The following is a 41,847-nucleotide window of genomic DNA, read 5'->3' on the forward strand; positions in this document are numbered from 1 at the left end:
CATAATCGGCATATCATCCAAAGAGAATTTGTTCAGAATAGGTGGGTCTACATCATCTGGCAATGTGTTGAGAATCGCATTGATCTTACGTTGCGCATCGGTCAACAAAAAGTTGACATCCGCCTCTTCGTTCAATGTAACCATCACAACGGACACATTTTCCAGTGAAGTCGATTCGATCTTCTTGACCATTTCGAGCGACGAAACCGCGTCCTCAATCTTCTTTGTTACCGTATTTTCTACCTCTGTGGGTGAAGCTCCCGGATAGATGGTCTGTATCATGATGACCTTGATGTCAAACTTGGGTATCAACTCATATCCGAGCCTCGTATAAGAAAATATACCGCCAAGAACCAATATGATAAACATCACAATGATCAAACTTGGCCTTTTTATCGAAATTTCAGAAATCTTCATTTTTTACTTTTTTAGCTGTAGGCAACAGGCTTTAGGCCATAGGCAATCAACCTATAGCTTACAGCCTAAAACTGAATTACTTAATAATAGTGATAGGTGTTTGATCAAAGACATTGATCTGGCCGGATATAATCACTTGGTCACCTTCTTTCAAACCACCCAAAATCTCCACATTATCACCAAAATTACGCCCAGAGACAACTTTAGCAGCTATCGCTTTGCCATCACGGGCGACAAACACTTTATTGTCACTCACACTACCTACAAAAGCAGCCCGGGGAGCTACCAATACGGTACCCGATTGGCTACCGAAGTTGGCTGTACCGTACATGCCGGCACGTAGCTCATTATTCGGATTGGCTACTTCGATTTCTACCGGAAAGTTCAGGCTTCCATCTGACTTGGGCGCAATAAACGTAATCTTACCGCTTAGCACTTTATCCGGCAATACGCTTACCGTCACTTGGACAGTCTGTCCTACTCGCAGTGCAGCAACATTTTTCTCATCCGCATTGACACGCAATTTCAAAGCGCTTATATTGACAATGTCAAATGCGGCTGTACCTGGGTTGACATATGTACCCGGTTCGATCATGCGTGAGTTGACAATCCCTGCAACAGATGTTTTGATAGTCACATCGCCAGCCATTAATTTGGCACTCTGCAAATTGTTCTTTGCATTTTCGAACTGTAGTTTGACCTGATCCAACTGTTGCTTGGTCACACCACCAGTTGCAAAAGCACTTTCAAAACGCTGTACATTGGCCTCAGCATCATTGTATACTGCCTGGGCATTGGCTACATTGACATTGACCTTATCACCTTCGACTATTGCCAACGTCTGTCCCGCAGATACTCTTGCTCCCTCGTCGACCAACACACGCACCACACGTCCTGCAGCTTGTGCCGACACAGTAACTTCTTGTTTAGGCTCAAATGTACCATTGGAAGTATAGGTCAAATCTACCTGCTCCGACTGTACAGAAGCCACACGTACAGCGACCTCCGCATTTGTGACGGCTGCCGCTTGGGTGACAGCTTCGTTTTTAGCCTTATTATTCCTTAAAATGTAAATTATACCTGCAAGTATTGCTCCGATAATGATTACACTGATGATTGCACGTTTCATATAATTGTTATGTTGTTGTTTGTTATTCGTTGATTAATGATTTAAGTTGTCCGTTTGCTTTGATCAATTGAACCTCTGCTATTTTATAATTCAGCAAGGATGTCGTTAGGTTGTTTTGAGCATCTGCGTAGGCTGTTTCAGCATCCAGAAGTTCAGTCAATGTAGCTAAACCATTTTTATAGTTATTTTCTGTATTTTCCAATACTTCTTTTGCCAATGTGACATTAGCTCGATTGGTATGGATGGTCAATAGAGAATTTTTGATTTGAGCTTTTGCATTTTCGTTACCGAGCTGAAGTCCCAGTTTAGTATCCATCAAATCTACCTCTGCCTGTTTTAGTTGAATGTTAGCTTGACTTATCCTCGACTTGGTAGCTCCACCGTTAAAAATAGGTATGGAAAGATTTAGCCCCAAACCCGAAAAACCCGACCATTTTACACCATCGTTTGCAGAAAATATCGGAAACACCGGCCCCATGCCTAGATATCCAAGATTTCCTGTAAAAGATAACCGCGGGAAATAATCGGCACGCATAGCTTGTTTGTTCAATTGGAGCAATTCGATCTGTTTTTCAAACAATTGGACTTCCGTACGGCCATTTAGATCTAATGGCTCTATTAGTGCCGAGCCTTCGTTTACGGCAAAAGTTTCTTTCGAAAGCTTTACTTCTCTGTCAATGGGCATTCCTATGGCAAATTTTAACGCATTCTCCTGTAGTTTTAATGCATTACTAACAATCTGTTTATTGGCTTCCAGATTATTCAATGCTACCGTAATCCTATCCAGATCAATCTTTTTTCCTAATCCGGCATCAACCAAACCTTTGATAACATTTCGGGTTTTCAATGTGTTGTTAAGATTTGTCTCTATGGTTTCTATCTGTAATCTTGTTTGATAAACCTCATAATATGAGTTGGCAACCTTCTCAATCAGTTGTTCATCACTCAATGCTTTGTTGACTTGATAAAACTCTTTTGTTGTCTTTGCAGCTTTCAAGCCTGTAAACAGGGACTGATTAAAAAGCTGCTGATCAACTTGCAAAGCGGCCTGAGATTGCCATTTTTGTCCCATCGCTACCATCACGGTCTCTCCAGGCATTCCTATGATCCCTCCTGGTAAAGCTACCTTTTGAAGCATGGGATTATATGTGAGACCACCGGATCCATTCACCTGTGGCAAAGCACCAGCTCTCACTTCATCAATCTGATATTGTGCATTTTCCAGTTCCAGTGCAGACTTCTTTGCTTCAGCCTTATTTTCCAATGCATATTTGATAGCCTGTTGAAGTGTCAGCACTTCCTGAGCCTTCACTACGGAGCCAGAAAACAGCCCGGCAACCAGTATAGCTATGATTCTACTTCTTTTCATTCTAATTTATTTCCTGTTTATTCTGTTTTCAAATATTAATTTTGTTGCTCTCTTTTGACTATCCAATATCTTTTCTACATTTTCTTGATTCGGAATACCCGTGATGATGTCGTGCACATTGTGCATGATACCGATGGCCTTGACGATTTCGATATAGACACTACAGGTTTCATCGACGTCCTCAATCAGAAGTTCTCCGCTTTCCACAGCCTTCAGAAGTAATGACTTTAGATGAACAAGCTCTTCGGCATGACACTCTTCCAGAAAATCGTTGATCTCCACCCCCTTGATCCATTCCAGATTTTCATTGATATGCAAAACGTAGTATTTCTTCAAATATGATGCCCGTAGTTCCAACAGAGAAAACATGACCTCCAAAAAGTTGTTGCGATACGAATGGATAATGCTTTTTTCCTCCTTTTGGATCTGCATGACAACATGACGGATCACATCCTTGATAAGGGCGAATTTGTCCGGATAATAGTAATAAAGATTGGCTTTGGTGATACCGAGATCGTCGGCGATCTCATTCATCGTCGTCTTGTTAAAACCATAATGTGCGAAACGTTTTAACGCTACCTCAACGATCTCCTCCTTACGTTTGTCCATTTTATCTTTTGACTTTTATTAAAAATTGTTCAAAAGTACAAAAAGGTTAAAACAAACATCGAGAAAAGATTGAAAAAAACAATTTTATGACAAAAATCATAAAATTTCCGTTGCCGTTCATCGCAATCGACTTCATCAAAGATCCCCCACGACATTAAAAAAAAACAGACATCTGTTGTGTTTACTTAAATTTTAGAGTTTGTAAAACAAGAACCAATTGCCTATCCCCAAGTCCATGAAACATCAGAAGCATTCTTCTTTTACGTTCGATTACACATTTATGCTACACGAATAGAATAATTTCTTTTTTTTATCAATTTTCTATAAGAAAAAGAACAATAAATCTATTTCTCGTAATATTTTGTTACAAAAATGTCTATTAAAATTTTACATTTGTCAATAGCAACAGATAAGTTTCAATAGATATGAAGCGAATTATTAATAAACCAATAATAAAATCTATAAAAAAGTAATGATCTTAGGAGTACTGAAAGAAACCAAAACAAATGAACGACGCGTTGCGCTCAGTCCGGAAATAGTCAAACTTCTTATCAAGAAAGAGTTTCGCGTTCAAATCGAAAGTGGTGCCGGACTCGGTTCCAATTTCTCGGACAATGATTATACACAAGCCGGTGCAAATATTGTCCCAAAATCAACAATATACCAAGCAGATGTCATTCTCAAGGTAAATGCGCCAACTATGGAAGAAGCTTCTGAATTTAAAAACGGGGCAATAAGCATTTCACTTTTGTATCCCTACACACAACCTAAATTGTTGGACATATTTAATAGCCGCCAAATAACCGCATTTGCGATGGACGCTGTACCGCGGATATCCCGTGCCCAAAAAATGGATGCATTAAGTTCACAGGCCAATCTAGCTGGATACAAGGCCGTGATCATGGGTGCTAATGTATTAGGAAAGATATTTCCTTTGATGATGACTGCAGCAGGTACGATTACACCGGCTAAAGTCCTTATTTTTGGAGCCGGTGTAGCCGGTCTGCAAGCGATTGCGACGGCAAAACGCCTGGGTGCAGTGGTCGAAGTCTCTGATGTACGTCCCGAAACAAAAGAACAGGTCGAATCGTTAGGAGGCCGATTCCTCGTCGTCGAGAGTACAGAAGAAGTCAAAATAGAAGGCGGATATGCAAAAGAAGTTTCGCAAGAGTTCTTGGCCAAACAGCAGCAACTGATCAAAGACAAGATCAAAGATGCTGACCTGGTCATCACAACTGCGTTGGTCATTGGCAAGAAATCACCTCTCCTCGTGACCGAGGAGATGGTCAAATCGATGAAGCCCGGATCGGTCATAGTCGATATGGCAGTCGAATCCGGCGGCAACTGTGCTTTGTCGGAATACAACAAAACTGTCGAAAAACATGGGGTCACCATTATCGGCGAATCCAATATCCCTTCCCTCTTACCGATCAATGCAAGCCAATTGTACGCAACCAATATCAGTACACTCTTGCTTCATCTGGCTACCAAAGACGGGTTCAAATGGGAGCTTGAAGAGGAAATAACAAAGGGAGCCTTAGTCACCCATCAAGGCGAGCTGGTACATGAACTTACAAAATCTATTTTGGGCAATTAGGGAATGAAAGATTTGAAAAAGAGGAAATTGACCATTCGACTAATCAACGATATAAACAATTAAGCTATTAAACGATTAAACAACAATTAACACTATAAGCTATGACTATTGACGCTTTTATCATTCTGCTTTATATATTAATATTGGCTAGCTATCTTGGCTTTGAATTGATCAACAAAATACCTCCTACCCTACATACACCACTCATGTCGGGATCGAATGCCATATCCGGCATTACGATAGTCGGAGCTATCATTGCCTGTAATGAACTAGGTTATGTATCTGTCAGTAAATGGCTCGGAATGGCTGCCCTTGTTCTAGCGACTATTAACGTTGTTGGTGGTTATGCCGTGACCGACAGGATGTTGAAAATGTTTAAGAAAAAATAAAGTACATCCGTTATGCCTTTTGCATAAATATATCATGGCTGTTGTTATGTTTTAACTGCAAAATGTCCAAACTGGTACTTGTTATCCATTAAAATTACTTTAAGAAAAAAATGAATATCATTATACAAATATCTTACCTAATCGCCTCTATACTCTTCATCATAGGTATCAAAATGCTAGGGCGTACCAAAACAGCGCGTCAAGGAAACGCTGTGTCTTCCGTGGGTATGTTTATTGCGATCTTAGCTACTGTTGTACAGGTGGAAGCTATTTCCTTGGTTGATATATTGATCTGTATTGTCATCGGTTCGGCCATAGGACTCGTAATCGCCTTTAAAGTACAAATGACCAAAATTCCCGAAATGGTCGCGTTGTTCAATGGTTTCGGAGGATTAGCATCTCTTGCTGTGGCCTTATCTGATTTTTGGTTAAACACACAAGAGAAAGGTATTGCCGTAGACTCCATTACCGGTATCAGCGTGGCATTGAGTATTCTCATCGGAGGGATTACGTTTACAGGTTCGATCATTGCCTTTTTGAAACTTAGCGGCAATATTTCCGGTCGTGCCATTGTCTTCACAGGTCAGCACCTCATCAATCTAATATTGTTGATTTCTGCTATTAGCATTACGGTATTTGCCTTGACAGACTTTTCTAACCCCACCTATATGGTCCTATTGGCTGTGGTGTCCTTGATCATCGGGGTGCTTGTGGTTATTCCTATCGGAGGAGCGGATATGCCCGTAGTGATCTCTTTATTGAATTCCTATTCGGGAATGGCTGCCTGTGCAACCGGTTTTGTACTCAATAACAATGTACTTATCGTATCCGGAGCGCTGGTGGGTGCATCAGGTATTATCCTTACCCAAATCATGTGTAAGGCCATGAATCGTTCACTGATGAATGTGCTTTTGGGTGGATTTGGACAGACCTCTGCTACAGGTGGAGAAGCCGCCGACGGCCCACAAATAGTCGTCAAAGAGGTAGGCGTAGAGGAAGCAGCCCAAATCTTTGACTCTATTTCTTCTTTGATTATTGTCCCCGGATACGGAATGGCTGTAGCACAGGCACAACATACCATCCGCGAGTTGAGCGAATTGTGTGAAAAGAAAGGAGTCAATGTTCGTTTTGCTATTCACCCTGTAGCGGGAAGGATGCCCGGACACATGAACGTACTATTGGCCGAAGCGAACATCTCCTATGACAAACTAATTGAAATGGACGAGATCAACGATGATTTTGCCAATACGGATCTGGTTTTTATCGTCGGAGCCAATGACGTCGTAAACCCTGCCGCAAAGACAAATCCCAATAGCCCAATTTTCGGAATGCCTGTACTCAATGTCGAAAAAGCACAAACCGTGATTGTCAGCAAAAGAAGCATGGGCAAAGGATATGCCGGTATCGAAAACGAGCTATTCGGCGCAGACAACTGTTTGATGCTGTTTGGCGACGCCAAACAAACCATTACAAAATTGGTCGGTGAGTTGAAAGAACTGTAAAAAAAGACCTCCGAAGTTTTGAAAACTTCGGAGGTCTTTCAGTATACATTAAACCTATAAGGTTTTCTTTATCTGTGCTCTTCGCACCACTTTCGCGCATTGACAAAGGCCTCCAGCCACGGTGACACTTCATCCTGTCTTCCATCGGGGTAGTTTGCCCAGTTCCATTGGAAGATCGAGCGCTCTATATGGGGCATGGTGACCAAATGGCGTCCCGTACGATCACACATCATCGCTGTATTGAAGTCCGAACCGTTCGGATTGTGCGGATATTGCTCATAGGCATACTTAGCTACAATATGATAGGCCGATTCTTCTTTCGGAAGATTGAATTTGCCTTCACCATGCGAGATCCATACTCCTAACGTCGTACCGGCCAATGTAGACAGCATCACGGAGTTATTTTCTCTTACTTTGACCGACACAAAGTTGGATTCATGCTTCCCTGATGTATTGTGTAGCATCTTGCCATGTTGGTCATGATCGGGGTTGATCAGTTCTAACTCCATAAACAACTGACATCCGTTACATATACCGACGGAAAGTGTGTCTTGACGAGCAAAGAAATTGTCCAATGCTCTTTTGGCTTTTTCGTTGTACAGAAACGCGCCTGCCCAGCCTTTGGCCGATCCGAGCACATCCGAGTTGGAGAACCCGCCGACGGTGCCGATAAACTGAACATCTTCCAATGTTTCGCGACCCGAAATCAGATCCGTCATGTGTACATCCTTGACATCAAACCCCGCAAGATACATGGCATTAGCCATTTCCCGCTCAGAATTGGATCCTTTCTCACGAATGATAGCTGCTTTTGGTCGAGGTTTCGCAGAGTCAATAACCGGCTTCTTACCCTCGAAATGCGTTGGAAACTCATATCGCAATGGCTGATTTTTATAGTTGTTATAACGTTCATCCGCCATTCCGTTTTTAGACTGTTTTTGATCTAATAAAAATGACGTTTTGAACCAGATATCACGTGTCTCGGCTATGTTGAATGTAAAACTATCGTTGTGATTTTTGAATGTCACTTCTGTACCCTCGTCAACTGTACCGATTTTTACAGCATCAATTCCGGCACCTGCCAATACATCCTCGAAAACTGAATCAGATTTTGCTTGTAATACTACAGCAATATTTTCATTAAACAATGCTTTAACAGTATCGGCTTCGCCCAGTCCAGATAGGTCATAGTTGGCAGCCAAATCCACGTCCGCAAAAGTCATTTCCAATAAAGTCGTGACCAAACCTCCCGACCCCACATCGTGTCCCGCTACAATCTGATCATCCAGAATCAATTGCTGTATCGTATTGAAAGCAAGCTTAAAATAAGCCGCATCCCGGATAGTTGGCACTTCTTTGCCAATTTTGTTCAATATCTGTGCAAAAGACGAACCGCCCAGTTTGAAGTTGTCTTTTGACAAATTGATATAGTAAATAGATCCGGCATCTTTTTTCAAGACCGGTTCGATTACTTTATGAATATCTGTACAGTTTCCAGCCGCAGAAATAATGACTGTTCCCGGTGCAATGACGCTTTCTCCATTCGGATATTTTTGCTTCATCGAAAGCGAATCTTTCCCTGTCGGAATATTGATACCCAATTCGACAGCAAAATCTGAGCAAGCTTTTACCGCTTTATATAGACGCGCATCTTCTCCTTCGTTGTTGCATGCCCACATCCAATTGGCCGACAAGGATATGCCTGCCAAACCATTTTTGATAGGGGCAAACACAATATTGGACAAAGCCTCTGCAACTGCCGTACGGCTGGCCGCTGCCGGATCAACAATCGCTGCTACAGGCGAATGTCCTACTGTAGTCGCAATCCCCTCTTTACCCTTGTAATCCAATGCCATCACCCCGACATTGTTCAAGGGCAATTGCAACGGGCCGACACATTGTTGTTTGGCTACACGCCCACCTACACAACGGTCTACTTTGTTGGTCAGCCAGTCCTTACAGGCAACTGCTTCCAGTTGGAGGACTTGGTTCAAGTAAATTGGTATATTCTCTACAGTATATTCTGCATCAGCGTACATGCGCTGTACCGTTTTGTCACGCATATACGTCTTGGGAGAAGACCCGAAGAAATCTGCCAGGGCATAATCCATCGGCACCTCGCCTGTGGTCTGTGACCGGAACGTAAAGCGATGATCTCCGGTGACATCCCCTACTATGTACATAGGTGCACGTTCGCGATCCGCTACACGCTTTAATGTATCTATATCTTTCTCGCTAATGACCAAGCCCATACGCTCCTGAGATTCGTTGCCGATGATCTCTTTTGCAGAAAGCGTTGGATCTCCTACAGGCAATCTGTCCAGATCGATCAATCCTCCCGTGTCTTCTACCAATTCGGAAAGGCAGTTCAAATGCCCCCCGGCACCGTGGTCATGGATAGATACAATAGGATTATGGTCCGATTCGACCATACCGCGAACAGCATTACACGCACGCTTCTGCATTTCAGGATTCGACCGCTGTATAGCATTCAATTCGATACCCGAACCAAATGCACCTGTATCTGCCGACGAAACAGCCGCTCCTCCCATACCGATACGGTAGTTTTCACCACCTAATATAACGATCTTATCTCCGGTTTGAGGTGTATGCTTCTTGGCCTGTTCCAATTTGCCATAACCTACGCCACCAGCCTGCATAATGACTTTGTCGTAGCCCAATTTACGTCCGCCTTCCTCATGCTCAAAAGTCAGCACCGAGCCCACGATCAACGGCTGCCCAAACTTATTACCAAAGTCTGAAGCACCGTTGGAGGCCTTGATCAGAATATCCATCGGTGTTTGGTATAGCCAAGGACGTTCAGCCATGGCATTTTCCCAGGGTCTTGCACTGTTCGACCTTCCGGCAGGCTCCGTAACGGTGCCGGGCTGAAGATCCAATGCAGACTGCTCCAGTCTCGAATAAGCGGTCATGTAAATCGCCGTACCGGCCAAAGGAATAGCACCTTGCCCACCCGCCATGCGGTCACGGATTTCGCCTCCCGAACCTGTCGCCGCACCCGAAAAAGGTTCTACTGTCGTCGGGAAGTTATGGGTCTCCGCTTTGACGGACAGTACCGATTCAAATTCTTTTTCTTCGTAAAAGTCTGGTCTGTCTGCCGATCGAGGAGCGAATTGCATCACCCTAGGACCTTTGATAAAGGCCACATTATCTTTGTAAGCCGACACTACTTCATTGGGGTTTTCGGCGGTAGTTTTTTTGATCAACTTGAACAAGGAGGAGGGTTGCTCCTCCCCATCAATGATAAAGGTACCGTTGAATATTTTGTGGCGGCAATGTTCCGAGTTGGCTTGGGAAAAAGCAAACACTTCCGAATCGGTCAGCTTGCGCCCCAATTTTACCGATAGATTGTTCAAATATTCGACCTCTTCGGGGTTTAAGGCCAATCCTTCGGATTTGTTATATGCGTCAATATCGTCTATCTCCAGAATAGGCTCCGGTTGAATATGAATGGTGTACATATCCTGCGTCAAGGCACTGTATTTCTGTGAGATCATCGGGTCGAAATCGTTGAAATCGGCCGGCACAGGCTGAAACTCTTCTATACGCACAATACCTTGGAGACCCATGTTTTGAGTGATCTCTACAGCATTCGTACTCCAGGGCGTGATCATGGCCGCACGAGGCCCCACATACCAATGCTCCAGTATGTCTTGTTCCAATTTTTTAGCGTTCCCGAAAAGCCAGTTGAGTTTGCTGATGTCTTCTTGTGATAAAGAGTGTACACTTTGAACACCGTATACTGTGTTCGATGGGTTCTCAAAGAAATGAATCATTATTATATAAGTGAATTTTGAATGTTCTTCAAATTAAAGCACAAATTTACAGAATATTTTCGGGGAAAAATATTTTTGTTTCGTCAAATTTTATGAACAAATTTTTGAAAAAAGGAGATCTTTTATGTTATCCTGGTCCCGCTTCAGGTTAGGATCAGAATAACATAAAAGAACGGTTTTACCTCTAACTTAATGAAATTGTTTATACGCTAACGTTGGAATAATTTACAAATTAAATCAAATCAAAAATATCCCGCACTCCCAACAGCTTGCGTGAAGTAAACCCTTCTGCAAACGGCACTTGGATATTGCGGCCAAACTCTCGCGCCCTGGCCTTGGTGTACTCCATAAAATCCGGACTGGAAATATAGGTCTGCGGGCCATCTTCTTCGTTTGTAGCGTTGAATTGTGTCTTGTATGCCAGAACAGCCTGCTCTTTGATATTCCAATAAGGCGTAATATCCAGAACTATATCCGGTTGTATATACTTGTCTTGGACCAATTGCAATTGCAACCTTGGTCGAAAAGCTTCTTGCTCCACATCGTCTTCAAAAGTAACGACTCTCCTCAGACCCGACAGAAAAATAGAATCATTGACCAACTTACTGGCCCTGCCATGATCCGGATGCCGATCATCCAACGCATTCGTAATGATAATTTCAGGCCGAAATTTACGTATGGCACGAATGATTTTCTTTTGCGATTCCTCTTCATTCTGAAAGAAGCCGTCTCGCAGACCCAAATTCTCCCGAACAGACACCCCCAATATCTTCGAGGCTGCCTCGGCCTCTTCCGTCCTGGTCTCTGCCGTACCACGCGAACCCAACTCTCCCCTCGTGAGATCCACAATGCCCACTTTTTTACCTTCGGCAACATATTTGGCAATCGTACCTCCAGCACCCAACTCAGCATCGTCGGGGTGTACGGTCATCACCAGCAAATCTAATTTTATTTCTGACATACTATTGAATATTGTACTGCGTACAAAGATACATTACTGTTCGTAGAGTTCCGCAGGGTCTCTACGAACTTTCTGAATGGACAGGAGTCTGAAACTCTATTTCATTATCAATCCGTAGTGACCGCTACGCTCAACACTACGGATAGAAAGGGTGTGCCTCTATCAACAAGCACAGCCTACTCACTCCGCCAACAAACGCCGGATCTGCGCCTGTACCCTGGAAGAAAGAGGATTGGTAAAAGGACAGTAGAAATCAACTACACGACCAGATTTATCAATGATGTATTTATGAAAATTCCATACCGGTTTGGAGTCGACACGTCCGTTTAGCTCTTTAGAGGATAGATATTTGTACAATGGATGTGCATACTCGCCTTTTACATGGATTCGTTTGAAAACAGGGAAGGTAAGCTGCTCTTTGAGCCGGCAATAGGTCTCCAGATTCAAGCCTGAACGAGGCTCCTGATTGAAAAAGTCGTTGCAAGGGAATGCCAATATTTCAAAGCCTTGATCCCGGTATTGCCGATAAAGCTGCTCCAAACTTTTAAACTGTCGTTTAAAATAACATTTACTAGCAGTATTGACGATCAACACGACTTTGCCCGAAAAGTCTTTCAACGATCTTTCCTGGCCGGAAAACTCAAGTGCACTATAGTCGTAGATCGTATTCATGGCGGTCAATTTATGCTATTGGTACGGCTTGTTGATAGGTCGTACGACTTCATATTCACGGATGATATTCTCTATCACAAAATCCTCTTGCGCGTCGTAGGTAGATTTAAGATTATGACCGAATACCCTTGCTACACCTTGATAGACAAAGGCAGCGACACCTCCTTTCATATCTTTGACCAATTCATAACTGGTATGTCCCGTCTGCCTTTCGATAAGCTTGATCAATATCTTACCTTGGGATACGGAAAGGTTCTTAACCTCCGAATTGATTTTTTCCTTGATCTCACTTTCACAAGCTTTTATCAAACGACGTTCTTCCCGTTTGGAAGAAGCCAAAGCCAGCTCCCGATCCAATTGTTCATAGCGTTTCTGGGCATAAATTGCATACGGCAGTACACGCAATACATTTCTTTTTAAGCGCATATACTGTAACCGTTCTTGTTCACTTTTCCATTTACGCACAGCACGCACGACAACTTCCTCTATAGCAAACCACGGCACCACTTCTCCACTTTCAAGGGTAGTCGTCGCATAATAGGCGACCACGTCAGGTTCTCCCGGTCCATAGTGGGGCAACGTCAAGGGCTCGCGTATCGGCAAAGGCAATTCCTGCCCCATTCCTTTGAACGCAAGCACCATCAACAGTACCATGAAACCTACCAATTTTTTGCTACCCATCATATTTTTGGATATATATTCCTTCTAAAAAGGATTTATTTTATCTATATTTATGTCACAAAGTAAAGACAAAGATTTATAGAATCGTTATCCAACATAAAATTAAATATTTTTTTACAAAATAACGAAATTTTTAAGAGGTTCTTATGGAAGATTATGTGATTGATATTGAGGCAGAAAGCAAGGAAATACGAAAAAGATACAGGGCATTATTGAGAGCATGCAAACCAACTTTACAAAGAGGTGACAAACAGGAGATAAGGAAAGCTTTCGATCTGGCGCTAGAAAGCCATAAGGACATGCGGCGTAAATCCGGAGAACCATACATCTATCATCCGATAGCCGTAGCACAGATCGCCGCCGAAGAAATCGGACTGGGAACCACCTCAATCGTCTGTGCTCTATTGCACGATGTCGTCGAAGACACCAGCCTCACGCTAGAAGATATTGAAGCGCGATTCGGTAAAAAAGTAGCCAAGATCATCGATGGTCTGACTAAAATATCGGGGGTATTCGACCCGAACAGCTCACTGCAGGCCGAAAACTTCCGCAAGATGCTATTGACCCTGGCAGATGATGTACGGGTCATCCTTATCAAGCTGGCGGATAGACTACACAATATGCGCACTATGGAATTCATGGCACGGCACAAGCAGCTCAAGATAGCGTCCGAAACGAGCTATCTCTACGCACCTCTCGCCCATCGTTTGGGCTTGTACGCCATTAAATCCGAGCTGGAAGACCTGTCCATGAAGTACACCGATCCGGACACTTACAAATTTATCGCCAAAAAACTGAATGAAAAGAAGGCCGAACGCGAAAAGTTTGTGGCCGATTTTATCGAACCTGTCAAAAAGATACTCGAAGAACAGGGAATCAAGGCCGATATTTTCGGCAGACCAAAGTCCATCCATTCCATATGGAACAAGATGCGGAAAAAGTCCATTCCCTTTGAAGAGGTCTATGATTTATTTGCCATCCGTATCGTCATAGATACAGTGGACGAAAAGGAAAAAACCGAATGTTGGAAAGTGTACTCCATTGTCACAGATCTCTACCGCCCCAATCCCGATCGGCTTCGTGACTGGGTTTCCACGCCCAAAGCAAACGGTTACGAGTCATTACATACTACGGTCATGGGCCCGAGAGGACAATGGGTAGAAGTACAGATACGTACCAAGCGTATGAATGAAATTGCCGAAAAGGGGTTTGCCGCACACTGGAAATACAAAGAATCCAATTCGGACAATGGACTGGATCAATGGATACAAAAGGTACGTGATATTCTCAGCAATCCCGAGCAAAATGCCTTGGATTTTTTGGATGACTTCAAGATGAACCTCTTTTCCGATGAAATATTCATCTTCACACCCAAAGGTACACTTATTCAATTGCCCAACGGAGCTACAGCATTGGACTTTGCCTTCGAGATACACTCCGACATTGGTGCCACCTGTATCGGTGCCAAGGTAAACCACAAATTGGTACCACTCAGTCACCCCTTGCAAAATGGAGACCAGGTTGAGATCATTACTTCCAACAAGCAGTCTCCCAAGGAAGATTGGCTGAGCTTTGTCGTCACAGCCAAAGCCAAATCCAAAATCCGCTCCTCGCTCAAGGAAGAAAAACGCCGTGTAGCCGAAGAGGGCAAAGAGATCCTGGAACGCAAACTCAAATCGTTGAAAATCACGTACAATACAGACAACATCAACAAGATTGCGAATTTCTTTAAATACCCCAGTTCACAAGAGTTGTTTTACAATGTAGCCAAAGGAGAGATCGACATCAAGAACCTACGCGAGTATGTGGCTAACGAAAAGACCCCGGAGACCCATTCCAACCAATTCACTTCGCACATTAACGGGTTGGTCGAAAAGCTGAACAAGAAAGATGCCGACACCATCTTGATAGGAGATGATATGCAAAAGATCGACTATACGTTGGCTCCGTGCTGCAACCCCATTCCAGGGGATGACATCTTCGGATTCCTGACTGTCAACGACGGCATAAAGATACACCGCACCTCCTGCCCTAATGCTTCAAAGCTTATGGCAAATTACGGTTACCGTATTCTCAAAGCCAAGTGGGCGTCGGCACAGCAGGATACGGCTTTCTTGACGGGCATACGTATCGTTGGTATAGATGATGTAGGTTTGATCAACAAGCTGACTTCCGTGATTTCGCAGGACTTCAAGGTCAATATCCGTTCGCTGTCTATATCCAGCAACGAAGGTATCTTCGAGGGCAACATCATGGTACATGTCAATAACACGGATCAATTGGACAATCTGATCAATCACTTAAAAGGTGTACAAGGCATCACGGGCGTGACACGATACGAGTCGGAGAATTGATTTTTGACATTCACACTATCCTTAGTGTTCAGCGTAGCGATCACTAAGGATTTAACAATGAAAAAGGTAGTCTCCGACTACCTACGAAATGGTTGTACAATCTTAAAATTACATTGAAATTCATTTATGGGTGAACAAGGGTACTCCATAAAAGATCAATATTCAATCCACTTCATTACATTTGCTGTAATCGAATGGGTTGATGTATTTACACGAAAGGGTTATGCCGACATTGTGGTCGAAAGTCTGAAATTTTGTCAAAGGGAAAAAGGATTAAAAGTTCATGCTTGGTGCATTATGAGTAATCATATTCATTTAATTTTATCAACCCAAGAGCCTAATCGTCTATCTGATATATTAAGAGATTTCAAAAAGTACACCTCAACAGCCATCATTAAAGCCATAAACGAAAACACAAGGGAAAGCAGAAAGAATTGGATGCTATGGATATTCAAAAAAGCCGGAGAAAAAAACAACAGAAACCAAGAATATCAGTTTTGGCGACAGGATAACCATCCGATCCAATGCGATACCAATGCCATCATAGAGACAAGACTCAATTATGTACACGAGAACCCGGTAAAAGCCGGAATAGTGATGAGAGAACAAGATTATCTTTATTCATCGGCTATCGACTACTATACAGAAGAAAAAGGATTGATAGATATTGATTTTATTTGATACGGAGTCGGAGACTCCTATTCCATTTATAAAGTCCGTAGAGACCCTTCGGAACTCTACGAACAGACATGTCTCTACTAAAATAAAAAGTCACAAACATCTAACGAGTAAAAATAATTCACGCAAAATCAGAATGAAATTGATAAATTTGCATATAAGCATTAAAGGATAACATGAATCAAGGCGAAAATTACCAAACAGTCAAAAAAATATTCGAAGCGTATCTGGAGAACAAAAGCCTGCGAAAAACACCTGAACGGTACGCTATCCTGGAAGAAATCTATTCCCGGAATGATCATTTCGATGTGGAGTCCTTGTACATTCACATGAAAAACAAGAAATACCGTGTAAGTCGGGCGACGGTGTACAATACGCTGGAACTGTTGGTATCCTGTGACTTGGTGACCAAGCACCAGTTTGGCCGCAACATGGCACAGTTCGAAAAGTCATATGGCTACAAGCAGCATGACCATGTCATCTGTATCGAGTGCAACAAAGTTGTCGAATTCTGCGACCCACGTATCCATCAGATACAGACGATGATCGGCGACCTGTTAAAATTTGACATCAAGCACCACTCCCTCAATCTCTATGGCATCTGCCAAAGTTGCCAGATTCAAAAGTCCAGTGAAGAAAAAGCAAAATCCAAGAAGGAAGTAATTTCAAATTAATTCCTATTACAATGTTTTTAATATTAAATTTGTTCGGAAAATGACTACGTTGTTTTCCGAACATTATTTTTTAATCATTTTGTATTTAATTACATAATCAATAACAACTAAAAGCTATGCAAGTAGATGTGCTACTGGGCCTACAATGGGGCGATGAGGGTAAAGGGAAAATCGTCGATGTACTCTGTCCTCAATACGATTTGATCGCACGCTTCCAGGGAGGTCCCAATGCCGGACACACCTTAGAATTTGACAACAAAAAATTCGTATTGAACACCATTCCATCCGGAATCTTCAACCCTCAAACGTTAAACCTTATCGGAAATGGCGTGGTCATCGATCCGATTATCCTCAAACGAGAACTGGACAACTTGAAGGCTGCCGGATTTGATCCGGTAGGTGCCGGCAAGTTGGTCTTGGCCCGCAAAGCACACTTGATATTACCTACACATCAACTGCTGGACGCCGCTTCCGAATCTAAAATGGGTGACGGCAAAATTGGCTCTACGTTAAAGGGGATCGGGCCTACCTATATGGACAAGACCGGCCGTAATGGCTTACGCGTGGGAGATACCACACTGCCCGACTTTCAGCAACGCTACGAAAAGCTAAAGGAAAAACACCTCAATATACTATCTCATTACGGCGAAATCCCCGATTTTTCCGAACGTGAAGAAGCCTTTTTGGCGGCGATAGAATTTATCAAGACTATTCCGCATGTGGACTCGGAGCATTTGGTCAATCAATACCTCAAAGAAGGAAAGAAAGTATTGGCAGAAGGAGCCCAAGGCACACTATTGGATATAGACTTTGGCTCCTATCCTTTTGTCACCTCTTCCAACACAACTACCGCAGGAGCCTGTACAGGCTTGGGTATAGCACCCAATAAAATCGGCTCCGTATTGGGTATCTTCAAAGCATATTGTACCCGCGTAGGTGGAGGCCCCTTTCCGACCGAACTGGACAACGAAACGGGTGAAAGATTACGTCAATTGGGCCATGAATTTGGAGCGACCACCGGACGGGCACGTCGTACAGGATGGATTGACCTTCCCGCTTTGAAGTATGCCATTATGCTCAACGGCGTGACCGAACTCGTCATGATGAAAGCCGATGTATTGGATACTTTCGACAAGATATATGTATGTACACACTATAAATACAACGGCGAGGTGATCGACTACATGCCGTATGACATCAACTCCATCAAACCGGAGCCAGTCCTTGAAGAAATCCAGGGATGGAATCAAGATTTGACAGGCATACGTACACAGTCAGAAATCCCAACTGCACTCAAAAACTATATAGATTATCTGGAAAAAGCGTTGGAAGTACCTATCCGTTATCTATCTGTTGGACCTGACCGTACACAGACTATCGAGTTGAAAGCATAAAACATGGCTACAGCCATATTTGAGGTACATAAAGCAGTATTCGAACGTCAGGCGCTGGCTTGGGCACAACAGTTTGACCAGGTTTGCTTCCTTCAATCCAATGGATACAGCGATACATATAGTTCTATCGAATCTATCCTAGCTGTTGGAGCTACAGCAGTTTTTGAGAACAATACTGCAGATACATTTCAAGCTTTAGAAAACTTTAAATCCAAACATCCCCATCATTGGATGTTTGGATTTTTTGGTTATGATCTCAAAAACGAAATCGAAGATTTATCGACCTCCTTCCCGAACCCCTTAGGTTTTCCAGACACCTATTTTTTTATTCCGCAGACCATTCTTAAGTTCTCCGCACAATCTGTAGAGATCATATCAGCCGACCCGACAAGAATATTTTCGCAGATTATGGCAACTGAGCTTGAAGAACAAGAACATCCGTTTGAAGGGGAAGTTGTTTCGAGAATGTCAAAAGAAGAGTATATAAACGCTTTTGAACAGCTAAAAGCCCATATACAACGAGGAGACATCTACGAGGTCAATCTCTGCCAGGAATTTTATGCGCAACCAGCCCATATCCATCCCTTGCAGACATACGTCAAGCTCAACCAAGTATCCCCTACTCCATTTTCGACCTTTTTCAAGATCAAAGACAAATATATCCTTTCGGCTTCGCCCGAACGTTTTCTGGCAAAGCGTGGCGAGAGCTTAATATCCCAACCTATCAAGGGTACCGCACCACGAGGCCGTACAGCCGAGGAAGACCGGAAAATCCAAGAAACCTTACGCAATAATCCCAAGGAGATTGCCGAAAACGTGATGATCGTCGACCTCGTACGCAACGACATGACCCGCAGTGCGCACCCCGGAACAGTAGCTGCAGAGCGTAAACTGGAAATCAAGAGTTATAGACAGGTACACCAACTTGTATCCACCATTACTTGTCAAAAGAACAACCAAATAAGTGACATAGAAGCTATTAAAAACATTTTCCCCCCGGGATCCATGACCGGCGCGCCCAAGATCAGTGCCATGCAATTATGCGATCGATACGAACATAGCCGTAGAGGTGTGTATTCCGGAACTGTAGGTTATTTTGCACCAAATGGAGACTTTGATTTCAATGTCATCATACGGACCATTCTGTACAACGACACTAAACAATACCTGTCCTTTCATACAGGGGGGGCTATTACAGTTGATGCCGTGGCAGATGATGAATATAGAGAATGTTTACTAAAAGCGAAAGCAATGTTGGAAACATTAGGAACGAAATTGCAGGAAGTTGCCAAAACCAAATAATAATGACAACTTTACTCCTAACTAATGTTATTTCAATTGTAAATATGCTGGAATTCAAGTAGACAGACAATACACAATAATATATTTTTATGAGATTTCACCCCTTTTCTTTTTTACTGATGATCACCATAGCTTTGACTTTTACAGTTAAAGCCCAGGAGAGCCTAACATATCAGACACCTTCTCAGAGTATTGTCGAACTGGTAGATGCCCCCAATGTCTCTGACATCAAACTCAACCCACTCCAAACGTGGATGGTTGTATTGAACAAGCCACGATATATTGATATAGACAGGGCTGCCAAGCCAATCAAAGGTCTTGCCGGACTAAGTGTCGATACTGCTTTGAGAACAATTATCACAAAAAATAACGAGAGTGACCCCTATACTTCGATCAAACTGACCAACTTAACGAGCGGAAGCGATGTAAGCCTGAGTGGAATGCCGAATGAACTGCGTTTAGACAACTTGACATGGCATTTGGATGGACAACGTTTTGTCTATACCAACGAGACACAAAACGGATTGGAACTCTGGTATGCAGACCTGAATTCTCTTTCGACCAAAAAATTGAACATCGATCGTCTAAATGTAATAACAGGGAAACCTATACAATGGGTGAGCGGAGAGGACTGTTTGTTGGTTCAAGTCCCGGCATGGGATAAAAAACCGGCCCCCATCGCTACCCCTATTGCGCGCGGCCCCATTATCCAAGAAAACATGGGAAAACGTACCCGGGCGCAGACTTACCAAAACCTATTGAGCAATACCCATGATGAAGCTCTTTTTGATTATTATGCGGAAAGTCAACTCATAAAAGTCTATCTGGATGGTCGTACAGAAAAATTCGGTGAACCAGGTATATTTACCACCAATACTTTCTCCCCGGATCGTAAATATATACTCATACAGCGTATCCAAAAGCCTTATTCTTACAGCGTAGGACTTAGTTATTTCTCACAAACGACCGAAATCTGGGACCAAAGCGGAACTAAAGTAACCACCTTGCATGAACGCCCCTTGATAGAAAATACCGCAAGCAATATCAACTATGAACGGAAACATCAATGGAGAAAGGGAAAACCTCATGAGCTAGTTTGGGTAAAACGTATTCCAAAAAATAAAAAATACCGTGACGAAATCTTGTCTTTGTCAGCACCTTTCGATGGTACACCTCAAGTATTATATCGTACCAATTTGTCATACAAGGACATTGTTTGGGGAAATGACCATTTCGCGGTAGTCAAAGAGCAACAGACGAGCCAACGGAAGTTAAAATGGTCACTAATCAACCCAACAAACGGAGAACTCATCAAGGTGATCGAGGAAAGGAGCTCGGAAGACGGGTATCGGGATCCGGGCAATTTTGTCATCAGCAAAGGCAAAATGCTTATATCCGGAGATCAGTCTCCTGTAGTCTATACAATTAGTGAAGGTGCTTCGCCCGAAGGTGAACGCCCCTTTTTATTGCGTTGGGATCTGATGAAAGACAAACGGGATACGATATTTAAGTCAAAGGCAAACCATTATGAGAAACCGATCCATTTTGATGGCAAAAAGACCCTTTATTTTACAAGAGAATCCCGCAACGTGCCTCCCAACATGATCCGTAAGGATATACAGAGCAATGCAGAAACAGTACTAACGGCTTTCGAATCCCTTTATCCCAGCCTGGCAAGTACACAAAAACGGTTGATTTCTTACCGGAGAGAAGATGGGGTTAATCTATCTGGCATATTGCACCTCCCAGAGGGTTTTGAGCCGAAAAAAGATGCTCCATTGCCTGTCCTGGTTTGGGCTTATCCCCGTGAATACCTAAGCAAAGAAACTGCCGGACAGGTAAGAGTAACACCACATCGATTTACGGAAATAGCTTTTCGCTCACCTGTATATTGGGTGACCCGTGGCTATGCGGTTGTAGAATCAGCTGCTATGCCCGTCGTCAAAAGGGAAAAAGATCGTCCCAACGACAACTTTGTGGAAGAGATCACACTCAATGCCAAAGCACTGATCGATTATTTGGTGGAAGAAGGCATTGGCGACCGAAAACGCTTTGGTGTCGGAGGACATTCCTACGGAGCCTTTATGACAGCTAATCTACTTGCACACACCGACCTATTTGCCGCAGGAATTGCCCGTAGTGGTGCATACAACCGGACCCTGACCCCATTCGGATTTCAGAATGAAACTAGAATATATTGGCAGGCAAAAGACGTCTATGACCACATCTCGCCATTTAATTATGCCGATCAGATCAAAAGACCTCTATTGATCACACATGGTATAGATGATGAAAATATGGGAACACATCCTATACAAAGCGAACGACTGTATGCCGCCATCAAAGGACATGGAGGTACCGCAAGATTAGTTATGTTCCCTTATGAATACCATGGGTTTAGAGCAAGAGAATCTATTTTACACATTCTTTGGGAACAAGACCGTTGGTTGGAAAAATACGTAAAAAATAGGAAAGATTAGAGTAAAAGATTCTTGTATGTGGCATTTTTTTTATATACCTTAGCCTGCCTAAACTTAAAACTATTGATGCAACAATTCATAGACCAAATCTATAACATTGTCTGGAGCGATGCTCTTGTATATTTCTGCCTACTATCCGGTGTCTACTTTACCATCCGATTCAAACTTCCCCAACTGCGCTATCTGAAAGACATGGTCAAACTGCTTTTTACAGGCAACAGTTCGGATAAGGGCATTTCCTCGTTTCAGGCTTTTTCATTGGCCATATCTGGCCGTGTGGGGACAGGCAACATAGCCGGAGTCGCTACAGCTATCGCTATGGGTGGGCCGGGTGCAATCTTTTGGATGTGGGCAATCGCGTTCTTGGGAGCTTCTTCTGCTATGGTCGAAGCCACTTTGGGACAGATGTACAAAGAGGTAAAGGATGGCCAATACCGAGGTGGACCAGCTTTTTATATACTTCGAGGATTGAAGTCCAAAGTATTTGCTTGGACGCTTGCCGCTGTCACAGTCATCAGTACGGGATTTTTGCTTCCCAGTGTGCAGAGTAATAGTATATCCATCTCTGCTAATGCTGCTTTCGGTCTTTCCCATCATCTTATCGCAATCATTTTGATCCTTATTCTCGGCGTCATCATCATCGGTGGTGTCAAACGGATCAGTAGAGTAGCCGAATATGTCGTTCCCTTTATGGCCGGTGCCTACATCTTGATGGCTCTCATCATCATGGCTTTGAACTTTACATCCATACCAGACATCTTCTACTTGATCTTGGACTCTGCTTTCAATGTGGATTCTGCATTTGGCGGCGTCATAGGCATGGCGATATCTTGGGGCGTCAAACGTGGCATATACAGCAACGAAGCTGGGCAGGGAACCGCCCCTCATGCTGCTGCTGCTGCAGAAGTCACGCATCCGATCAAACAAGGGCTTGTACAAGGCTTTTCCGTATATGTGGACACCTTATTTGTCTGCTCAGCTACGGCATTCATGATCCTGTTTACCGGGCAATACAATGTCATCAATCCCGAGGGAGGGTTTCTCGTTCACAATCTCCCGAATATAGCGCCAGGCCCAGAGTTTACACAATACGCGGTTGCACATCATTTTCCACTGATAGGAGATGCCTTTGTCGCCATAGCCCTACTCTTCTTTGCCTTCACTACGATCATGGCCTATTATTACATCGCTGAGACCAATGTTAGTTTCATCATGGGCAAAAACAAAAGTACCTGGATGGTATGGGCATTACGTATCCTGATCCTTGTATCGGTCTACATGGGTTGTGTCACAACAGCAGCTTCGGCTTGGACATTGGGGGATATAGGTGTGGGTATAATGGCTTGGCTCAACTTAATCGCTATCCTGCTACTACACAATAAAGTGTTACTTCTACTCAAAGATTACGATAGTCAGCGAAAAGCGGGCAAGGATCCTGTATTTGATAATTCAAAATTCAATATCCCTGGCATGGAATTTTGGAACAGAAATAAAGAGGAGAAATAGTGTATCTGAATCATCCCAATACATCATTTCTTGTCCTATGACAATTTTATATTCCGTATATGTTCATAAATTTAAAACCTAAACATACGGCAATGAAAATCATAAAAGCAATCTTATTTTCGCTCTTTGGACTACTTTTGATCAATGGTGGGCTGAATAAATTCATACAATACATGCCCGTACCGGAAGGTCTGCCCGAAGAATTGGTAAAAGACAACCTTGCTTTTGCTGAGATATCGTGGCTGATGCCATTGATCGGTTTTGCAGAAGTACTGGGCGGCCTGCTGATATTGCTTCCGAAAACACGAGCTTTGGGAACGTTGATCGTTTTTCCTGTGATGGTTGGCGTATTGCTCACACATATGACCGTCGCACCCGATGGACTGTTTATGGCATTGGTCATTTGGGCATTTATGCTATGGATTATTTGGGACAATAGGTCTAAATACTTAGGGTTGTTAAAATAGCAACATCTCCTACTGATCGAAATCATATGCAATGACATCGAACGAAATAGTAGGCAGTAAATTCACATCCCTAAATCACCCCATACAAACTTCCACCCTTCGCACCTAATTGATCTACACGCCTTTCTACGGCTTCATCCTTGATCAGATCCGGTGCGTGATGAGGTTTGCGCCTTGCATCGATGATGATTGAGCCCTCACAGCCCCAATGTTTGTATTTGGTAAAAGATCCCACCCCATAGATATCATAGGCCGGATTGGACTTCGTAAAAGCGACCCACACGAAATTGTTGATATGATCCGTCGTGAAGCCTGCATCATCTGCCAACACGATCAACGGTATGCCTGTGAGATCCTTTTCCTGCAAAGCCTTACACCAAGTATCCAGTACCTGCTTTTCTTCTTCGTACGTCGTGAACGTAGAGCCTTCTACCACTAACACTCCCGGAAGGGCCAGCTTGGCATGGCCGAACGGCCTTGGCAATTCCAGTCCGGCAGGTATCTCTGTCGCCAACGCCCTCTTTTTTTCACCTGCTGCTGCAAACACGACTTTGGAGCCTGCATTCAGTCCGTCTCCCGAGTAGTCCAAGGTATCGATCGTCGTATTGGTATGGAAATGTAAATCTCGTTTGGGATCGATACGCTCCAGAATATGGGTCAAGAATCCGATGATATTGTGGATATCCAGATTGGGGTTGTCGTCGGAGGCCGCTATAAACAGATATTTGGCCAGGCTCAGCTGGTTCTTGCCCAATATCTGGTTGGCTATGGTCAATATCTCCTGCGGCCTGTCGACCTGTTGATATGGAGTATAGCTTTCACGCCCTATGGCAAAGAGCAACGGATGTACGCCGGCCGGATCGACAGCATGTACAGCCTTTAGTCCATTGATTTCTTTGGGAATGGCATTGCCTGTGATTTCGTGGATCAGTGCTCCAAAACTGGTATCTTCCTGCGGTGGCCTTCCCACTACGGTAAACGACCATATCGGATCTTTCTTGTGGTACACATTATGCACTTTCATCAATGGGAACGGATGCGCAAGGCTATAGTAACCGATATGATCGCCAAACGGGCCTTCTAGTTTGGTCTCATTCGGATAGACCGTACCCGTAATCACAAAATCGGCATCTGCCGAAATACAGAACCCTTCCTCATCGTAAAAATAGCGGAAACGCCTATTGCCCAAAGCACCAGCAAAAATCATTTCCGAGAGCCCTTCGGGCAAAGGCATGACAGCCGACAAAGGATGTGAGGGTGGCCCGCCAACAAATATACTGACCTTCAAAGGCTGTCCGAGCTGATTGGCTTTCTGTTGATGCACACCTATACCCCTATGCAATTGGTAGTGCAGTCCAATTTCCCTATCAGGGATATATTCATTTCCCGACAACTGTATGCGGTACATCCCCAGGTTGGCTTTCATGATACCGGGACTGCTCACATCTTCGGTGTACACCTGTGGCATAGTCACAAAAGCACCTCCATCCATCGGCCAGTTGACGATCTGTGGAAGCTTGCTGACCTGTGTCTTACCATACAGTATAGGGGCTCCGGATTTTTTCTTCCAGGGCAATGCGCCCAACGCAACAGCCGATGAACCTATATATCGCAGCGGGTTTTTCAATACAGCCGTAGGATCCATCTTGACGTCCACTAACCTCTTGATATGATCGAGCGTATCGCGAAACATGAACTTCGAACGATCCATCGTACCGAATAGATTGGACACGGCCGGAAATTCAGAACCCTTGATGTTTTCGAAAAACAAAGCGGGGCCCTGTGCATCATATACCCGCATGTGTATAGCCGCCATCTCCAGATAGGGATCTACTTCTTCTTTGATGCGGATCAGGTGACCATGTCTTTCCAGATCGTCCACACAGGCAGCTAAACTCGGATATCCCATTTTTGTACTGTATTTAGTGAATTACAAAAATAACAGAATATTTCTTCTATAAAAATTTCCTTCAATGGCAGATGGCTACTTCGAAGATACGGTCATGCCAAAGGTCAAATCTCATGGGCTTCATCCATACCATTGCACATCTTCGATATCAATCATAGGGTTACTTCCGTAGATTTTCTGATCTGTACACCGTATTTTTCTTTAAGTTCTTCAAACTGTTGCTGTGTACTGCTTTCAAAGCCTCCAATGGGTGACATACAGTCCTCGAGCAACGTAATACGGGCAGTTATCGATCTGTCATCTGCAAAATGCTCCAAAATCTGTTCGACCGACGCCAACACACAGTGACTAGAAGCCTCCCCTGCGATAAAGATGGTATCGTACTCACGAATAGCGTCCAGCACTGCATGATTGACATAGTATTCTTTGTCATATTCCGCTTTGATGATACCATACATCTCGGTATAAGGGTTTTGTCCTTTGTAGATCAGCTTGGGTGTAGCGTTGCGTACTGCCGCATGAAAATAAAGCATCTTGGTGAATTCGCTTTCGAGCTTAGCCCCGGCCGTACCTTCCAGACAGTGATAAGGCCAGATACAAAGCTGTTTCTTGCCTGCAGATTCCAGGTTACGCAGATATTCCAAAGAACGCCCGGTTTCGCCATTTGCCGCTGTCCAGATACCATTTGCCGCATCTTCGTAACTGATGATTGTAAAGGGTGCCGGATGGTTACCCTCTCTGTCCAACCACCAGACCGGGTGAAAGATCTGCATCATGGAGTGGCAATCCAGGCTGCATATCACTTGGGTCAAGGATTCTATATTGCGATACATCCACTGCGTAAGGCGTTGTACGTCTCCTTTTGAGCCCTGTACAGCCAGGCTTCCGATATTTTCCATAAAATCATTCTGCACATCAATAGCCAAGAGGAGTGTTCGTTTCTCGTCTTGGGAGGCGGGTGCGATGTGTTCTCTTTGGGCCAATGCCAAGATGTCATTTATGTTTTCTTTACTCTCGTATGAAGCGATGCGAGCCACATCGATAATATTTTCATATGCTGTATTCATCTCATTAATTTATCAATTCGTCAATGTCTGCGTCACCATAGTTTGTTTATTAAGTACAATTATCGCAGACAGTTTTAATTTTATTGTGGAGTATCTTTTACCCAACAAACATGAAGAATAGTTTTTATATCCCAAAATAAATCGAGCATGTTTAACGCAACACAAAAAATATGCAGCCTCCTACGGTCGGTTTCCGTTTTTGAGAAAATCGTCATCTCGAACGAAGAGAGAGATCTATGGATGAGCAAAAATTAATTCTATATGACTATAGATTTCTCCTCTTACCTCGTCGAAATGACGTTTTGAGGATTCTTGTGGTACACCCATTCCGAAATTCAAGGTAAAACATAGTGTTGATTCTTCGTATTTTCGTTTAATCAACCTATATTTATATTTCGATGACGGATAGGATTCGGTGATGGATAAAGCTATAATAGTTGAGTAAAAGTAACGGAATGCATACACCCAGCAAAAATACCGTATATACCATAGGCCATTCTACACATAGTTTCGGTGAATTTTTGGCGATGCTACAGTCTTTTGGGATTAAAACACTGGTCGATATCCGACGGCTTCCCGGCTCACGGAAGTTTCCCCAGTTTGACCAGGAGAATCTGGAAGCGTCGCTACTGGAAAACGGCATCCGGTACATGTACATAAAAGAACTGGGTGGCAGAAGGAAAGTACTTAAAGATTCTAAAAACACCCGTTGGCGAAATGCTTCTTTCCGCGGCTATGCCGATTATATGGAAACCGAAGATTTTGTACAGGGTGTTGAAGCATTGGAAGCCGTCGTCTTGGAATCGCCAACCGCATATATGTGCGCCGAAGCCGTGTGGTGGCGTTGTCATCGTGCCTTGGTATCCGATTATCTGAAAGCCAAAGGTTGGACGGTGCTGCATATTATGGACGTGAATAAAGCGGAAGAGCACTCCTATACATCGCCGGCGAACGTGATTGGCGACCGGATATCTTATTCTGATGAAGATTTGTTTAACCAATAAAATAGTTATGGGTACAAAATTTAAAATAGGTGACAAAGTAAGCTGGAACTCAGAAGCCGGAAGAGTTTCGGGTACGATAATAAAGGTGCATACAAAAGATTTTGATTACAAAGGTTATACACACCACGCCACGGAAGCCGATCCGCAATATGAAATAAAAAGCGACAAAACAGACCATATCGCAGCACACAAAGGTACTGCACTGACAAAGATTTAATTATACTAGGGTCTGATCTCCCGCAGACTGCTCTTCTGCATAAATTTACGCTTTCGACCTGTACGATTCCGATGGTCGGTCAAAAGATAAGGATATAGAAATGACCGACGAGGTGAAGCCCAAAAATCCCCATACGGCTCTTGCCAATGTAGGCGTGATAAAAGCCATTGACTGGAAAACATTTGAGGGAAACAAAAGCGGCAATTATGTGGCGGGATTACCTCACTTCGTTCGGTGATCCCTTGTGTGGAGGCTTCAACCAAAATGAATCCATTCGCTACGCTCATTTCTTATTTCTGTTGAACAGGCTTCACTCAAACGAGTTTGGCTCACCCTATTCAACAGAAAACCCGACTTACGTCGGGCTTCATTTTGGTTGGCGGAGAGAGCGGGATTCGAACCCGCGGTACCGTTTCCAGTACGACAGTTTAGCAAACTGTTCCTTTCGGCCACTCAGGCACCTCTCCTTAAAATTAACAGTGCAAACATAATGTAAAAAAACCAATCTGCAAAGTGTGCAAAACGTTTTTTTAACAAATTTCCTACAACGAAATTTAAGCTATTGATTTTCAATTTCTTTATGGGAATCTTTCTTTTTATTGACATCGTAGTCTATACGCACATGGTATATGCTCATCAGCATACTTTTGAACAGTTCTGCGGCACTGTGTATATCTTTCAATGTAATATTGGCATTCTCAAACTGTTTCTGTATCAGCTTATGCTCAATGATCTTATCCACGAGCGTATTGATTGATTCCTTGGTCGGCTCTTTCAGAGACCGTGCTGCCGCCTCCACCGAATCGGCCATCATCAGCACAGCCGTCTCTTTCGAAAATGGAATAGGTCCCGGATAGCGAAAGATCGTTTCATCGACCAATTTGTCCGGGTTATTTTTCAAAAACTCATTGTAGAAATAATCTACACGGGTCGTGCCGTGATGTGTACGGATAAAGTCGATGATCACATCCGGCAGCTGATGACGTCGGGCTATTTCTACTCCTTTGATGACGTGGGAGATAATGATTTGTGCACTCTGCTCGGATGTGAGCTCTTCGTGCGGATTGCTTCCGGTCTTTTGGTTTTCGATAAAATAAAGTGGATTGATCATCTTACCGATATCGTGATACAATGCTCCGGCACGTATCAATAAAGGGTTCCCCCCTATTTTATAAATCGCCGCTTCGGCCAGATTGGCTACTTGCAGAGAATGCTGAAAAGTCCCCGGCGCTTTCAACGATAGCTCCCGCAATAGCTTCGAATTGCTATTGGTCAATTCCATCAAGGTAAGGTCGGAGACAATGCCAAAGAGCTTTTCAAAGGCGTAGATCAATGGATAAGCCAACAAGGTCAGCCCCACACTGACGACAAAAGGAAGGAGATCATTGAAATATATGCTTCCCAATGACCCATTCCGCGTCAGTACCAAACCGATGTACCCGATGATGTACGTAGCCAGTATCAAAATACTCGAAATCAAGAACTGCTCCCGCTTGACCATGGACTTGATACTATATATAGCCACCAGACCGGAGATGAACTGCAAAAACACAAAATCGTAGCTATTGGGTACGAACAAAGCCGCGATCAATACCATGAGCAAATGAATATTGAGTGCGACGCGTGTATCGAACAGGATACGTAATATAATCGGCACACCACAATACGGAATATAGTACAAGCTGCCTATCTTTACTTTGATAGCCCAGGTCAACACGCCTAACATGGCAATGATGACGATAAATATAATGAACAGGAGGCGGTTGTTGTAGAAGATCTCCCGTCTAAAATAGTACAGAAAGACCAACAGCAGTGTCATCACCATTCCGACAATAAAAAACTGCCCCAGAGCAACGTAATTCTGGTCACCACCGATCTTATTCTCATCCTCAAAGACTTTTTTCAGCGACAACAGTTTTTGATAAGTCTCATTGTTGACGATCTTGTCCTTTTCGGCAATCAATTCACCTTTCTGAACCATCCCCCGCGTCGTTGAAATGTTGGCCAATGCCGTCTGTTCGATCTTGTGGGTCAAGGATTCATTGTATATGTAATTGACCGTAATGTAGTTTTTCAACAAATCGGCTAGCCACTCTTTTCTGCTTATCTTGGAATCTTTATTTAGATTTTGCCGGACGTATTCGTAAGCCGTTTCGATGGTAAAACAGTCGACCGTATTTTTCTGCTGGGCTATATTTCCCGACAGAAGGGTAAAATTATAGTTTGATTCTGTGGCATCTACTTTTTCGGGATCTTCGCCTTTGTTTTGATACCTGTTTACCAATGAGATTACGCCTCTATTGTAGATATACGATAGGAGATCCTCCCCTTTCTCCCGATAGGTATCCATCTTGAGGTTCGGAACGGTATCCATGAGACTGGACTGCCATTTTTCGGCGAGGTCGGTCGTGAATTGATCGATCTGCTCTTTACTGATGTGCGCTTGCAGATTGTACGTGGGCTGAACGGTCTTTAAGATATGTTGCCTATCCTTATCCAGTTCTTCCTTTGTCTTGAGCACAGAAAAGTTGTAAGGCGAGACCAAGTTTTCATGGTTCCATGGCTTTCCTTTTTGAAATTCATATTCAAATCGAGGTTGCTTGGGCAAAAATATGCAGATCAGCAACACCGTGAATGTGACCATGGCGTATTTGACAAAGGGCGAATCCGCTTGAAGTTTTGTGTTGAAGTAATTTATCTTAAGTTTAGCCACAGTTTTCTACATTGGATATATCTTACAAACAAATGTAAGATTATCTTGTCAATTTAAAAAAGTCCATTTCTCAATCGCAGACTTCCGAAGTTAGGATTTATCAATTTAAAATCGTATATTTGACTAATTCACAGAGGCATCTATTATTCTTATCCCCAAGCCACTCGCTTCCCTTAAGAACAAAGTACCTTTCATTTTATCACAATAAATCTTTAATTCTAATTAATGGCTAAAAGTCAACTTACATTCAAAAAGAAAGAAACAGCAAAAAAGAAGCAACAAAAAAAACAGGAAAAGCTGGAAAGAAGAGAAATCAACAAGGCAAGCAACAACAAGGGTAAATCCCTGGAAGAGATGTTTGCTTATGTAGATGAGTTCGGAAACATTTCGGACACCCCTCCTGCCCAACCTTACAAATTCAAGGAAGAAGACCTGCTACGCCCCGCAGATCCTGAGGACGAATACCTATTCGGCAAGGTCTCCTACTACAACGAAGAAGGACATTACGGTTTCATCCGGGACAACGAGTCAAGGGAAACCGTCTACTTCAATGATAAACTCGCTGGTATGGTATTGCCACTACACCAAAAAGTCAAGTACAAGTACACACGCTCGAAACAGGGCAACCAGATTTCGGAAGTGGAAATGATATAATACCTTGCATTATCCATAAGGTTGCTCCTGAGCGGGCAACCTTTATCTACACATTTTAACAGTTAGAAACATGAACAAACATATCGTATTGAAATATCCCAATGCGTTGGCTGAGGGATTGAGGATAAACTATAACATGGAACACAGAGGCGAAATCCATACGATCGAATGCAGCATCGACGAGAAACAACCTAAACCTTCTTGGCTACAGCTGCATAAATTCAATTTCACCTCCCTCAAGACAAAAGGTTGCTACAGCTTACTCTTCGAGGAAAGCAAGTACAACAAAAACCTCGATACACTATTGTTTATGGATCAGGTCTACGCTTTGATTATGTCACAGGCAAACTACAAGATCGATTAAACAAAAAAATGCAGCAAACTTTAGATTTGCTACATTTTCCAGATACCCTTTAAAGGGGGTATTCCAAATTGGGAAATTATCCTGCTACGCGTACATTGACGGCGTTAAGTCCTTTTTTTCCATTTTCCACTTCATAGGTCACTTGATCATTTTCACGGATGTGGTTGATCAAACCTGTAGAGTGTACAAAAACATCAGCACCGCCATCTGCAGGTGTGATAAAACCGAAACCCTTGGTCTCATTAAAGAATTTTACTGTTCCTTCTTGCATTGTATTACTATTTTATTGATAAATTATTCTACTAGTTATTCCGACAAGGCATTGCTTACCTTCTGGCAAAACAAGGTGCTTTATAAATGTTAACAGAAATATATGAGGAGATTTAAAATCGAGACTTCAAGGCCACCCAGCGCGTTACTGCTGTATATATTGTTGATAACTATTAAAATGGCAACTGAAAGAGCTTAACTGATAATGTGAGAGAAAACCTCAACAATGTCAGAATGAGCGTAGGCAGAGCCTTGTATAAAGCAAAGATAAGACTATTTTAGCGTAAATAAAAGTTTTTTCTCATTTATTATGGATTGAACCTCTCTTAAAGCTGGCACATGCCTAACGGACAGGCAGGCACGACCCCTGTCGTGTACCTAATGCTATTAAGTTAAGCGTACTTTTGTCATCCCGACAGCTTGTCCCGAAAGCATTCGGGAATAGGAGGAATCTAAAAACCTACAGTTGGAAGATCCAATGTTGCATCAGCCCCGCTGCCACCAACACGACCTTGATGCCTGCTACGCAGTCGGCAAGCCTCAGGATGACATAAAACGACGTTCACATCCTTAACTTATCTGGACATCGCATGGATCACCTGCACATGCGACCTGAACGCACCCCAAAAGGAGGCAAACTCATTGTACTTAATATTATATTCCTCGCAAGTCTGTCTGACAATACGATTGATAGCCGGGTAGTGTACATGGCAGATTTTGGGAAACAGGTGATGCTCCACTTGAAAATTAAGGCCACCGAGTATCCAGGTCAATACTTTACTCTTCGTCGCAAAGTTGGCTGTAGATTGGATTTGGTGTATCATCCATTCCTCTTCGACCTTGGCTTCGTTGATGGTCTTAAATTCCGTTTCCTCAACCACATGCGCCAACTGAAACACCGTTGCCAGACTCATGCCGCATACTGCACCTGCAATCAATAGCCCCAGCAACGTTGGCAACCAACCGACAACGACCACGGGAAGGACAATAAACAAGCCAAAATGTATGACCTTGCTTGTCCAAAAAATGATCCTTTCTCTCATTGGAAAATCAAACTGTGCTTTGCTGTCACCCATACGCTGCCTAAAATATTTCTCGTAGTCCTGATAAAATATCCAGGCCAGATAGGATATACCGTACAACAGAGGAAAGTAAAAACGTTGGTAACGGTGGTGTTTCTTCAGTTGCTGATCATGGTGTATCCGCATGAACTTTACTTCGATATCGTGGTCTTCGCCATCAATATTGGTGTAGGTGTGGTGCGCGATGTTGTGTTTAAGCTTCCAGAAATAGATATTACCTCCCAAAAGGTTGAGGGAATAGGACAGTATTGTATTGAGTCTCTTATTGTCCGAAAACGAGTTGTGTCCGGCATCGTGCATGATATTAAAACCGATGGCAGCCAGATTGACACCAAAAAGCATACACAAAACGATGCTGATCGCCCAATGTGGCTGCACAAACACCAAAACAGTATATAATGCTACAAATGTCCCCAGCAAAACCGATGCCTTGATAAACATCCGTCGATTGCCGGTCTTCTTTTGCAATGTCTTCTTGAAGTATTCGTTTGTTTTTTGCTTAAGGGACTTGGAAAACAATGTGTTTACATTGTTGAATTTAATGGTTGGATTCATTTAACGTGTTGGGGGGAAATGTATGATGACTTGTGTTATTATGCTAGACTAAATTGGCTAACCGTTGTAAATGTACGGTTTATAATCTGTATATCCTCCACAATAAGTTGTTAAGGAGTGTTAAAAAGCAGTGTAATACAAAATCTTCTCTTTTTCTTGGATATTCGCTGTTTTTTTGCACCTTGTGTATAGCCTATGCTTAGGCGGGTCCTATACAGCTTTTATCATCCTCAGATATTTCTTGTGTCGTTCCCGGATCATACCCAAGTGCCTCTTGGTTTGTTATAGTGTTGGCAATGACTTTCTTCTACAAAACCATTCCAAAATAATCTTATTTTTGTCATTCGACCGCGTCTAAAACGAGAGTATCAAATCTTAATTAGGAAATATGAATAAAATCGTAACAGTTGTATTTGCTGTATGTCTCCTGTGGACTATAGAAGGATCTGTAGGCAGGGAAAAGACTATAGGCAGACAGGTAAAAGTATTGCAGATCAACGTGTGGCAGGGTACCACGGCCGTACAGGATGGCTTTAAAGGGCTCGTGCAGATTATCGAGCAGACCGACCCCGATATCATCCTCCTCTCCGAGACGCAGGGTAAAAACATAGATGTCGTCAATAAACTAGTAGATACCCTACAACAGCTAGGCAAGACATATTACGGAGAGACGAACCGTAGCAGTGCAGGCCTGCTATCCAAGTATGCCGTAAAAAATGCGCAGGGCTGCTGTGCCTCCGATACACAGGGACCTATGGCCAAAGCTTATATAACGATCGACGGAAAGACACTAGCGGTCTATTCGGCACATTTGGACTATACGCATTATGAATGTTACCTGCCTCGGGGCTACAGCGGAGTGAATTGGAAAAAAATAGCCTCTCCCGTAGGGGATGCCGACTCGGTCTTGACGGCCAATAGACGCTCACAGCGGGACGAATCTATAGCTGCGTTCGTACAGGATGCAAAAGCTGAAATCGAACGAGGAAACCTCATCTTATTGGGTGGCGATTTTAACGAGCCGTCGCATCTGGACTGGCAGGCAGACACCAAAGACCTCCGTGACCACAATGGTCTGGTCATTAATTGGGATTGTTCCGTAATGCTTACTGAGATAGGCATGGTAGATGCTTACCGTCAAAAATTTCCGGATGCAGTCCGCTATCCCGGATTTACCTTTCCGTCTGCAAACAATGCCGTACCTATCCATAAACTCACTTGGGCACCCGAGGCAGACGAAAGGGAGCGTATAGACTTTATATATTACTATCCTGATGTTACATGGTCGCTAAGCGATATGTCCATAGTAGGCCCTACGGGGACAATCGTGAGAGGAAAACTTCAAGAGAACAATTTCGCCGATCCTTTTATTGTCCCCACAGACATATGGCCTACTGACCATAAGGGTAATTTGGCGACATTTGTGATCTATTAGAAAATCGTATCGAACGAAAAAAAACATTCTATTCAGATGTCTTTTAGTAGAGCCGGAGGCTGTGTAACTTTATCCATAACTCACTGATAGTATATCATTTATAAGCATCACTTTTACGAGGTCTCGCTAGTGTCTCGCAAAAACTGACAACCTATATTCCCTATTGTAATTCTTTAGTTTTTGATGTAGGCTAAAGGAAGATCGCAATGTTGTTTATTCTTCTTCCAATTCTTTTCCTCAGATCCTGATAAAATAACGGTAGTTTGAATTATATTAACGTAATTATACATAATTCTAACGTTGTTATATATTAAATTAATGTATATTTATTATATTATACCGTTATATCAGTTATTAATTACATTATTTATATTTATTTTTACGTTGTTTTAATTTATATTAACGTTAATACAATATATTATAACATATTTATATTTTGTAATATCGTAATGTTAATATCTATTAACGTTAGTTTGAATTAAATATTCGTTGTTATTTTTCTTAATAACGTTGATACTAATTATATTATCGGTATATTAGTATATAATTACATTATATTGTCTCACAATGAGTGTCATTATCTAATCCAGAATATAAACAAGTAAATCTAAAATTGTTAGTTATGAGTTATATACGTGTATTAGGAGGCTTCGGTCAGTATAGAGATAGCGATTGGTCGAAGCGGATGTCGTGCTTACTGCAATGAGGGGGAATCCTCACTTCCCCACCCCCACTCCATCGCTTTCAGAAGTGGAAAAATACCTATAATGAGTATTTGGTGAATTTGGCGCGAGTTAACTGGACATGCGGACGTGTCGACAGGGTGCTCAAACGGGAAAGCAAGGCAAGATTAGCCACTTTATTGGGCGAGCTGGCAGCCCATGTCAATTTTGTGGCCAAAGGTAAATTGTCCATCCTGTATACATCGGGGTTTCCCGTGTTTACAGGACGCAGGAAAGGTACCGTTCCCGCAGTACCTACCGGTGGCCAGCTTTCTGATGGTAGACTCCTCGACGAAATCCGCTTCGATTTTAATCCGTTGGGCAGAGATCTGACCTATGAGTGCAGGTATGCGGTATGGACGTCATATGATGAAGTTGAACCCTATTCGTCCCAACTCCAATGGGAGAATTCACTTTTTACTACCCGATCCCGGAATAACGTGATTAAAGGAGTTCCGTTCCGATCAATAGTTTTCATTAATCGTTGTAAAAATCTACTTGATCTCAATGAATTGGGATTGTAGTTGATGAATGGAGCCGGAGGGATTGCTTGCGCCCTACAACCCCGCACGCAAGGCCGCAGCCATCACTTTAGGGGGGTACAAAGCAACCGAATGCCCGACAATAGTCGGGCATTCGGTTGCGTTTGTGGAGCCGGAGGGATTCGAACCCTCGTCCAAACATAGTATGATTTACGCTTTCTACATGCTTAGTTTCTCTTTAGTTGTCGGGAGACGGAAGGTGAGAAACTTACCTATACCGTTCTCCGTAGTTGCTGTATCTCACAAGTGCTTAGCAACATCACACTTGCCAGTTCTATAGTTCGATGCCCCTAATGTTAGACCAAAGAACAGGATCTAACGGGACAAATAGCTATGTTAAGTCTAACTTAAGCAGCTAAGGCGTAGTTATTTTCGCCATTTATAAAGTTGAAAGTTCAGATTAAAGTGCTAGACTAACAATGCACTGCATGCTTACATAACCATCGCTATCCTGTCAATTCCGGTCGACCCCAATGTTGTTATGTTTTACAAAATTACGTATTTATTTGAATTATAAGACAACAAAAGGTTTAAAAATCCCTTAAAAAAAGAAGCTACCCTCCATGACAAAGGGTAGCTCCTATCTATGAACTAATAAAACATAAGAGTGCACTACTTGTTCGTAGCGATGTTAAGCTTAGTCTGTGATTCTCCTTCGACCTCCTCAACATAAGCATACACAGTATAGATTTTACCTGCTTCCAACTTTGCATTCTCCAATGTTGCAACATCTTCTTCCTGCCCGTTGATTTTCACGGCAAGGGATACTTCTTCTGCAGGATCGGCTTCTATAAATGTGCCAATCGTTTTATAGGCTACGTCTTCCATCAAAGCGTTTTCACCGTCTCCAAGCCACAAATCAAGATTTCCATCCAGATCAGCCAGGTTGGCAAAACGGATTTTCACCTTACCTGTGGATGGATTGGTCAGATTGTCCTCCGCAATAATGATTTCAGCATCTTCTCCTTCACCTATAGCAAAGGCAGAATAAGACTTATCTCTAGCAAATGTATATTTGTGACTTGCCAAAGTATCCGTCTCATCTGTCTGAAAAACACTGATGTTCTGTTCTCCGGCATCTACCAAAAAATAAGCAGATTGTGATCCGTAATCAATACCAGACGAATTTAACTTAGTAGTTCCGGCATGTAGGTCTATTTCATCAATACCTTGCAAAAGATTCAATACCGATGTCTGTGCTTTCTGCGGTATAGGTACATCACAACAATCATCTCCTTTGCACGAGGCGAAACCTAGCGTAACCACAGAGGCAATCACAAAAGCAGAAACTCTGAGCAATTGAGGTACTTTAAAATTAATGTTCATGATTCGTCAATTTAAAATGTTTAACCAAATAATACTTAAATCTAATTTATCATGAAGGCCTTCGAAGTATATATACGAACATCGTGGACGATTCGCTACAAATATTTTTTTTAACATGGGTCTGGTTTGGATAGGAGCCCACCTGTTAATGGGTGCGTACAGTACAGCCTATACCCGAAATGGCATACGTCAGCAGCAGTCGTAAAAATCAAGCAGGAGCCTTCAAAAAAGCAAGCTAGATCATCTTTTTGGAAAAGAAGAACAGCTCGTATCGAAGACTTTCGTATACCAAGCCGAGCGACACTAAAGTTTCACTGAAAGTTTTTTTAAGACCTTTTCAAAATTCCCTTACAAATATCTCCGATCAATCCCGGCCCTTCGTAAATAAAACCTGTATAAACCTGTACGAGAGAAGCTCCGGCATCCAGTTTTTCCAGAGCATCTGCGGCCGAATGTATTCCTCCCACGCCGATGATGGAAAATGCCCGATTGGATTTTTCAGACAAATAACGTATCACTTCTGTAGAACGCTTGGTCAGCGGCTTTCCACTGACTCCTCCCGTTTCCTTGACCAATGCAGGATCACTTCGCAAGCCTTCTCGGGAGATTGTGGTATTGGTGGCGATGACACCGGCTATCTTAGTCGTCATGACGATCTCGATGATATCATCCAATTGACTGTCGGTCAGGTCGGGTGCTATTTTCAACAAAATGGGTTTAGATTGGGGCTTGGCATAATTGCGTTCCTGTAGGGTATTCAAGATATGCATCAAAGGTTCCTTCTCCTGCAAATCCCGTAGACCGGGTGTATTTGGAGAACTGACATTGACTACAAAATAATCTACATAGTCGTACAAAGCATTGAAACAATAGATATAATCGTTGACAGCCTGTTCGTTCGGTGTGACCTTGTTCTTTCCGATATTGCCGCCTATGATGACACCTTCCGTATTCTTGAGATACTTCAATCTCCCCGCAGCGACATCCGCTCCCTGGTTGTTGAATCCCATTCGATTGATCAATGCCTCATCTTCCACCAATCTAAACATGCGCGGTGCATCATTGCCGGGTTGAGGCCGGGGCGTGACCGTACCGATCTCGATAAAGCCAAAACCAAAATTGGCCATTTCCTCGATATACTCCGCATTCTTGTCAAATCCTGCTGCCAAACCAACTGGATTCTTAAATTTCAATCCAAAAACCTCCCGTTCGAGCCGACTGTCGTTTACCGAATAGATAGATTTCAAAAACGATTTTGCACCCCATATTTTGGTAAAAGTCCTTAATCCACCTGTTACTGTATGATGGGCCCTCTCTGGATCTAACGAAAAGAAAACCGGTTTAACTAATTTGTACATGTTGAAAAGTTAAAAGTCAAAAGTAAAAATTTAAAATGGAAATGTTCAACGTTTAAAGTTTAAGGTTTAAAGTTTCTGACAACTTACCACTTATCACTTACCACTAAAAAAATTACTACTTTTGCAGGGAAATGATTGCGATAAACAACTTAACATTTGAAATAGGCTCCAGAGCCCTATATGACGAAGCAAACTGGCACATCAAACCCGGTGACAAGGTCGGACTGATCGGTGCCAATGGTACCGGAAAATCCACTTTACTCAAACTGATCGTAGGTGAATACAGCCCTACCTCCGGAACCATATCCATGGCCAAGGACCTCAAGTTAGGGTATCTCAATCAGGATCTTTTGTCCTATCACTCGGACAAGAGTATTCTTCACGTTGCTATGGAAGCCTTTGCACGACAAAACCAATTGCATAGTGAAATCGAAGAACTGTTGAAAAAACTCGAAACAGACTATTCGGACGACATATTGAACAAGCTCAGCGACAGGCAAATGGAATTTGAAGCCCTAGACGGTTATAACATTGAATTCCGTGCCCATGAAATCCTCGCGGGATTAGGTTTTTCTGAAGCGGAACAGCAACGTCCCTTAGCCACTTTTTCCGGCGGCTGGCGTATGCGTGTCATGCTAGCCCGTATACTGCTGCAAACACCGGACATCCTCCTGCTCGATGAGCCGACAAACCACTTGGACCTTCCTTCCATCAAATGGTTGGAAAACTACCTTCAAGCCTTTGAGGGAGCTATCGTCATCGTTTCACACGACCGATACTTCCTGGATCGTATTATCAACAAGACCGTGGAATCTAGAAGGGGCAAATTGACTCTTTACGCAGGCAATTATTCGTTCTACCTCGAAGAAAAAGCCCTGCGCGAAGAGATACAAAGCAATCAATTCAAGAACCAACAGGCCAAAATAAAGCAAGAAGAACGGCTTATCGAACGTTTCCGTGCCAAAGCTTCCAAAGCCAAAATGGTACAGTCTCGAATAAAAGCACTGGATCGCATGGAAAAGGTTGATGATGTAGACGATGACAATCCCGAAGTAAACTTTAGCTTTAAGTTTTCAAAACCCTCTGGCCGTCATGTGGTCACGTTGGAAAACATTTCGAAATCCTACCCAAACCTGGATATCCTCGAAAACACAAACGGATTGATCGAAAAAGGCGACAAGATTGCTTTGATCGGTGCCAACGGTAAGGGAAAATCGACCCTATTGCGTATCATTGCTGATGCCGACAAGGACTTTTCGGGAAAAAATACTAAAGGACACAACGTTTCGCAAACATTCTTTGCGCAGCACCAGTTGGAAGCTTTACACTTAGAAAACACCATATTGCAGGAGTTGCAGACTTTTGCCCCTAAGCATACCGAGACCGAGCTCCGTTCGTTATTAGGTTGTTTCCTTTTTACCGGTGATGATGTATTCAAAAAAATCAAGGTATTATCAGGAGGTGAAAAATCCCGTGTGGCCTTAGCCAAAGCCCTCACGGCTGATGCCAACTTCCTCGTACTCGATGAGCCTACCAACCACCTGGATATGGCTTCCGTCAATATCTTGATCCAAGCCCTGCAACAATACGAAGGTACATTCATCGTCGTATCCCATGACAGGTACTTCCTCGATCACATTGCCAACAAGATCTGGTTTATCGAGAATAAAGAAATCAAGGAATATCCGGGTACATACGAAGAATACGAAGTATGGAATGCCAAACGTGTCAAACCTCTCGAACAGCCCACAAAAAAAGTTGTAAAAGAAGAGCCGAAACAAGAAAAAAAGGATTCTGAAGAAGACGTTACCCGGCTATTGCAAAAGAAAAACAAGGCTTTGGCCCAATTGGAACTACAGATCAGCGAAAAGGATGTTGAAATAAAGCATTTGGAAGAACTCCTTGCCAAAGACGAAGTATTTTCGGATGCCGTAAAACTACAGGAGACTACCCGTAAATACAATTCTACGAAAGCCGAATACGACCAATTGCAAAAGCAATGGGAGGAACTGGCCGAAGAGATTATGGAGCTAGAGGAAGTTAAATAACAGCACTTTTCTAAAATGCTGTTATTTCTCCCGTGCCGGAACCGTCCACAAAAACAAGGTGTGCCCGTCTACTTCAATTTCCTTTTTTGGTTTCCAGTCCCCCATATCAAAAGCATGGGAAACTACTTTTGTACCCGGCTTCATCTCGTCGAGGATTTTTGGGCGTAGCTTGAGATTGACAGAAGGCAATAAATAAAGCGTCAGCACATCTGCCTTGCTGAAATCAAAATCAAAAAGATCGCCTTCAATAAAGGTCACTTTGTCGGTCACCCCTTCCTTTTTTGCATTCTCATTGGCCTCTTGGATACGTTGCGGATCCAAGTCTATCCCAGTTGCGATAGCACCCCTTTTGGCAGCGGTAATCACGATACGTCCATCTCCACATCCCAAGTCGTAATGACGATCTCCAGATTTCAGACCAGCTAGATCCAGCATAGCATCCACGACGGATTGGTCCGTAGGAACATAAGGTACGTCCAAATCTTTCTTCTGCGCATAAGTCTGTAATCCGACAAAGATAAAAACTGTAACGATGATGTTTTTCATGTAATTCATGGGTTTATAGTTTATGTGTCTTAAATAAATGTCGCTATATTCAAATAA

35 protein-coding genes, 1 tRNA gene and 1 other RNA gene (1 of these 37 cut by a window edge) are annotated in these 41,847 nt (G+C 43.0%); 19 read left to right on the forward strand and 18 right to left on the reverse strand.

Annotation, left to right across the window (positions count from 1 at the left end; all coding sequences use genetic code 11):
- The 4 genes from G5B00_RS11645 to G5B00_RS11660 form a co-directional block, all read right to left on the reverse strand.
- A protein-coding gene (locus G5B00_RS11645; protein ID WP_163875312.1) for an efflux RND transporter permease subunit crosses the window boundary here: on the reverse strand, positions 1–417 show its 5' end (the start). The gene continues 2,793 nt to the left of window position 1, outside the view; only the first 417 of its 3,210 coding nucleotides appear in the window; it begins with the start codon at positions 415–417; its stop codon lies beyond the left edge, outside the window.
- Positions 418–493: 76 nt separating this feature from the next.
- Positions 494–1,546 carry an efflux RND transporter periplasmic adaptor subunit gene (locus G5B00_RS11650; protein WP_163875315.1) on the reverse strand — a complete coding sequence of 351 codons (1,053 nt, stop codon included), beginning with the start codon at positions 1,544–1,546 and terminating at the stop codon, positions 494–496.
- Between the two features lie 22 nt (positions 1,547–1,568).
- Positions 1,569–2,915, reverse strand: coding sequence for a TolC family protein (locus G5B00_RS11655; RefSeq protein WP_163875318.1), 1,347 nt, complete (start codon positions 2,913–2,915; stop codon positions 1,569–1,571).
- Positions 2,916–2,921: 6 nt separating this feature from the next.
- Positions 2,922–3,524, reverse strand: coding sequence for a TetR/AcrR family transcriptional regulator (locus tag G5B00_RS11660; protein ID WP_163875321.1), 603 nt, complete (start codon positions 3,522–3,524; stop codon positions 2,922–2,924).
- A gap of 472 nt (positions 3,525–3,996) precedes the next feature.
- On the opposite strand from G5B00_RS11660, the gene G5B00_RS11665 reads away from it, so the two are divergent.
- The 3 genes from G5B00_RS11665 to G5B00_RS11675 all read left to right on the forward strand — a co-directional run bounded on the left by G5B00_RS11665 (position 3,997) and on the right by G5B00_RS11675 (position 7,012).
- Positions 3,997–5,121 carry a Re/Si-specific NAD(P)(+) transhydrogenase subunit alpha gene (locus tag G5B00_RS11665; RefSeq protein ID WP_163875324.1) on the forward strand — a complete coding sequence of 375 codons (1,125 nt, stop codon included), beginning with the start codon at positions 3,997–3,999 and terminating at the stop codon, positions 5,119–5,121.
- A gap of 101 nt (positions 5,122–5,222) precedes the next feature.
- Entirely contained in the window at positions 5,223–5,510 is a 288-nt protein-coding gene (locus G5B00_RS11670) for an NAD(P) transhydrogenase subunit alpha (protein WP_163875327.1), read from the forward strand.
- 110 nt (positions 5,511–5,620) lie between these two features.
- A complete protein-coding gene (locus G5B00_RS11675; protein ID WP_163875330.1) occupies positions 5,621–7,012 on the forward strand; it encodes an NAD(P)(+) transhydrogenase (Re/Si-specific) subunit beta in 1,392 nt (463 codons plus the stop codon).
- Between the two features lie 68 nt (positions 7,013–7,080).
- On the opposite strand, the gene purL is transcribed toward G5B00_RS11675, so the two are convergent.
- The 4 genes from purL to G5B00_RS11695 all read right to left on the reverse strand — a co-directional run bounded on the left by purL (position 7,081) and on the right by G5B00_RS11695 (position 13,126).
- Positions 7,081–10,809, reverse strand: coding sequence for a phosphoribosylformylglycinamidine synthase (purL, locus tag G5B00_RS11680; RefSeq protein WP_163875333.1), 3,729 nt, complete (start codon positions 10,807–10,809; stop codon positions 7,081–7,083).
- Positions 10,810–11,041: 232 nt separating this feature from the next.
- Entirely contained in the window at positions 11,042–11,761 is a 720-nt protein-coding gene (gene bshB1, locus G5B00_RS11685) for a bacillithiol biosynthesis deacetylase BshB1 (RefSeq protein ID WP_163875409.1), read from the reverse strand.
- Between the two features lie 189 nt (positions 11,762–11,950).
- Entirely contained in the window at positions 11,951–12,442 is a 492-nt protein-coding gene (locus G5B00_RS11690; RefSeq protein WP_163875336.1) for a glutathione peroxidase, read from the reverse strand.
- A gap of 15 nt (positions 12,443–12,457) precedes the next feature.
- Positions 12,458–13,126, reverse strand: a complete 669-nt coding sequence (locus G5B00_RS11695) for a DUF4294 domain-containing protein (protein ID WP_240894471.1) — start codon at positions 13,124–13,126, stop codon at positions 12,458–12,460.
- Positions 13,127–13,269: 143 nt separating this feature from the next.
- Here G5B00_RS11695 and G5B00_RS11700 point away from each other — a divergent pair, with 143 nt between their 5' ends.
- The 8 genes from G5B00_RS11700 (at position 13,270) to G5B00_RS11735 (ending at position 23,978) form a co-directional block, all read left to right on the forward strand.
- Positions 13,270–15,477: a RelA/SpoT family protein gene (locus G5B00_RS11700; protein WP_163875339.1), complete on the forward strand. Its 2,208-nt coding sequence runs from the start codon at positions 13,270–13,272 to the stop codon at positions 15,475–15,477.
- Between the two features lie 126 nt (positions 15,478–15,603).
- Positions 15,604–16,158, forward strand: a complete 555-nt coding sequence (locus G5B00_RS11705) for an REP-associated tyrosine transposase (RefSeq protein WP_163875342.1) — start codon at positions 15,604–15,606, stop codon at positions 16,156–16,158.
- A 173-nt stretch (positions 16,159–16,331) separates the two neighbouring features.
- Positions 16,332–16,829, forward strand: a complete 498-nt coding sequence (locus tag G5B00_RS11710) for a Fur family transcriptional regulator (RefSeq protein WP_163875345.1) — start codon at positions 16,332–16,334, stop codon at positions 16,827–16,829.
- Between the two features lie 116 nt (positions 16,830–16,945).
- A complete protein-coding gene (locus G5B00_RS11715; RefSeq protein WP_163875347.1) occupies positions 16,946–18,223 on the forward strand; it encodes an adenylosuccinate synthase in 1,278 nt (425 codons plus the stop codon).
- Between the two features lie 3 nt (positions 18,224–18,226).
- Entirely contained in the window at positions 18,227–19,525 is a 1,299-nt protein-coding gene (locus G5B00_RS11720) for an anthranilate synthase component I family protein (protein WP_163875349.1), read from the forward strand.
- 89 nt (positions 19,526–19,614) lie between these two features.
- A complete protein-coding gene (locus tag G5B00_RS11725; protein ID WP_163875352.1) occupies positions 19,615–22,005 on the forward strand; it encodes an alpha/beta hydrolase family protein in 2,391 nt (796 codons plus the stop codon).
- 63 nt (positions 22,006–22,068) lie between these two features.
- Positions 22,069–23,511 (forward strand): alanine/glycine:cation symporter family protein, encoded by a 1,443-nt coding sequence (locus G5B00_RS11730; protein ID WP_410510770.1) that lies wholly within the window; start codon positions 22,069–22,071, stop codon positions 23,509–23,511.
- A 92-nt stretch (positions 23,512–23,603) separates the two neighbouring features.
- The gene (locus tag G5B00_RS11735) at positions 23,604–23,978 is read left to right on the forward strand and encodes a DoxX family protein (RefSeq protein WP_163875357.1); all 375 of its coding nucleotides are present in this window, start codon (positions 23,604–23,606) and stop codon (positions 23,976–23,978) included.
- Between the two features lie 70 nt (positions 23,979–24,048).
- Here the strand turns inward: G5B00_RS11735 and G5B00_RS11740 are convergent, their stop codons facing one another.
- Together G5B00_RS11740 and G5B00_RS11745 are read right to left on the reverse strand one after the other, a co-directional pair.
- Entirely contained in the window at positions 24,049–25,887 is a 1,839-nt protein-coding gene (locus G5B00_RS11740) for a UbiD family decarboxylase (protein ID WP_163875360.1), read from the reverse strand.
- Positions 25,888–26,039: 152 nt separating this feature from the next.
- Complete coding sequence (locus tag G5B00_RS11745; protein WP_163875363.1) at positions 26,040–26,954, reverse strand: hypothetical protein; 915 nt, start codon at positions 26,952–26,954, stop codon at positions 26,040–26,042.
- A 437-nt stretch (positions 26,955–27,391) separates the two neighbouring features.
- Between G5B00_RS11745 and G5B00_RS11750 the strand changes: the two genes are divergently transcribed.
- The 3 genes from G5B00_RS11750 to G5B00_RS11760 all read left to right on the forward strand — a co-directional run bounded on the left by G5B00_RS11750 (position 27,392) and on the right by G5B00_RS11760 (position 28,413).
- A complete protein-coding gene (locus G5B00_RS11750) occupies positions 27,392–27,958 on the forward strand; it encodes a DUF488 family protein (protein ID WP_240894472.1) in 567 nt (188 codons plus the stop codon).
- Positions 27,959–27,965: 7 nt separating this feature from the next.
- Positions 27,966–28,175, forward strand: a complete 210-nt coding sequence (locus tag G5B00_RS11755) for a DUF2945 domain-containing protein (RefSeq protein WP_163875366.1) — start codon at positions 27,966–27,968, stop codon at positions 28,173–28,175.
- Between the two features lie 100 nt (positions 28,176–28,275).
- On the forward strand, positions 28,276–28,413 hold the full coding sequence (locus G5B00_RS11760; protein ID WP_163875369.1) for a hypothetical protein: 138 nt from the start codon (positions 28,276–28,278) through the stop codon (positions 28,411–28,413).
- Positions 28,414–28,552: 139 nt separating this feature from the next.
- Here the strand turns inward: G5B00_RS11760 and G5B00_RS11765 are convergent.
- Positions 28,553–28,642: transfer RNA gene (locus tag G5B00_RS11765), tRNA-Ser, on the reverse strand.
- 92 nt (positions 28,643–28,734) lie between these two features.
- Positions 28,735–30,888: an HD family phosphohydrolase gene (locus G5B00_RS11770; protein WP_163875372.1), complete on the reverse strand. Its 2,154-nt coding sequence runs from the start codon at positions 30,886–30,888 to the stop codon at positions 28,735–28,737.
- 225 nt (positions 30,889–31,113) lie between these two features.
- On the opposite strand from G5B00_RS11770, the gene G5B00_RS11775 reads away from it, so the two are divergent.
- The gene (locus G5B00_RS11775; protein WP_240894473.1) at positions 31,114–31,542 is read left to right on the forward strand and encodes a cold-shock protein; all 429 of its coding nucleotides are present in this window, start codon (positions 31,114–31,116) and stop codon (positions 31,540–31,542) included.
- Positions 31,543–31,612: 70 nt separating this feature from the next.
- On the forward strand, positions 31,613–31,906 hold the full coding sequence (locus tag G5B00_RS11780; protein ID WP_163875375.1) for a hypothetical protein: 294 nt from the start codon (positions 31,613–31,615) through the stop codon (positions 31,904–31,906).
- 76 nt (positions 31,907–31,982) lie between these two features.
- On the opposite strand, the gene G5B00_RS11785 is transcribed toward G5B00_RS11780, so the two are convergent.
- Both G5B00_RS11785 and G5B00_RS11790 read right to left on the reverse strand, forming a co-directional pair.
- Positions 31,983–32,177, reverse strand: coding sequence for a cold-shock protein (locus tag G5B00_RS11785; RefSeq protein ID WP_163875378.1), 195 nt, complete (start codon positions 32,175–32,177; stop codon positions 31,983–31,985).
- A gap of 574 nt (positions 32,178–32,751) precedes the next feature.
- Entirely contained in the window at positions 32,752–33,813 is a 1,062-nt protein-coding gene (locus G5B00_RS11790) for a fatty acid desaturase family protein (RefSeq protein WP_163875381.1), read from the reverse strand.
- Between the two features lie 388 nt (positions 33,814–34,201).
- Here G5B00_RS11790 and G5B00_RS11795 point away from each other — a divergent pair, with 388 nt between their 5' ends.
- Positions 34,202–35,248 carry an endonuclease/exonuclease/phosphatase family protein gene (locus G5B00_RS11795; RefSeq protein ID WP_163875384.1) on the forward strand — a complete coding sequence of 349 codons (1,047 nt, stop codon included), beginning with the start codon at positions 34,202–34,204 and terminating at the stop codon, positions 35,246–35,248.
- Positions 35,249–36,026: 778 nt separating this feature from the next.
- Positions 36,027–36,494, forward strand: coding sequence for a hypothetical protein (locus tag G5B00_RS11800; protein WP_163875386.1), 468 nt, complete (start codon positions 36,027–36,029; stop codon positions 36,492–36,494).
- Positions 36,495–36,616: 122 nt separating this feature from the next.
- On the opposite strand, the gene ssrA is transcribed toward G5B00_RS11800, so the two are convergent.
- From ssrA to G5B00_RS11815, 3 genes are all read right to left on the reverse strand, one after another.
- Positions 36,617–36,984: a transfer-messenger RNA gene (gene ssrA, locus G5B00_RS11805) on the reverse strand.
- A gap of 140 nt (positions 36,985–37,124) precedes the next feature.
- The gene (locus G5B00_RS11810) at positions 37,125–37,838 is read right to left on the reverse strand and encodes a DUF4397 domain-containing protein (RefSeq protein ID WP_163875388.1); all 714 of its coding nucleotides are present in this window, start codon (positions 37,836–37,838) and stop codon (positions 37,125–37,127) included.
- Between the two features lie 326 nt (positions 37,839–38,164).
- Complete coding sequence (locus G5B00_RS11815; RefSeq protein WP_163875391.1) at positions 38,165–39,196, reverse strand: quinone-dependent dihydroorotate dehydrogenase; 1,032 nt, start codon at positions 39,194–39,196, stop codon at positions 38,165–38,167.
- A gap of 131 nt (positions 39,197–39,327) precedes the next feature.
- On the opposite strand from G5B00_RS11815, the gene G5B00_RS11820 reads away from it, so the two are divergent.
- Positions 39,328–41,244 carry an ABC-F family ATP-binding cassette domain-containing protein gene (locus G5B00_RS11820; protein ID WP_163875394.1) on the forward strand — a complete coding sequence of 639 codons (1,917 nt, stop codon included), beginning with the start codon at positions 39,328–39,330 and terminating at the stop codon, positions 41,242–41,244.
- 21 nt (positions 41,245–41,265) lie between these two features.
- Here the strand turns inward: G5B00_RS11820 and G5B00_RS11825 are convergent.
- A partial coding sequence (locus tag G5B00_RS11825; protein WP_317168847.1) for an SAM-dependent methyltransferase occupies positions 41,266–41,847 on the reverse strand: 582 nt, incomplete at its 5' end.

Origin of the sequence: Parapedobacter sp. SGR-10, assembly GCF_011030405.1 — a bacterium.
GTDB lineage: Bacteria > Bacteroidota > Bacteroidia > Sphingobacteriales > Sphingobacteriaceae > Sphingobacterium.

Coding starts and splice junctions, on each gene's coding strand:
- G5B00_RS11650 (WP_163875315.1), bottom strand. CDS start 1,546: ATGAAACGTGCAATCATCAGTGTAATCATTATCGGAGCAATACTTGCA.
- G5B00_RS11655 (WP_163875318.1), bottom strand. CDS start 2,915: ATGAAAAGAAGTAGAATCATAGCTATACTGGTTGCCGGGCTGTTTTCT.
- G5B00_RS11660 (WP_163875321.1), bottom strand. CDS start 3,524: ATGGACAAACGTAAGGAGGAGATCGTTGAGGTAGCGTTAAAACGTTTC.
- G5B00_RS11665 (WP_163875324.1), top strand. CDS start 3,997: ATGATCTTAGGAGTACTGAAAGAAACCAAAACAAATGAACGACGCGTT.
- G5B00_RS11670 (WP_163875327.1), top strand. CDS start 5,223: ATGACTATTGACGCTTTTATCATTCTGCTTTATATATTAATATTGGCT.
- G5B00_RS11675 (WP_163875330.1), top strand. CDS start 5,621: ATGAATATCATTATACAAATATCTTACCTAATCGCCTCTATACTCTTC.
- purL (WP_163875333.1), bottom strand. CDS start 10,809: ATGATTCATTTCTTTGAGAACCCATCGAACACAGTATACGGTGTTCAA.
- G5B00_RS11690 (WP_163875336.1), bottom strand. CDS start 12,442: ATGAATACGATCTACGACTATAGTGCACTTGAGTTTTCCGGCCAGGAA.
- G5B00_RS11695 (WP_240894471.1), bottom strand. CDS start 13,126: ATGATGGGTAGCAAAAAATTGGTAGGTTTCATGGTACTGTTGATGGTG.
- G5B00_RS11700 (WP_163875339.1), top strand. CDS start 13,270: ATGGAAGATTATGTGATTGATATTGAGGCAGAAAGCAAGGAAATACGA.
- G5B00_RS11705 (WP_163875342.1), top strand. CDS start 15,604: ATGGGTGAACAAGGGTACTCCATAAAAGATCAATATTCAATCCACTTC.
- G5B00_RS11710 (WP_163875345.1), top strand. CDS start 16,332: ATGAATCAAGGCGAAAATTACCAAACAGTCAAAAAAATATTCGAAGCG.
- G5B00_RS11715 (WP_163875347.1), top strand. CDS start 16,946: ATGCAAGTAGATGTGCTACTGGGCCTACAATGGGGCGATGAGGGTAAA.
- G5B00_RS11720 (WP_163875349.1), top strand. CDS start 18,227: ATGGCTACAGCCATATTTGAGGTACATAAAGCAGTATTCGAACGTCAG.
- G5B00_RS11725 (WP_163875352.1), top strand. CDS start 19,615: ATGAGATTTCACCCCTTTTCTTTTTTACTGATGATCACCATAGCTTTG.
- G5B00_RS11735 (WP_163875357.1), top strand. CDS start 23,604: ATGAAAATCATAAAAGCAATCTTATTTTCGCTCTTTGGACTACTTTTG.
- G5B00_RS11740 (WP_163875360.1), bottom strand. CDS start 25,887: ATGGGATATCCGAGTTTAGCTGCCTGTGTGGACGATCTGGAAAGACAT.
- G5B00_RS11745 (WP_163875363.1), bottom strand. CDS start 26,954: ATGAATACAGCATATGAAAATATTATCGATGTGGCTCGCATCGCTTCA.
- G5B00_RS11755 (WP_163875366.1), top strand. CDS start 27,966: ATGGGTACAAAATTTAAAATAGGTGACAAAGTAAGCTGGAACTCAGAA.
- G5B00_RS11760 (WP_163875369.1), top strand. CDS start 28,276: ATGACCGACGAGGTGAAGCCCAAAAATCCCCATACGGCTCTTGCCAAT.
- G5B00_RS11775 (WP_240894473.1), top strand. CDS start 31,114: ATGGCTAAAAGTCAACTTACATTCAAAAAGAAAGAAACAGCAAAAAAG.
- G5B00_RS11780 (WP_163875375.1), top strand. CDS start 31,613: ATGAACAAACATATCGTATTGAAATATCCCAATGCGTTGGCTGAGGGA.
- G5B00_RS11785 (WP_163875378.1), bottom strand. CDS start 32,177: ATGCAAGAAGGAACAGTAAAATTCTTTAATGAGACCAAGGGTTTCGGT.
- G5B00_RS11790 (WP_163875381.1), bottom strand. CDS start 33,813: ATGAATCCAACCATTAAATTCAACAATGTAAACACATTGTTTTCCAAG.
- G5B00_RS11795 (WP_163875384.1), top strand. CDS start 34,202: ATGAATAAAATCGTAACAGTTGTATTTGCTGTATGTCTCCTGTGGACT.
- G5B00_RS11810 (WP_163875388.1), bottom strand. CDS start 37,838: ATGAACATTAATTTTAAAGTACCTCAATTGCTCAGAGTTTCTGCTTTT.
- G5B00_RS11815 (WP_163875391.1), bottom strand. CDS start 39,196: ATGTACAAATTAGTTAAACCGGTTTTCTTTTCGTTAGATCCAGAGAGG.
- G5B00_RS11820 (WP_163875394.1), top strand. CDS start 39,328: ATGATTGCGATAAACAACTTAACATTTGAAATAGGCTCCAGAGCCCTA.